We start from the raw sequence: 57671 nt of genomic DNA, 5'->3' as shown, positions 1-57671 counted from the left end.
AGCTGGCTCGCGTCGAGGGGAATACCTCGAGCTTAGCGGCGTTGGCCGAATCGCTGCCTCAAGATGAAGCGATTTACCAGCAAGCACTGCCCAATGTGGTCGATGATAACGGCAATATGACAATTGCCGGAGGCGGTATTTGGCCTGAGCCAGGCGCATTTTCGCCGGGTGTCGAACGCTTCAGTTTTTTCTGGGCACGTAATGCTCAGGGAGCGTTGGAGTTTCTGGATGACTACAACGCAAGCACTATTGCGCCATACCACGACGAAGCATGGTATAGCAGTGCTCGCGATGCGACGCCAGGGCAGTGCGTTTGGTCTGCTGCCTACCGCGACCCAGCGACAGGGGTTGCTATGGTGACCTGTAGTGTTCCGTATTATATCGATGGTGCTTTTTCAGGTGCAGCGACCATTGATATGCAGCTAGGCGGCGTGGCCGAGTTTCTTGCAGAAAATGGCGGTGGCACAGGCGGTTACGCCTTTGTACTGGATAATGAGCGCAATGTCATTGACCTGCCGGGGGTAGAGCAAGCCGCTGATGAGATGAAAAGTTTAGCTGACGTTGCCCGTGATATGCCCTGGCTTCAGCCCGTTGTTACGGCGATCACGGCTGGCCGTGAACAGGCGAGTGTCGAAAGCGCAGGCGTGTTAGCAGAAGCTGCAGAGGTGCGTTTATTTGACATGCCACGTACGGGGTGGACGCTGGGGTTAGTAACCCCTAGCGAGCAAGTCACGGCTTTGGCACGCACGTTAACACGTGATCTACTGCTATTTATTGTCCCCTTGCTGGCACTTTTGCTGGGGCTTGGGTGGTGGGGTGGGCGTATTTTGCTAGCGCAAATACGCAGCACTACGCGCCAAATCGATCAGCTGGGTCAGGATGACTCGAGTCGCGAGCTGACGATCTATCGCGAGGATGAGATTGGCGAACTGCGCCGTGCTGTTAATCGATACTCGGAGAAGCTACAGCGGCTATTTGGTGATGTGCGGAGCGTGGCCGATGCCATCGCCAGCGAGTCCACTGAAATCGCGGCAGGCAATACGGAGCTTTCTAGCCGAACGGAACAGCAGGCGGCCTCTCTTCAGGAGACGTCATCAACGATGGAAGAGATGGCGGCTACGGTGAAGCGAAACGCTGATAACGCTCAAGAGGCCGACCTGCGGGCAAAAGAATCAGCGGATAAAGTAAAGCGCGGCGGCCAACAGGTATCGAGGCTGGCGCAATCCATGGAAGCGATCAACGAAAGCTCTGTTGAAGTCGCTTCAATTGTTCAAGTAATTGAAAATATTGCTTTTCAAACCAATATATTAGCGCTGAATGCCTCGGTAGAAGCAGCGCGTGCGGGTGAGCACGGAAGAGGCTTTGCGGTGGTTGCCAGTGAAGTACGTGAGCTTGCCTCGCGCAGTGCTGCATCGGCCAGAAATATTAATGGGCTGATCAAAACCACGTCTGAGCAGATCGCGACGGGCAGTGGTTATGCTCAACAAGCTGAGTCGGCTATGAAAGAGATTGTGGTCGCCATTGAGGAAGTAACGGCACGCATTAGCGAAATCAGCCAAGCTTCCAGCGAACAAACCAATGGCATTGACGAGATTAACCGTGCGGTAACGCAGATGGATACGGTGACCCAGCAGAATGCGGGCTTGGTTAGCCAGGCCGCAGGGGCTGCTAATGAACTGTCGTTACAGGCCCAGCGCTTAAAAGGCTTGTTAGATGAGTTTCACGGCGGTGCGCAAGCGGTATCCCAGGCTCCAGCACTGTCGAATGCATCGCATGAAAAGTATCAATTAACATAGCGTGCCATGTTAAGTGGCCGCGTGTCCGCTTATCAGCCGCCCCGACTGGGGCGGTTTTGTTGTTAAGGTAGGATATGATCGACATGGATATTCAGGTAGCAGAGGGTGACGTCGAACGGCTGTCCCTGCGCGATTACACCGAAAAAGCGTACCTCGACTACTCGATGTACGTCATTTTAGACCGCGCCTTGCCAAATATTGGCGATGGGATGAAACCTGTGCAGCGACGCATTATTTACGCCATGCGTGAATTGGCGCTGCACGCCAATGCCAAGTACAAAAAGTCGGCGCGTACCGTCGGTGATGTGCTGGGTAAGTTTCACCCCCATGGCGACAGCGCGTGCTATGAAGCAATGGTGCTAATGGCCCAGTCGTTTAGCTATCGCTATCCGCTGGTGGATGGGCAAGGCAACTGGGGTAGCCCTGATGACCCCAAATCCTTTGCTGCCATGCGCTACACCGAAGCCAAGCTGTCTAAGTTTGCAGAAGTACTGCTCAGCGAGTTAGGCCAGGGCAACGTGGACTGGACCCCCAATTTCGATGGCACGATGCAAGAGCCGGTAGTGCTTCCAGCGCGTTTGCCGCACGTGTTACTCAACGGCGGTACCGGCATCGCGGTTGGGATGGCAACCGATATTCCACCTCACAATGTGTCTGAGGTGGTAGAGGCGACCTGTCACCTGTTGCGGAACCCGGAAGCGACCACTGTCGACCTGATGGAGTTTGTGCCGGCCCCCGATTTCCCCACCGATGCCGAAATCATCACGCCGAAAGAAGACCTGCGCAAGCTCTACGAATCAGGCCGCGGTTCGGTCAAGCTGCGCGCTCGTTATGTGCGCGAAGAGGCCAATATCGTGATTACCGCTGTGCCTTATCAGGTCAGCGGTGCCAAAGTATTGGAGCAGATCGCCGCGCAAATGCAGGCTAAAAAGCTGCCGATGGTAGCCGACTTGCGTGATGAGTCCACCCATGAAGAGCCTACTCGCCTGGTGATTGAGCCACGCTCTAACCGCGTGGATGTTGAATCGCTGATGGCGCACCTGTTCGCCACCACGGATTTAGAAAAGAATGTGCGGGTGAACATGAACGTGATCGGCCTGGATGGCCGCCCCCGTGTGATGCCGCTACCCGATATGCTGGGCGAGTGGCTGCGCTTTAGGCGAGCGACAGTGCGCCGTCGTTTAGAGCATCGTTTAGGTAAAGTCGAAGACCGTCTGCATATTCTTGAAGGCCTACTGACGGCTTACCTCGACCTTGATGAAGTGATCCGTATTATTCGTGAAGAAGATGAGCCTAAGCCAGCATTGATCGCTGCGTTTGGCCTTTCTGAGCGGCAAGCCGAGGCGATCCTAGAGCTGCGATTGCGCCATCTTGCCAAGCTGGAAGAGATGAAGATTCGCGGTGAGCAGGATGCGCTGGAGAAAGAGCGCAAGTCGCTGCAAGGCTTGCTGGGTAGTGAAGCTAAGCTAACCACGTTAATTGAAAAAGAGATCCGCGCGGCAGGTAAAGAGCATGGTGATGCACGTCGTTCGCCGCTGGTTGAGCGTAGTGAAGCAAAAGCGCTCTCTGAAGTAGAGTTGTTAGGCGCTGATCCGATTACCGTCGTGTTGTCGGAAAAAGGCTGGATTCGTGCGGCAAAAGGCCATGATATCGATCCGGAAGGGCTCTCCTATAAGGCCGGCGATAGTTTCCAACTGGCGGCTCGTGGTAAAACCAATCAACCCTTGGTGTTGCTAGACGACACTGGCCGCGCTTATACCCTAGCAGCGCATAACCTACCTAGTGCCCGAGGTCAGGGTGAACCCGTTACCGGCCGTGTCAACGTGTCGGCAGGTGCGCGCATGGCAGGGCTAATGCTGGCGCCGCCCACCAAGCGATACGTATTGGCCAGTGATGGTGGTTATGGTTTTGTCGCGCAGCTCGAGGCGCTGACAGGCAAGAATAAAGCCGGTAAAGCGGTACTGAGTGTTCCCAAAGGGTGCAGCGTTATGGCCCCAGTGGAAGTGCCGGAAGGCGAAGGCCATTGGGTAGCGTCGGTTTCCAATGAAGGCAGGCTGCTGCTGTTCCCGTTAGACCAATTGCCTGAAATGGCCAAAGGGAAAGGCAATAAAATGCTCGATATTCCCGGTCCGCGTGCGGCTCGACGTGAAGAGTTTGTGCGCGATATTGCCGTTGTGGCAGAGGGGGGTGAACTCATTATTCATGCCGGTAAGCGTAAGCTAACCCTGAAAGCCGACGATCTCGCGTATTATCGTGGTGAACGCGGTAGGCGAGGCAGCAAACTACCTCGCGGTTTCCAAAAAGTAGATTGTTTAGAGGCAGGGGAGTAAGTCATGGCAACACGTTATTTGATTCGTGCGACCGGGGTTGCGCGCCCAGGGCAGTTAGCTGGCCTGGGTAATGCGTTGGCGGCTGGGCGTGCCCGGCTGTTGGATATTAATCAAAGCGTGACGTTTGGCATGCTCTCTTTGGAAATACTGGTGGGGCTTGATCAGGACAGCGCTTTGGAAGCCGCGCTTAGTGAAGCGGGAGATACGCTAGGCTTAGACGTGCAGGCAATTGCGGTGAGTGGTGACGACTATCAGCGCTGGAGTGAGCAAGCCAGCCAACCAAGACTCATCTTAAGCCTGCTAGCCCCCAAGCTGCCTGCTGGCATATTAGCTGAAGTAGGATCGCTGACCGCAGAGTTTGGTCTCACTGTTGAGCTAATTCACCGTCTTTCAGGCCGCGAAGCGCTTGAAGGTGACTCGCCTGCTAACGGTGCTTGCGTTGAATGTTGGCTCAGGGGCAGTGATGTAGAGCTAGAAGCCCTACGCGAAAAGGCGCTCGCGCTAGGTGCCCAGCATGGTGTCGATATTGCTATTCAAGAAGATACTATCTGGCGTCGGCATCGTCGTTTAGTGTGTTTTGATATGGACTCGACGCTGATCAAGACGGAGGTGATTGACGAGCTGGCTCGCCGCCATGGGGTCGGAGATGAAGTTGCTGAGGTGACCGAGCGAGCGATGCGTGGCGAGCTGGATTTTCAACAAAGCTTCCGCGAGCGTATGAGTAAACTAGCCGGTTTAGACGAGTCGGTCTTGAAAGAGATTGCTGCCGAGCTGCCCTTAATGGACGGTGTTGAGCGGCTAATGGCGAACTTAAAGCGTTTTGGTTACCGCACGGTGATATTGTCTGGGGGCTTTACCTACTTTGCTCGCCATCTTCAGGAGAAGCTCGGTTTTGACGAAATCCACGCCAACGAGCTGGTCATTGAAAATGGCAAAGTAACCGGTGATGTGAAAGAACCGATTGTCGATGCGCAGCGCAAGGCCGATCTACTAGAGCAAATCGCGCTACGCGAAGGTTTTACTTTAGAGCAGACGATTGCCGTTGGTGATGGTGCCAACGATCTTAAAATGCTGGCAAAAGCGGGGCTTGGGATTGCGTTTCGCGCCAAGCCGATGGTTCGCGCACAAGCTCGCCAGGCAATTTCAACGTTGGGAATTGATGCGGTACTGTATTTAATTGGCTATCGGGAAGCAGATCTGATCGACTGACTGATAGCGCCACCAAGAGAACAGGCGGTGCCTTAGCACCGCCTTAGCCTTAGTTGGTAGTATGGGCGTTAACACCGCCATACTCGGCACGCAGGGCTTCTAGTTTAGCGACCTCATTTTCGCTAAGCGATGGCGAGTTCCAAAGTGGCTCACCTTGCGCGTTATTTATCCCCAGTAGCGTTAAGGTTAGCTGTGTATCGCGGGGAATCTGATCATTACCCCAGGGGCCGAAGCGGTTGGGGGCAAGACTCCATTGTGCGGTCTCGCCGGGGGCTAGGCCGCCAGCAATAACATAGTAAAACGTTTCATCGACCCACGCTGTCTCGCGTCCTGGGCTGGTCAATACGCCATGTAAAAACAGTTCTGATACCTCTTGGTCAGAACCATTCGTTACCTGAAGATCAATCACGGGTTCGAATGCGCCATAGGGGCTGGTGCTGATGTAGTAATCGGCACTTTCAATGCTTACTTGGGCGCGCTGTTGTTGATCGTGTTCAGCCCGCGCTTGTTTGGTTTCTAGACGATCAAGCGTTTGCAGCGCCTGCTCGCGTTCGCGGGCACGGCGTTCGCGCAGCATTTTATCAGCGCGCTCTATAATTTCATCACCCGTTAGGCCATGCATGTAGGCATTCGCTGACTCGGCAATTTCGGCGGCATTCATACGTTGGGCATTGAGTAAATCGATGCCGCTAAACGATGACATGGCAATGATCGTTAATGCTTGATCAAACTCATCGCGCTTGTAGGCGGGGAGTGAGTCGCGCACTTTCTCAACCGAAACTACGGCGGCTGGCATTGAGCTTGTGTCTATTTTGGGGTCTGAGCAACCCGCTATCATCAACGTGGTTAATGACAGTGCCGACAACCTAAGCAGGCTCCACATATAATTACCTCAAAACAGGCTAACAAAACGCAAGGAGCTTACCGGAAAGTGTCGCTTCCCACTACTATCTCGCGTCGTTGACATATAAAAAACGCTGGCGTTTCAGCCAGCGCTTAGCGATCAAGAACGGCTGTTCCTGTCTTTTAACCATGGCCCTTGTCAGGGTGCGGGACAGGTTTTTCACCAACTTCTTCTGAGCGGAGTTCTACCGGTTTGCCCTGGGTTTTATCTATATGCTTGAGCTGCATGTGAAGACCCGTTTTGGCGAGCAAGTGAGCGCTAACCGGTGCGGTAATGAATAAAAACAGCGTGATTAGCAGTTCTTGTACGTCAGGCTTGCCATCGATACTCCAAAAGTAACCCATTGAGGCGACAAGCATGCAGCCTATGCCGAGTGTGGTGGCCTTGGTGGGGCCATGCAGGCGCATGTAGAAGTCTCTTAGGTGAGCGAGACCCAGCGAGCCGATAAAGACGAAAATACCGCCTGCAACCAACAGTAGTGAAATCAGCGCTTCGACAAAAAACGACATGGGCGCATCTCCTGAGACGTGACACGGTTCATTCGATAATATCCCCGCGTAAAATGTACTTACATACGGCCACCGTGCTGATAAAACCGAGCATGGCAATTAACAGCGCAGACTCAAAGTAGGTCTTGCTGTTGAGCCACAGCCCCAGCAGTACGATCAGCGCAATTGAATTGACATACATAGTGTCGAGCGCCAGCACGCGATCTGGCAGGTCGGGGCCAATGGTTAGGCGATAAAGATTCATCAGTAGCGCCATTACCACTAGCGCTAAAGTGATCACGAGTGCGGCGCTTAGCATTCGTAAATCTCCTTAAGGGGGCGCTCATAGCGCTCGCGAATTTGGGCAATTAGGGCGTCCTCGTCGTCTACATCAAGTGCATGAATGAGTAACGATTTTCCGTCCATCCTTAAGTTCGCTGAAACTGTTCCTGGGGTTAGGCTGATGGTGCTTGCGAGAAGCGTAATAGTGAAACGTTCCTCAAGCATCAGCGGGTATTCAATAAAGTGGGGTTTGACTTTACGCCAGGGATTAGCAATTAAGTACGCAACTTCGAAGTTGGCGATGACGATATCGCCTAGTACGCGAAACACAAAACGCAACAGTTTAAGCGGTTTACCAATGCGGGGGCGTGCGTCCCAAAAGCGATGGGTCAATAACGGAATAAGGATGGCCAGCGCGCCGCCTAGCACGATCTGACCGAATGCAAAGCTACGCACAAGCAGTAGCCATACCAACAGCAGCAGCAGTGACAGTACCGGCGTAGGGAGCCAAGCGCGGGGGGCAATCATTGGGCGTCTCCAGCATCAGGCAGAAGCGAATTAATCAACAGCTGCGGGTTGGCCAACTGCTCTCCCGTGGCTTGGGTATAGCTACTCACGGGCCCTGCAAAGGCGACCATTAGTGGTGCCGCGCTAAGCAGCCACAGCATGCCAATCCATTGGTAGCGAGAGAGGTTGCTGCCGCTTGGGCTGCCACGGTGGCTGCGCCAAAACAGCGTAGAGCCTGCGCGAGATAGCGCAATTAACGACGCAAGGCTCGTTAATAGTAATAGCGGCCAAAGCCATAGGCGCTCACCACCTTCGGCGGCGTTAAGCATGAGTGCCTTCCCTAACGCACCGGATAGTGGCGGTAACCCGGCCACGGCAATGGCACCGATAAAAAAGGTAAGCGCTAGTGCATTTCCTTGCACCAATGGTCGGCCTTTTACGATGCGCGTGCCGGGTTTGCCCCGCTGTAGGCCAATCATCTCCGCTAGCAGGAAAAGTCCGCCGGTAATCAGTGTGGTGTGAATGAGGTAATAGAGGAGTGCTGATGTCGCGGCCGGAGAGCGCATGCCAATGCCAGCCAGTAGCGTGCCTACCGAAATAAGCACCAGATACGCTACCAGCAGGCGTAAATCACGTGCGGCGATAACGCCAACACCCGCGGCGGCTAGCGTTGCTAGCGCTAACCACCATATCCATGGCTGTTCCAGTGCGACTAAACCGCCTGCCTGATCGCTGAATATCAGTGAATAAACGCGCAAAATCGCGTAAATCCCCACCTTCGTCATAATGGCGAATAACGCTGCCACGGGGGCGGGGGCTGCTGCATAAGCGCGGGGAAGCCAAAAGTAGAGTGGCAAAATAGCCGCTTTTAAACCGAAAACTACCAGCAGCATTAATGCCCCGGCGGTGACTAAGCCTTCGCGTTCGGCGGGCAGGCTAGCCAGCTTATGCGCCATATCGGCCATGTTTAGCGTGCCCGTTGCGCCATATAAAATACCCACGGCGATTAGGAACAGTGAGGAGCCTGCTAAGTTAAGCACGACATAGTGAACACTGGCTTGGATACGTGCTTTACCGCCACCGTGTAGCAGTAATGCGTAAGAGGCCAGGAGTAGCACTTCGAAAAATACGAAGAGGTTAAACAGGTCGCCGGTTAAAAAGGCCCCGTTAATGCCTAGCAATTGCCATTGAAATAGGCCATGGAAGTTACTGCCTTTTTCATCATCACCGCCGCAGGCAAAAATGACCGCACCGACCGCTAAAATTGCGGTGACTAACACCATCAATGCCGATAAGCGATCCAGCACCAGCACCACCCCAAACGGGGGTTGCCAGTCGCCCAGCGCGTAGTAAGTAATGTCACCACTCGCCGCTTGGTTGACCAGCGCTATTGAGACGAACAGCAGAAGTATCGAAGCGACAACGCTGACGGTGCGCTTATAGCGCACTAAGCCCTGGCGTTGATAAAGCAACAAAATACCCGCGACTAACGGTAGCACCACGGGTAAAACAATTAGATGCTGAATCATTCGTGGTCTTCCTTTTTGCCGTCGACATGGTCGTTACCTACTTCGCTGCGTGCACGCATGGCCAGGATGACCACAAAGGCGGTCATCGCAAAACCAATCACGATCGCTGTTAATACCAGTGCCTGGGGTAGCGGGTCAGCAATGTTTGTGCCTTCATTTACTAGCGCAGCGCCATCCGTGGTTAAGCCGCCCATGGAAAACAAAAATAGGTTGACCGCATAGGAGAGCAGCGTCAGACCAACCACAACGGGGAACGTACGCCCGCGCAGTGTTAGATAGAGTCCGCACGCAGTTAATATGCCCGTTGTAATGGCATAGAGCATTTCCATTAGTGGGACTCCTTGTTAGTGGGCGTACTCGAATCATCGCTTGCTTTGGGTTCGGTGACGGGTCGGTGTGGCGTGGTGACTTTACCCAGGTTGGCCAGAATCATCAGCGTTGCACCGACAACCGCTAGATAAACGCCAAGATCAAAGAGCAGAGCGGTAGCCAGTTCAAAGGTGCCAATCAGTGGCAGCGTAAAGTAGCCGAAAGATGAGGTCAGGAACGGATAGCCCAAAAGCCAGCTACCCAGCCCTGTGAGTGTTGCAATGGCAACGCCTACCACGGCCACCGGTTGGAAGGGGAAGTTTAGGCGCTCTTGTGCCCACTCAACGCCGCGTGCCATATACAGCAAGATAAGCGCCACAGCCGTAATCAAGCCGGCGATAAATCCGCCGCCAGGCTGGTTATGGCCGCGTAAGAAGATAAACGCAGAAACCAGCAGCGCTAGTGGCAGTAACGTCATAGAAATCGACGTTAAAATGGCGGGATAGCGATCAGGCGACCAAACACGACCTTCACCATCGCTATGTGGGATAAACAACCGTAGCCGGTTTAATAGTTTAAAGATGGCTAAGCCTGCAATGGCCAGCACCGTAATCTCGCCAAGCGTATCGAAGCCACGGAAGTCGACCAATATCACGTTGACGACGTTGTACCCGCCGCCGCCAGGTTTACTGTTTTCAACGAAGAACTCAGATATCGACAGCGTCTCACGTGTCATCACCGCATAGTTAAGGCTAGCCACCACTAAGCCTAATGCGCCTGCCAGTAACATATCCCGTACGTTGCGCTTGGGGCTCGATTCACGCGGCGTTTTTTGGGGTAAGAAAAATAGCGCTAACATCAGCAGTATCATGGTAACAACCTCTACCGATAGCTGTGTCAGTGCCAGGTCTGGGGCAGAAAAGCGTGCAAAGGTGAGGGCAACGAATAAGCCTACGACCGAAAGCATCAGCAAAGAGATTAGCCGGTAGCGGTGGGCAGCGGCAGTTGCTACTCCCCCGAATATCAGCATGCCGGCACCTAATAAAACAATGCCATCAATTGGCTGATTACCTTTTGAACCGGTTAGGCCGTCAATGCTCGCTAGGCCAATCACACCCATCAGTAACGCCGCGAAAAGCAGCCAACCCATATAGCGCTGAAGCGAGTTTCCTTCAAGCTTGGTAATAAGCTGTTCGGCACGATAACCCAGAGTGACGATAAAGCGCTCAAAGATGCGGCGCGCATCAATACTGGGGAATGATTGCACAAAGCGGCGTAGATTCTTATGGCGCCAGTAGAGCGTGATACCCACAACAAAGGCCAGCCCACTCATCATCAATGGCAAGTTGATGCCGTGCCAAATAGCTAAATGGAAATCAAGCGGCTCGCCCAATACGGCTTGGGTCGCCAGTTGTAAAATGCCGGTGGCAAAAAAGGCTGGAAAGAGTCCGACCAAGACACATAGGGCCACTAGGATTTCCACGGGCAGGCGCATTAAATGAGGTGGTTCGTGAGGCGCTTTAGGTGTTGCTTCTTTGGCTGGTTTATAAAATACCGCATGTACCAAACGCAATGAATAAGCCACTGAAAGCATGCCACCTAACGCTGCCAATGCCGGTAGTAACCAACTAAGTCCGCCTAGTACCGGGGTGGCGAGTGTTTCGGTAAAGAACATCTCTTTGGAGAGGAATCCGTTAAGTAACGGCACACCTGCCATGGCTGCGGCGGCCAATGTGGTCAACAGCGCTGTAACAGGCATCGCCTTTTTCAGGCCGCCTAATTGCTTGAGCTCTCGGGTGCCCGTTTCATGGTCGATAATTCCTGCGCTCATAAATAGGGCCGCTTTGAAGGCCGCATGATTCAAAATATGAAACAGAGCTGCTAACACTGCCATTGGGCTACCAATACCCAATAATACGGTGATCAAGCCTAGGTGGCTGACGGTTGAAAACGCCAAAATTCCTTTTAGGTCGGTCTTAAACAGGGCAAACCAAGCGCCGTAGAGCAGCGTGATAGTACCTATGAGCGGCACCACTACGCTCCAAAGCTCGCTGCCAGCAATCGCCGGATGTAAACGTGCCATCAGAAAAATACCCGCTTTCACCATGGTGGCAGAGTGCAGATACGCTGAGACTGGCGTTGGGGCCGCCATGGCATGAGGTAGCCAAAACTGGAAGGGAAACTGAGCCGATTTGGTAAATGCACCGAGTAGAACTAGTCCAAGCATCAGCGGATAGCGAGGATCGGCGACGATGGCAGCGCCGCTGCTAAGTACATCGTCCATTCGATAGCTGCCGGCCATGTCACCCAGCAGTAGGAGACCCGCTAGCAGGGCCAAACCGCCAGCACCGGTAACGGTAAGCGCCATGCGGGCACCTTTACGGGCATCAGTACGGTACGACCAAAAGCCAATCAGCAAAAATGACGAAAGGCTGGTTAGTTCCCAGAATAACCAGAGTAAGATGAGGTTGTCTGACATCGAAATGCCCACCATCGATGCCATAAACAGCATCAGAAAGGCATAAAAACGTCCGAATGGCTCCTCTTTATCTAGGTAAAAATGTGCATACAAAAGAATCAGCAGACCGATGCCAATAATCAAAAGATTAAACAGCAACGACAGGCCATCTAAACGGAATGCCAGCTCAAGGCCTAGCTCAGGCATCCATGCCGCGTTAAAACGCAGCGCTTCACCTTTTAACAGGGCGGGGATCTGCAACAGTGTCAGCAGCAGGGCAACAGCGGGCAGTATGCTTGTCGCCAGCGAGCACAGGGTGCGGCCGCGCTTGGCATTTAATGCCGGCACCAGCACGCCTAACAGGGGCAGTAAGGCTATCCACAGCAGTGTCATGGGCTTATCCAGCGCAAAAAAATCGTGAAACACCAAGGTGGCAATCGCTACCTGGGTGGCGGAGATACTTCAAGTGAAACAACAGGATATCACTTGTATAGTAAGTACGTGATTTTAGTATAAAGTGATGCCGTTAACCGTTTAGAGACTCCCTGTTCCATGAGTGAACCATTCAATACCTGGCAAGCCCGCTTCGAAAAGCTGCGCTCGAACAAGCTGTTTGAAGGCGCCGTGATTTCCATCATTGTGATTTCTGCCTTGGTAATAGGCGCGAAAACCTATGAGGAAACCTCCCGAATAGAGCAGTGGCTGCTTTACCTTGATATTGCCGTAACCGTGTTCTTTCTGATTGAGATTTTGATCAGAATGGCAGCCGAGCGCAACTTAGTCAGCTTTTTTAAGAAAGGTTGGAATGTTTTCGATTTTCTGATAGTGACCGCTAGCCTGATCCCCATGGACGACTCGGAGATGGTATTGCTGGCACGCTTGCTGCGAATTTTCCGTGTTTTGCGCTTGGTGTCGATGATTCCTGAGCTGCAAATGTTGCTGGGAGCGTTGGTGAAGTCGGTCCCCCGGATGGGCTATGTCGTACTGCTGATGTTTATCATCTTTTATATCTATGCTGCTCTGGGTAGCTTTTTATTCCATAACGTTGACGACTTTTTATGGGGTAACATTTCCGTAGCGATGCTCACGCTGTTTCGCATCGCTACGTTTGAAGATTGGACTGACGTCATGTATGCCACCCAAGAGGTCTATGCTTGGAGTTGGGTCTATTATTTGACGTTTATATTCCTTACCGCGTTTATTTTCCTCAATATGATGATTGGTATCGTGCTCGATGTGATGCAAAAGGAGAGTGCGCAGATGGAGTTGGATAGCGGTGAAGGAGATTCTGCTCAGCTTCAAGCGTTGCGTAGCGACGTGCATACGTTAAAAGCGCAGCTTGATCGTATGGAGGCTGCCATGGCCCATAAAGGCACCCCATCAACTTCAAGTGACCAAACCGACCAACCTAAAACAGGGTTGCCAAAAACAGAGTAACGACAGGAGCGACGTCATGATGTTGTCCGATCCCTCTAAAAAATATCGCCCCTTCGTGGCCGTTGAATTGCCTGATCGCCTCTGGCCTAGCCAGCGTATCGACATGCCCCCGATTTGGTGCAGTGTAGATTTGCGTGATGGCAACCAGTCGTTAATCGACCCCATGGATCAAGAGCGCAAACAGCGTTTGTTCGATCTACTGCTGAACGTTGGTTTTAAAGAGATTGAGGTGGGCTTCCCATCGGCATCACAAACTGACTTCGACTTTGTCCGTTCGTTGATTGAGCAGGATAAAATTCCTGATGATGTGACGATTCAAGTGCTGACCCAGGCGCGTCCGCATTTAATCGAACGCACGTTCGAAGCCCTTAAAGGCGCTAAAAACGCCATTGTGCACGTCTACAATGCCACCGACCCGATGTTTCGGCGGGTAGTGTTTAATGTAGATAAAACAGAGTGCGTGCAGATCGCCGTTGATGCCACGGCGCAAATCCGCGATTTAATGGCCGCTAATCCAGACACTCACTGGACCTTCCAGTACTCGCCTGAACTATTCACCACCACGGAGATGGACTTTGCGGTGGAAATTGTCGAAGCGGTAATGGATACCTTCGGGCCTAGCATTGATAACCGGATGATCGTTAACTTACCGGCCACCGTAGAAGTCGCAACACCCAATAACTATGCTGATCAAATTGAGTGGTTCTGTCGCCATGTTAAAAAGCGCGATACGCTGATTGTCAGTGTGCATCCGCATAATGACCGCGGTACTGGCGTGGCGGCGGCGGAATTGACGCTAATGGCCGGTGCTGACCGGGTGGAAGGTACGCTGTTTGGCAATGGCGAGCGTACTGGGAACGTGGATATCGTGACGCTTGCGATGAACCTTTATACTCAAGGCGTTCACCCGAACCTGGACTTCTCCAACATTACGCCCATTATGCGCGAGGTCGAGTACTGCAATCAGTTACCCGTCCATCCGCGCCATCCCTACGTTGGCGATTTAGTATTTACCGCGTTTTCAGGCTCGCATCAGGATGCGATTAAAAAAGGCATGGCAGATCGTCGTGCGCATCCTGAGGCGCCTTGGGATGTACCCTATTTACCTATCGACCCGCTGGATGTGGGGCGTAGCTATGAAGCAGTAATTCGTGTTAACAGTCAGTCTGGAAAAGGCGGTATTTCCTATCTGCTGGAACAGGAGCACGGCATTGAGCTGCCGCGCAGGCTGTCTATTGAGTTTAGCCAAGTCGTGCAAGAAGTCGCTGACCGCACTGGGCGCGAAATTACCTCACAAATGATTTACCAGGCGTTTGCTGATGAGTACCTGGAGCAGCATTCGCCGCTGGCGCTGATAAGTCATCGCCTTTCCTCTGAGCCAGAAAGCCCAAAAGTTGCGCTTGAAGCGATACTGGAAAGCGGAGATGAGCGCCAAACGGTAACCGGTGAGGGCAACGGCCCCTTGGCCGCGTTTGTGAAAGCGCTGGTGGCTAGCGGTCAAGAGGTGGAAATAATTGATTACCATGAGCACTCCCGCGGACAAGGGGCCGATGCTGAAGCAATCGCCTATGTTGAGGTGCGCATTGATGGTAAAGCAGTGTTTGGTGTCGGCAGCGACGAAAGCATCACCAGCGCGTCGATGAAAGGTGTGCTCAGCGCCATTAACCGTCATCACTCCACCCAAGCGCCGGCTGCCAATGTGACTGCAGAGACGCTAGGCTAAATCCCTTGGCTTGAAGTGATTGCTAGCAGACCTATAAGGAGGCGTTGGCCTCCTTATCGTTAGCTAATGTGGTGATGACAGCTAGCATGGTTATGGGAACTACAGCGGCGTCTTGCTAGTCTTGCCAGGCACTTCGCGGACTAAGCGGGGCATCAAGAAGCCTGGCAAGTGTTCAAGTAACTGCTTAACCAGTGTTTTGGCTTCCTCATCGGGGACGTCAAAATGGGCGGCACCTTGCACGGGGTCGACCACATGCAAATAGTAAGGCAGCACGCCCGCTTCAAACAGGCGTTCGGACAGAGTCGCCAACGTACTGACGCTATCGTTTATTCCGCGTAGTAACACGCTTTGGTTGAGCAGCGTTACACCTGCTTGCTTTAAGCGTGTGCAGGCATCAATGACCGCTTGGTCAATCTCATTGGCGTGGTTAATATGCAGTACCATGACTTTTTGCAAGCGTGTCGCCGCTAGCCAGTCAAGAAGTGCATCATCAACCCGGTCGGGTATCACCACGGGGAGGCGCGTATGAATGCGCAGCCGCTTGAGATGCGGAATATTTTCAAGCTGCTCCACCAGCCACGCCAGCTGACGATCGTTGGCGGCCAACGGGTCACCGCCAGAAAGAATCGCTTCGTGAAGGGTGGTATCGGCGCGCAGGTAATCCAGTGCTTCCTGCCACTGCGCTCTGGAAGGAGAGTTGTCACTGTAGGGAAAATGGCGCCGGAAGCAGTAGCGGCAGTTGATTGCACAAGCGGGGCTGGCAATTAACAGCACGCGGCCAGCGTACTTATGAATGAGCCCCTTAACAGGCTGATGCTCTGCTTCTTCTAGCGGGTCGGTGACGTAACCTTGCGGTGTTGAGGCTTCATCGCTTACCGGCAGTACTTGGCGGAGCAGAGGGTCATTGGGGTCGTTGGGGGCAATGCGCGTAAGATAGGCGTCGGGAACACAGATTTCAAACAGCTGGTGCCCAGTAGAAGCACCAGGTAGCCAGCTGTCGTCCAAGTTTAAACGCTTGCACAAAGTGGCTGGGTCGCGAATCGCTTGGGAAAGCTGCCGCTGCCATGACGCGTAAATCTGGGTAGACGGGCGCTTATCAGCGATAATAATGTTCTCCTGCAAAAAAGCCCTCCTTCGGGTTATCATGCGCGCACTTATTAGACGACGCTTACAACGACATTATCAACGGCGAAGCATGGCTTCGCGCACTATGTTACTGAAATAAAACACTGAGAGGCATCATGGCGAACTATTCTACCAATGAATTCAAAGGCGGTTTGAAAGTAATGCTCGACGGCGATCCTTGTTCTATCGTCGAGAACGAACTGGTCAAGCCAGGCAAGGGTCAGGCATTTAACCGCGTTAAGCTACGCAACCTGATGACTGGCCGTGTTGGCGAGCGTACTTTCAAATCCGGTGACTCACTGGAAGGTGCCGATGTCATGGATCTGGAGATGGAATATCTCTACACCGACGGCGACATGTGGCACTTCATGAAGACGGATGGTTCCTTCGAGCAGTACGCCGTTGAAAAGAAAGCATTGGGCGATACTGAAAAATGGCTCAAGGAGCAGGTGCCTTATATTATTACGCTTTGGAACGATAAAGCGATTTCCGTTACACCACCCAACTTCATTGAACTGGAAGTGGTTGAGACGGACCCAGGTTTGAAAGGTGACACTGCCCAGGGTGGTTCTAAGCCTGCCACACTTTCATCCGGTGCGGTTGTGCGCGTACCGTTGTTTATCAACCAGGGTGAAGTGCTGAAGATTGATACACGCTCTGGCGACTATGTTTCTCGAGCATAAGTGTTTCTCGAGCATAAGCGCTGCCGAGTGACCGGTAGTTAGTTAGCCGCGAAAGCATCTACTTTATAAAGCCACGTGATGACCATGCGTGGCTTTATAGCATTGGAGGGGACGTAAATGACGGCTAGCTGGCAGCCAACGGCAAGTATCGAAACGTTGCGCGAGCGTGCACGCTTACTCGCTGGGGTGCGTGCGTTTTTTGCTGAGCGGGATGTGCTGGAGGTGGAAACGCCGGTGTTGGGGCAGGGAGGCAGCACCGATGTGCACTTAGTCTCGCTGTCTAGCATGGCGCGTACTGATAAAGGCCAGCGTAGACTATGGCTGCAAACGTCGCCCGAGTTTCATATGAAGCGCCTGCTGGCCGCAGGTAGTGGGCCGATATTTCAACTAGCTAAAAGTTTTCGTGATGGTGAAATTGGCAGCCGCCATAATATTGAATTCACTATGCTTGAGTGGTACCGTCCAGGGTTTACCCTGGCACAGCTGATTGATGAGACGACCACGCTGGTTGCTAACGTGCTGCCGAGTTTTGCAGGCCCCGTGGTGCACTATCGTTACCGTGAGCTGTTTCATACCTACTTAGCGGTAGACCCCTTTACGACCTCTATTGAGACATTGCGTACGTTGGCTGCAGAGCGTGGCCAGATGCCGGCACATGCGCTAACAGAAGAGAGTCGCGATACTTGTCTCGACCTGTTAATGAGCATGGTGATTGAACCAACGCTTGGCCAAAACGAGCTGAGTGTTGTGTTGGATTATCCTGCCAGCCAAGCGGCCTTGGCGCGCCGCCATCAAGACGCAGATGGTGAATGGGTAGCCTCTCGCTTTGAGCTTTATCTCAGTGGTGTTGAACTGGCGAATGGTTATGATGAGCTAATTGATGCTGAGGAGCAGCGGCTGCGTTTCAGTGAAGATAATGCCGAGCGTCGCCGTTTAGGTTTACCTGAGGTTGATGTTGATGAGCAATTGCTAGCAGCGCTAGACCATGGAATGCCAGAAAGCGCTGGGGTGGCATTGGGCATAGATCGGCTTATTCAGCTGGCGCTGGGTAAAGCACGCCTGGAAGACGTGCTTACATTTTCAACGGCTAATTGTTAGCACTAATGTCTCGCGTTTTAAGGCTCGCCCAGTGTTTGGCCCATTTGTACCTTGGCGCCCAGCGGGTTGTCTTCAAACGTCACCGGCTTGGCAAAGCACATCACCACCGTTGAGCCCAGTTTGAAGCGGCCCATTTCAGCGCCTTTTTCAAGCGTGATTGGTTGCCCGAAACGCATGCGCTGAGGGTGTCCTGAAAGCGGCGTCACTTGGCCTGCCCAGACAGTCTCGATCGCCGCGACGATCATTGCACCTACCAATACCATGGCCATTGGGCCGTGCTCGGTATCGAAAACACACACCAATCGCTCGTTACGAGCAAACAGCCCTGGCACGTAGTTAGCGGTTGCTTGGTTGACCGAGAAGAGCCGCCCTGGCACATAAATCATCTCGCGCAGGGTGCCTGTAACCGGCATATGTACCCGGTGGTAATCTCGAGGAGAGAGGTAAACAGTCGCAAAACTGCCGCCCATAAACTCTTCGGCTAGCGCGCTGTCGCCACCTAGCAGGGTTTGGGCAGAAAACGTGTGGCCTTTCGCTTGTACTAACTGACCTGCCTGTAAACGCCCGAACTGTGACAGGGTGCCATCAGCAGGGCTTAGCAGGCCCTCTCCCAATGGACGAACATCGGCTTTCAAAGCGCGGGTGAAAAAGTCATTAAACGTTGCATAAGCGGTGGGGTCTGGCTCCAGCGCTTGGCTCATGTCCACATCAAAACGTTTGATAAACGCCTTAATTAACCTGTTCTTCACCGCGGGAGCATCGCACTGGGCGAGCTTGCCTGTTAAACGCGAAAGCGCATGGTGGGGGAGCGGGTACTGAATTAGGGAAAACGCTTTTTGGGAAACAGTCACAGTCGTATCTTCACTTCTCAATCGGTGTGTCGTCGCGGTTGCCCCATTCGCCCCAAGAGCCCGCATAACCACGTATATTAAAGCCCAGCGCTTTACCGACTAACCACGTGAAGCTGCTGCGATGATGGCTTTGGCAGTGAGTAGCAATTTCCATATCGGGCGTTAGGCCGAGTGCACCTAGTTCGGTCATTAGCTCAGCGTAATCGCGGATGCGAAGTGCGCGATTGCGATCCATGGCGTTTAGCCAGTCCATGTTGACCGCTCCCGGAATATGACCAAGGTGCTTATTGTTGCCTTTTTCACCATCAAACTCGCCTTTAGAGCGAGCATCCCAAACGGCGAACTGTTTATCTGCGAGCTTTTGTTTGATTTCGTCGCAGGTGATTAAGGCGTGCGGGTTTAAGATCTCCGCTCGGTACTCGCTTGGTGTTGGTGCGGTGGATTCAGTGCTTTCTGCCAAGCCGGAATCTCTCCATGCATGGATGCCGCCATTCAAATAGGAGTAACGGGTGTGGCCGATTAGTTCCAGTGTCCATAGCAGTCGTGCTGCCCAGCCGCCGCCTTCATCATCATAAGCGACGACGTGAGTATCCCGGGTTAGGCCAAGTGCGCTGAACAGTCGTGAGAGAAATTCAGTGCTCGGCACATCGTTAGGTACCGGTCCTTCGCCACGCATTAGGTAGCGAAAATCCAGGTAAATAGCACCCGGTACATGGCCTTGGCGATAGCTATCGCCATTCACTGGCACATCGATAATTAGCAGCTGTGGATTATCCAGGTGTTCTTGAAGCTGCTCGGGCTCAACAATCAGCGGCAGTAGGTTGGTTTCCGATGAATGGCTAGCGGTGCTCATTGACAGCTCCCTATGCTTAGCAATTGATATATCAGGCATCAAGCTAATAAAAATTATGCGTTTAAGCTATCGAGAATGCGCCGATAGCTGGCAAAACGTTCTGGATGAATCTTGCCTGCCTCGACGGCTTCTAGTAAAGCGCAGCCTGGCTCGTTGCGGTGGCGGCAATCTCGGAAGCGGCAATGGCCAATGAACGGATGAAACTCAATAAATCCATCGGTCACTTCCTGTTCATCAAGATGGATCAAGCCAAACTCGCGAATACCCGGTGAATCAATGAGCTCGCCGTCAGTCACTTCGTCACTACTCATCGCATAAAGCCGAGCGGTGGTGGTGGTATGGGTGCCTTTACGCGAATCTTCTGACAGAGCGCCAATGCGCAAAGTTTCATCGGGTAGCAGAAGATCAATCAGTGATGATTTGCCCACGCCACTCTGGCCGACAAACACAGAGGTTCGCCCTTCAAGCTGCTGGCGTAGATCATCTAAGCCAGCTTCATTGGCAGTGGTAGTGCGCACCACGGTGTAGCCCAGAGAGTGATAGCGCTCAAGCAATTCTCCCAGTTTGCCACCGTCTTCTGGTAGCAAATCGGTTTTGTTGAGCACCAGCACGGGGGTAATACCTGTTGCTTCGGCAGCGACCAAATAACGGTCAATCAGATTGGGGTGAGGAGCGGGCTCTACCGCAAAGACGATCAGCAATTGATCGATGTTGGCCGCCACAGGCTTAAGCTGGCCCCGCGGGTCTGGGCGCTTTAGCACGCTGTCGCGCTCCTCGCGGGCCACGACGACGCCAGAGCCATCCTGGCCTGCTCGCCAAATCACCCGGTCGCCGGTGACCAAGCCATCTAGGTTGGCGCGAAGGTGGCAACGCACGGGCGTACCATCGGCATCGCGCACTTCTAGTGTTCGCCCGAAGTGAGCCATAACTCGGCCTGGTTGTTCGGCACCATATTCGCCGGCGGCAAGTTTTTCAGCGTCTTTCACATCGCGCTTTTCAGCACGTTGGGCACGTTCCGCTTGGACTTTATCGACTCGCCACTGTTGCTGGCGACTTAATTTACGTTTGCTCATGACCACCTGATGCTCGGTACAATAGTGGCATTGTACTCACCTGGGCAGTCTACTGTCCTGCATTGGGTGCTGGTTAAGGCAATATAAGCCACACTTTAACTCTAATCGCCGTATTAAGTGGCGGTACTGGCCAAGGAATGAATGTAATGAGCGAGCAAACTGCTGACAACGCCACCCCGCGGGATGATTTGCTAGTGTGGATAGACTTGGAAATGACCGGTCTGGATCCAAACAAAGAGCGCATCATTGAAGTGGCCACATTGATTACCGATGCCGATTTAAACGTCGTAGCGGAAGGGCCGGTGATTGCGGTAAAGCAGCCCGATAGCCAACTGGCACAAATGGATGACTGGAATCAAAAGACCCATGGGGAGAGTGGACTGGTTGCGCGCGTCAAAGCGAGCACCGTGACTACCGCTGAGGCCGAGCAGCAAACGCTCGATTTTCTTCGCCACTATGTGGTCTCTGGCTCATCGCCTATGTGTGGCAATAGCATTCACCAGGATCGGCGTTTCCTTGAGCGTGAAATGCCGGGTCTTTGGGCGTTTTTCCATTACCGTAATTTGGACGTATCGACCGTTAAGGAGTTGGCAAAACGTTGGAATCCAGGTGCCTTAGCAGGATTTAAAAAGCAGAATGTCCATCTGGCGATGGATGACATCAAGGAGTCGATTGCCGAGTTGGCTCACTATCGGAGTACGTTCTTACGCCTCGAAACGCTAACAGACGAAGAGGAGTAAGGTCGTTCAGAGAAGTGGCTAAGCGCCGTCAGTAGCAATTTTCGCACCGCGCTTGAGGCGCTGCTCCTCAAGCGCCCAAGCAACGTGCTCACGCACTAAACTGCTGGGGTAGGCTCTTCTTGCCCACAAGGCTGCCTCTACCGCGCGACTCCAGGGTGCATTGCCCAGGCCGATGGCGAGATTGCGCAGCCAGCGTTCGTAGCCAATACGCCGGATGGGGCTGCCTGCTGTTTTATCCAAAAATTCGTCCTCGCCCCAGGCAAACAGGCTAAGGAGGCCGGCGCGGTCAAGGTCATGGCGCGGCGCAAAGTCATCTTCCTGGGTAACGCGGGTGAAGCGAGTGAAAGGACACACCAACTGACAGTCGTCGCAACCGTAAATACGGTTGCCCATGGCGCGGCGAAACTCAGTAGGTATCGCGCCGCGGAGCTCAATAGTGAGATAAGAGATGCATTTGCGCGAGTCGACGACCTTGTCATCTACGATGGCACCGGTTGGGCAGGCGGTGCGACAGGCGCTACAGCTGCCACAGTGCTCCTGAGTAAACGGTGCATCGATAGGCAGCGGCAAGTCGGTATACAGCTCGCCGAGGAAAAAAAGCGAGCCCGCCTTGGGGTTGAGTAGCATGGCATTTTTACCAAACCAGCCAAGGCCTGCTTTTTGCGCTAGGGCGCGCTCCATGACGGGCGCTGAGTCGACAAATGCGCGATAACCAAACGAGCCGACTTGCTGCTCGATTTTTTTAGCGAGTTGCGCCAAACGTTTGCGCATTAATTTATGATAGTCGCGCCCCAGTGCGTAGCGTGAGACATAGGCACGGCTAGGTTGGCCCAGCACTTTTGTACTTTCTACTTCAGCGGGTAAGTAGTCCATGCGCACGCTGATAACTCGCTGGGTGCCGGGTTCAAGCTCCTCCGGGCGGGTGCGCTTGGTGCCATGTTTCGCCATAAAGCTCATGTCACCGTGGTGACCTTTTTCAAGCCAAGCATCTAGGTGTTTTTCATGAGCTGCTAGCTGAGTGTCTGTAATACCCACTTGCTGAAAACCTAACTCTCGACCCCATGTTTTGATTAGGGCCGCAAGACGCGTCAAGTCATCATCAGATAGTGAAAAGGTGGTGGAGTTTTGCATGGTAAATCAACGGTAGCGCGTTAAGCGCGCTATGCTAACGCATAAGTGGTTATCAACCTACTAGTGCCCAACTGTCACCAGATTAAGGAGAGATCGTGCCCACGTTAAGTACTTCCTCGCTACGCCCCCTTTATACAGCGGCTCAAGTGCGTGAGCTTGATCGGCGTACGATTGCCGGCGGCATTGAAAGTTTTGCCTTGATGCAGCGAGCAGCCTCCAGCGCATGGCACAGTTTCCGCTCCCGCTGGCCGCATGCACGAAGCGTGACAGTGCTGTGTGGTAGCGGTAATAACGGGGGTGATGGCCATGTGCTTGCGGCGTTGGCCATGCAGTCCGGGCTTAAAGTGCAGCGTATCTCACTTAGGCCTTTAGAGGCGTTGACGGGGGATGTTGCTCGCGCTGCCGAGCTGGCATCGGCGGCGGGCGTTGGTTTGGACCAGTGGCAGTCAAGTACCACCTTGGTGGGTGAGGTGATTGTTGATGCACTGCTCGGTACCGGGCTGTCGGGTGATGTTGCCGGAGAAATAAGGCCGGTGATTGAAGCGATCAATACGTCGCATCAGCCGGTATTGGCGTTGGATATTCCCTCTGGCATCTCGGCAGACACGGGTGCCGTCATGGGGCTGGCCGTCAATGCAACCTGCACGGTGACGTTTATAGGCGACAAAATTGGCCTGCATACTGGCGATGCACCTGCTTATACCGGTGAAATTGACTTCCGTCCGTTAGGTGTCAAGGCGCAAGCGTTTTTTGATATACCGCCCAGCGCATGGCGTTTGGACGATGAACTTTTGGGTGAGGTATTCACGCCGCGCTCCCGTATCAGCCATAAAGGTGATCTGGGGCATATCGTGGTAATGGGAGGTGCACCAGGGTTTGGTGGTGCGGCGTTGCTCGCTTCTCAAGCGGCCGCGCGTTTAGGCGCCGGTAAGGTCAGCTTGGCAACGGCGCCTGAGCATGTGACTGCTAGTTTGATGCGCTGCCCTGAGGTAATGGCCCATGGTGTTCGCGGTGGCGCCGATGCGAGTCATCTGCCTTGCCAGGCAGATGTAATCGTTGTTGGGCCGGGGCTGGGTCAAGAAGCCTGGGGGCAAGCGATATTGCAGAGTGCCTTGCAATTAGATGTGCCATTAATTGTTGATGCGGATGCACTCAACCTGTTGGCTAGTCGCTGGCCTGATGAGCGGCGTGATAATTGGGTATTAACACCGCACCCGGGTGAGGCGGCTCGGTTGCTAGGCTGTTCCGTCGCCGATATTCAAGCAGATCGCCCAGCGGCTGCCCGAGCCTTGCAGCGAGCGCGGGGCGGCGTTGTGATTTTAAAGGGGGCGGGTAGCTTAGTGGCGGGCCCCAGTGGGTTGGTGATATGCCCTTATGGCAATCCGGGGATGGCTAGCGGCGGCATGGGAGATGTGCTGAGCGGGATGCTAGGTACACTGGTTGCTCAGAACGCCAATATGGAGCGCGGAGCATGGCTTGGGGTGATGGTGCATGCGCTGGCAGGCGATGAAGCGGCTAAAGCAACGGGTGAGCGTGGCTTGCTGGCAAGTGATCTGGCATCCTATGCACGAGTGCTAATTAACCCGTGAAGGCGGCCTACATGCAAGTGCAATTGAATAATGAAGTGTCTCACGTTGCCTTTGGTGAGGCATTAGGGCAGGCGCTGCAAGGTCACGGGCGTGTTTATTTAGAGGGCGACTTAGGCGCAGGAAAAACAACATTGACGCGTGGTATATTGCGCGCTTATGGCTACCAGGGGGCGGTTAAAAGTCCTACTTATACTCTGGTAGAGCCCTACGAACTGGGTGCGCAGCGCATTTATCATTTAGATTTGTATCGTTTAGCAGATCCAGAGGAGCTTGAGTTTATCGGCGGGCGAGATGTACTTGCCGATGACGCGCTCTGTTTAATTGAGTGGCCGAGCCGAGGTGAGGGTTGGCTCCCCGCACCAGATTTGCGAGTGGTGCTGGAGGTGGCTGATCCTGGTCGCTTGGTTACGCTAACCGCAGAAACTGACTTGGGTGAACGGGTGATCAGCGAGATGGTTAGCAAGCATGGCAGTGAAAAGCTTGAAAGTGGTGTAACTCAATGGCTATAAACAGCGCACTAAACTACCTGACACGCAATGTGTCGTTTGGCTGTGTTCTGATGGTGGCAGGTGTGTCATCGCTACAAGCGGCAACGGTAGAGAGCATGCGGTTGTGGGCGGCTCCTGATCATGCGCGTTTGGTGTTTGATTTGACGGCAGCCGCAAACGCTAATGTATTTTCCCTTGAGAACCCGTCACGGTTAGTCATTGATCTTGATGAAAGCTACCTAGACACCGATGTATCTACGCTGCCATTGGATGGGAGCGCCATCGATGAAGTACGAACGGGGGTTCGGGATGGTGGCGGACTTCGCGTTGTTCTGGAGCTTAACCGTGACATATCCCCACGTCACTTTTCATTGCCACCCAACGACCAGTATGGGCATCGTTTGGTGGTCGATCTTGAGTACCCTGGCGAGAGTGCGGTCGAAAACCCCATTGATCCGATAGAGGCGATGATTCGCGATCAAGAAATCCTTGCCCAAAGAGCTAATACTCAGGCTCAGGCACAGGAGCAGTCACCAGGGCAAGTGGTCGCTGAAGAGATATTGCCGCCAACGGTAGCGCCAACAACTACCGCGGTTCAGCCAGCTCAACCGCATCCGCAGCGGGATATTATTATTGCTGTTGATGCTGGGCATGGCGGCGAAGATCCTGGCGCGATAGGTCCTTCTGGAACACGTGAGAAAGATGTAGTACTGGAAATTGCGCGACGCCTTGCCGCAGAAGTAAACGGTACGCGCGGTTTTAAAGCGGTACTCATTCGCGATGGTGATTACTACTTGGGGCTTCGTCAGCGTACCCAGCTTGCTCGGGATCAGAAAGCCGACTTTTTTGTATCGATACATGCCGATGCGTTTTCCAGCCCGCGGCCCCAGGGAAGCTCTGTTTATGCACTTTCCCAGCGAGGCGCAACGTCTGAAACTGCCCAATGGCTGGCGGATAGCGAAAACCGCTCCGACTTGATTGGTGGTGTTGACGGCAGCCTTTCTTTGCGTGACAAGGATCAAGTGCTGCGAGGTGTGTTGCTAGACCTCACGATGACGGCAACGTTAAACGATTCGCTGTCGATTGGTGGTCAAGTGCTCGACCAATTAGGCCGTATCAACCGTCTCCATAAGTCTCGTGTTGAACAAGCCGGTTTCATGGTGCTGAAATCGCCCGATATTCCGTCGCTACTTATCGAAGTTGGCTTTATTTCTAACCCTGATGAAGAGCGTCGCCTGAGGGATCCGGTCCATCAGCGTGGGCTATCAACGGCTATTTTCAATGGTTTGCGTGATCACTTCGAGCGCAATCCGCCGCCAGCAAGTCTATTGGCGTGGCAGCGCGATAATCAGCGTCGACCGAGCGGTAACGAGTACCGTATCCAATCGGGAGATACATTGTCAGCTATTGCCGTACGCCATGGTGTGCCAGTGAATCAGCTGAAGCAGGCCAACGATATTAACGGTGACGTTATCCGTGTTGGCCAAGTGCTACGTATTCCACGTTCATGATCATAAGTTTCTGAGGTGACGGTTGTCTGAATTGATCTCTTCGCCTACGCGCATTCATGTACTTGATCCTCGTCTGGCAAACCAAATTGCCGCGGGGGAAGTTGTCGAGCGCCCTTCGTCAGTGACAAAGGAGCTGATTGAGAACGCCATTGATGCTGGCAGCCAGCGAGTTGAAGTGGAGATAGAGCAAGGCGGCTCTCGGCTTATTAAAGTGCGCGACGATGGTATTGGTATAGGTGAACAGGATTTGCCCCTGGCGCTTGCTCGTCATGCAACCAGCAAAATCAACAGCCTTGAAGATCTAGAGGGCGTGAGTTCGTTGGGCTTTCGTGGCGAAGCGTTGGCCTCGATCAGCTCTGTCTCACGGCTGGAGCTGATCTCTAATGCTGAAGAGGACCCCCGACAAGGGTGGCGAGTCGTCGCCGAGGGGCGTGGTATGGAGGCGCGGGTAACGCCTGCGCCACACCCCCGTGGCACCAGTGTCGCGGTACGCGATCTGTTTTTTAACACCCCCGCGCGGCGCAAATTTTTACGCACCGAAAAAACAGAATTTGCCCATGTTGAAGAAGCTTTTCGTCGCCAGGCGTTATCACGTTACGACGTAGCTTGGGTGCTGCGCCATAACCAGAAAGTGGTGCATCAATTGCCACCAGGAGTGACGCCAGCCGCACGCGAGCGGCGTATTGCTTCTCTATTGGGTAAAAACTTTATTGAGCATGCTCGCTACATTGAACGTGAAGCGGGTGGGTTGCGTATTAGTGGCTGGGTCGGCTTGCCTACGCACTCTCGTTCTCAGGCGGATCAGCAATACTTTTTTGTCAATGGTCGCGTCGTTCGTGATCGGTTGGTTGCCCATGCTGTTCGTCAGGCTTATCGCGACGTGTTGTATAACGGTCGTCATCCGGTGTTTGTGCTGTACCTGGAACTTGATCCTGATGTCGTCGACGTCAACGTGCATCCAACGAAGCATGAAGTGCGGTTTCGCGATGGTCGGATGGTGCACGACTTCCTTTACTCTAGCCTGCACCACTGCCTTGCTTCTTCTAAGCCTGCTGAAGAAGAGCAGAGCACGCCCTATGGGCATGAAGGTGAAGTAGCAGAGGCGGGTGTCACGGGAAACACCAATGAGGCCGATGTTCCAGCGCCTGCTCCCCGTTGGCAGCAGCAGGGTATGGCGCTATCAGACTCACCTGAGCGCCATCCTGGGGCAGAGCGAGTGCGGCGTTTTATGCAGGGCTACCAGGCGCTGCATCCGGATCATGAAGAGTCGCTATTAACGCCGCAGCCGAGCGCGCCGAGCATTAATACATCAAAAGCGACAGAAGTGCGTGAGGTTCCGCAGGCGATGCCTGAGCATGATGCAACCTCAGCGCCGCCGTTGGGCTTTGCGCTAGGGCAGTTGCACGGTGTTTATATTTTGGCGCAAAACGCTCAAGGATTGGTGCTCGTAGACATGCACGCCGCTCACGAGCGGATCGTCTACGAGCGCATGAAAAACCAGCTGGCCGCAGCCAACGGAATTGATACGCAGCCGTTGCTGGTGCCAGTTTCCCTGGCCGCCAGTCGCGCCGAAGTGGCAACCGCTGAAAGTGAGCGCGATGCTATTGCCCAGTTAGGCGTTGAGCTAGATGTGGCGGGGCCAGAAACCTTGTTAGTCCGTCAATTGCCAGCTCTTTTGGCTCAGGCAGATCCGGAAGCCCTGATACGTCAAATGCTCGAAGAGCTGTCGCGGTTTGGACGCACCCATCAGGTTGAGGCACGCATTCATGAGTTGCTGTCGACCATGGCATGCCATGGTAGTGTCCGTGCAAATAGACGCTTAACCATCGATGAAATGAACGCCTTGCTGCGGGATATGGAGCGCACTGAGCGAAGCGATCAGTGCAATCATGGCCGTCCAACCTGGACGCAAATGAGTATGAAAGCACTCGACCGCCTGTTCTTACGTGGACAGTAGCGGCGTGGTTAGTTAAGACAACGAAAGGAGTGCTAAGAGCAGATGGTTGATACACGCCCCTGGGCGATTTTTCTAATGGGACCCACGGCCGCTGGTAAAACCGATACGGCGATGGCCCTACATGAGCGTCTGGGGCATGAGCTGATCAGCGTCGACTCAGCGATGGTATATCGCGGGATGGATATTGGTAGTGCCAAGCCGAGTGCTGCCGAGTTGGCGCGCGCGCCGCATCGTTTGATTGATATTCGTGATCCATCTGAGCCGTATTCGGCCGCTGATTTTCGTGAAGATGCGCTGCAGGAGATGCGGCAAATCAGCGCGGCAGGCAGCGTGCCATTATTGGTTGGCGGGACGATGCTCTACTTCAAGCGTCTGGTGGAGGGCGTGGCTAACTTACCCGCCGCAGACGCCGCCATACGTCAACGGTTGGAAGCTATTCGGCAGAATGAAGGGTTGGCGGCACTTCATCGTATGCTGGCTGAAGTGGATGCCGATTCAGCGCAGCGCATACATCCCAATGATCCACAGCGCTTAATGCGCGCGCTTGAAGTATATTATGTCAGTGGGCGTCCTATGAGCGAGCTATGGGCGGAACAGCAGCCAGAAACCTTTCCCTGGCGGGTGATGTCGATAGCATTAGCCCCTAGTGATCGCCAATTGCTACACAACCGCATTGCGGTGCGTTTTAAAACAATGTTGGCTGAGGGCTTGATAGATGAAGTCGCCGCCCTCAAACAACGTTCTGACATCCATCTTGGCTTGCCAGCAATGAAGAGTGTTGGCTATCGTCAAGTATGGGAGCACTTAGACGGTAAGTACGACGAAAACGAGTTAATTGAACGTGGCGTGATAGCAACTCGCCAGCTCGCTAAGCGGCAGCTTACGTGGTTAAGAAGTTGGCCGTCGCTTACGTGGGTAGACTCACAGCAGCCTGACGTATTGGATAAGGTGCTGAAATTCGTGCGTGAAAGCGGTGCTTAGCGTAAGATAGTGATTTCGTAAGCAAGTGTTTTCGAGTGGCCGGCTGGCTCTTTTGACAACACCAGGCCTTTCGGGCAACAAGATTGCGGCGCAGCACCAGTAGGGCGCGCCATTTATAACCAACCCCAACGACAGTTTTAGGGAGAGCAACATGTCCAAAGGGCAGTCCCTTCAAGACCCGTACCTGAACATTTTGCGCAAGGAGCGCATTCCGGTCTCTATTTTCCTGGTGAACGGCATTAAATTGCAGGGCCAGATTGAATCATTTGACCAGTTTGTCATTTTATTGCGCAATACCGTCAGTCAGATGGTTTATAAACACGCTATTTCCACGGTAGTGCCTTCGCGCAACGTGCGTTTGCCGGCACAAGATCCAGCCGCGCCCGACGCGGACATCTAACACCGTTGGATAGCTAGAGAGTCCACGAGGTATTGATTGTTTTTTGAGCGCCCAGATGCCGGTGAAACGGCAGTACTTGTTCACGTTGACTTTCATGATGAGCAAGCACGTGAAGACCCGGGTGAGTTCTTAGAGCTCGTGCGCTCTGCTGGCGCAGAGCCCGCGACATTACTCACTGCTAGCCGACAGCGCCCTGACTCCCGAACGTTTATCGGGTCAGGCAAGTTGGAGGAGCTGCGAGCACTGCTCGCAGCTCACCAAGCAGAACTGGTGATCTTCAACCATAGCTTAAGCCCCTCCCAAGAGCGCAACCTTGAGCATGAGCTCAAGTGTCGAGTGCTTGATCGTACCGGTTTAATACTCGATATTTTCGCGCAGCGGGCACGAACCCATGAGGGTAAGCTGCAGGTAGAGCTTGCCCAGCTTGAATATATGTCCACTCGCCTAGTGCGTGGTTGGACCCACTTAGAGCGTCAGAAGGGCGGTATCGGTTTACGCGGCCCTGGTGAAACGCAGTTAGAAACCGACCGTCGTTTGCTGCGCGGGCGCATTAAGTCGATTCATAAACGGCTCGATAAAGTACGCAGCCAGCGCGACCAGAACCGTCGTGCACGTTCACGTGCCGAGATTCACAGCGTTTCATTAGTTGGCTATACCAATGCCGGTAAATCGACGCTGTTTAACGCGCTTACCAATGCTGAGGTATACGCAGCTGACCAGCTATTTGCCACGCTTGACCCGACACTTCGTCGTCTCGAAATTGCCGACGTTGGCCCTGTGGTGATGGCCGATACAGTCGGTTTTATTCGCCATTTGCCCCACAAATTGGTTGAAGCGTTCCGAGCAACGCTTCAAGAGGCTGCGGAGGCATCGCTGTTGGTGCATGTAATAGATGCTGCTGATCCTGATCGTGATGCCAACGTTGAGCAAGTCGATCGTGTGCTAAAAGAGATAGGCGCTGATAGCGTGCCAGTTCTCAAGGTCATGAATAAAATCGACCGTCTTGATAGTGCACCGCGAATTGAGCGCGATGGCCACGGCGTTCCTGAGGTTGTTTGGCTCTCTGCTCGGCAAGGGCAAGGCCTTGATTTGCTGCATGAGGCGCTAACCGAACGTTTAGCAAATGATGTTATTGGCTTCTCGCTGACACTGTCTCCGGAGCAGGGTAAGCTGCGTGCAGGCCTACATGAGTTGAACGCAGTTCGAGAAGAATATTTTGATGAGCAAGGACAGTCTGTTTTAGACGTGCGCTTGCCCAGACGTGATTTCAATCAGCTCATGGCTCAACTTGGTGAGCGTGCCAATACCTATTTACCCGTCGCTTTACGCGAAATTGACGAATGGTAGTCAATAGGCTGCATCCGCATATATAGGCTTAAATTTAAGTGAGCTTGGGTATGTGAAGCCTATGTGAACTCGGGTAGAAGTATGGTACAAAATTTATATAGTAATAATATTAAAAGCACCATGCCTTGCTAACTGTGAGGCTAAGTGCAGGTGAACACCTGAGTGGAGAAGAAGTATGGCCTGGAATGAGCCTGGTGGTGGCAACCAGCACGACCCCTGGAGCAGTGGTGGCCGGCGTGGTAATAACGGCGGTGATCGTGGTGGAAGTAATGGTGGAGGTGATAATGGTGGCAACAATCAAGGTCCGCCCGACCTCGATGAAGCACTAAAGAAATTCCAAGATAAATTAAACGGAATGCTGGGTGGCGGTGGCAAAAAACGTAATGGTGGTAACGGGAGTGGTAAAAGCGGTGGTGGTAAGCCGCGTAACTCTCTAGCGCTACCTGGTTTGCTGGTCGTTGTCGCTTTAGCTATCTGGGCCGCATCCGGTTTTTATCTGGTCGACCAGTCTGAGCGCGGCGTCGTGCTACGTTTTGGTGAGTATCAGGGCATCGTAGACCCAGGCCTGCAGTGGAACCCGCCGCTAATTGACGATGTTCGTATGGTGAACGTGACCCGTGTTCGGTCAGTTTCCCAAACACAGTCTATGTTGACGCGTGATGAAAACATCGTTGAAGTGGAAATCTCTGCTCAGTATCAAGTGGCCAATCCACGTGACTTCGTATTGAACGTACGCGATCCAGCACTTTCTATCGAGAATGCCTTGGACTCCGCCTTGCGTCACGTTGTGGGTGGTACTGACATGATCGACATTTTAACCTCTGGTCGTGAAATTTTAGGTAGCTCTGTGGCAAGCCGTCTGCAATCTTATTTGGATGCTTACGGCGCTGGTATTCGTCTCCAGACAATTAACATTGAGTCAACCTCTGCGCCTGCACCCGTTATCGATGCTTTCGATGATGTTATTCGCGCACGTGAAGATCGTCAGCGTACGATCAACGAAGGGATGGCCTACGCTAATGCGATTATCCCGGCGGCTCAAGGCCAAGCGCAGCGTGTCGTTGAGCAAGGTCAAGGTTATAGAGAGTCGGTTGTGGCTGAAGCGCAAGGTCAGGCTAACCGCTTTAACGCATTGTTGACCGAGTACCGCAACGCACCTGACATTATGCGTGAACGTATGTACCTGGATGCGATTGAAGACGTCTTTGGTAATACTCCCAAAGTACTGCTGGATGTCAGTGAAAATGCGCCTTTGATGTATTTGCCATTAGATCAAATGCGTGGCGGTAGCGCTGCTGGCAGTAATGCTTCTTCCAGTAACAGTGGTGATGGTAGTAGTGAGTCGATTGATCCGCGGGTGCTTGATTCGTTGCGGGGAAGCCAGAGTAGCTCGTCATCCTCGTCATCAAGTAACCCCATTCGCAGGGAGGGCCGCTAAATGATTAATAATCGATCCCTGCTAATCGTAGGTGGCTTGGCCGCTGTGGCTTGGCTAGCTAGTAATAGCTTGTATGTAGTGGATGAAACCGAGCGTGCCGTTAAGCTGCGTTTTGGTGAAGTCATCGAAGAGAATATTCAGCCAGGACTGCATGTCAAAATACCGATCGCGCAAACGATTCGTAAATTCGATACGCGTCTGCTGACTCTTGATACTGATACCAGCCGTTATCTGACCCTTGAGCAGAAAGCGGTTATTGTCGACTCTTATGTCAAGTGGCAGGTGATAAACCCCACGCGTTACTACGAGGCGACTGCAGGCGATGAAATGATGGCGATTCGCCTGATTCAGCCGCGCGTAGATGAAAGCTTACGTAACGAGTTTGGCCGCTTGAATCTTCAGGAAATTATCGCCGAACGCCGCGATGATCTGATGACAGGGCCTACCGCTGAGCTAGATGAGCTGATGCGTGATGAGCTTGGTGTGGCGATACGTGACATTCGTATCAAGCGTATCGACTTGCCAGAAGATGTCTCGGCTGCGGTATTTGAGCGGATGCGTTCTGAGCGTGAGCGTGAAGCGCGTGAATGGCGTGCACAAGGTCAGGAAGAGGCTGAGCGTATTCGCGCTAACGCTGATCGTCGGCGTCAGGTGCTGCTCGCCCAGGCCAATGAGCGTTCTGAAACGCTGCGTGGTGAAGGCGATGCAGAAGCAGCGGCAATTTTCTCCCAGGCTTATGGCCAGGATCAGGAATTCTTCGCTTTCTGGCGCAGTTTGAACGCTTATCGTGAAAGCTTCGCAGGTGATAACAACCTGCTGGTGCTGGAGCCGGATAGTGATTTCTTCCGCTATTTGCGTAGTGCGGTTCCTAGTAACGGAGAGTAGTTATATGTGTGCCCAGCCCCGCAAGGTTATGCAGTCCTAGCGGGGTTCATCTGGCGCACAAACGTGATAGACTTAATTAACCGGGCGTCGCCCGGTTTTTTTGTGGCCCTCATTTCACTAGCGCTTGTCCATGAACGCCTAAAACGCGTCATGATGTAGCTGCTTGTTTGGGCCTTCATTGTCTCGCAGGATTGTTCACATGACCATCGCTGACCGCTGGCTATTGCCCGACGGCATGGATGAGGTGCTGCCGCCTCAGGCAAGCCGCATGGAAGAGCTGCGCCGTGCGCTGCTTGATCTCTACCATTGCTGGGGCTACGACCAAGTAATGCCGCCGCCGGTGGAGTTTTTGGACTCCTTGCTTACGGGTACCGGTACCGATCTAGATCTTCAGACGTTTAAATTAACTGACCAACTAACGGGTCGCATGATGGGTGCATCTGCCGATGTAACTCCTCAGGTGGCGCGTATGGATGCCCACTCCCTGAAGCGGCAAGGGCCAGTTAGATTGTGCTACTGCACGAATGTGCTGCGCGCTAAAGCCGACCAGCACCAGGGTGGGAGAAGCCCTGTGCAGGTAGGGGTCGAGCTGTTTGGTCACGCAGGTTTAGAAGCTGACAGTGAAATTATTCATTTGGCACTGGCCAGCTTAAAAGCAGCGGGCGCTGATGAAATTCACCTGGCGCTGGGCCATATTGGCATTTATCGTAGCTTTGTCGAGGCAGCTGCGCTTAGCGATGAGCAGGAGCGGGCGCTATTTGAAGCACTGGCGCTGAAATCGCCGGGCCAGTTAGCTGAGCTCGTTCACCGCAGTGTCAGCGACCCAGCCTTGGCAGATATGCTGATAGCGCTTGGTGAGCTTCATGGTGATGCAAGTGTGTTAGGGCAAGCACGAGATCGTTTTGCCGGTGCCCCCGCGCCGGTGAGGGCGGCACTTGACCAGTTGGAAGCACTTTATAAAGGTGTATTGGCGCGCTTTGATGTTTCGCTCTATTTTGATTTGGCGGAGCTGCGTGGTTATCAGTACCACACTGGTATGATGTTTGCTGCCTATGTGCCTGGTTATGGCCATGCATTGGCCAAAGGTGGGCGTTATGATGACACTGGCCGTGCTTTTGGACGTGCGCGTCCGGCGACCGGTTTTTCTATGGATTTAAAACAATTGGCATCCCTGGCGCTGGCTTCACCCAGCCAGGGTGCTGTTTGGGCGCCTGCCCAAGAAGAAGAGTCGCTTAACGCTGCCATTGCTGCGCTGCGTGAGCAGGGTGAACGCGTGATTCAAGCGCTGCCTGGGCAGCGTACTGGGCCGGCGGAGCACAGTTGTGACCGCCGTCTTGAGTTTATTGACGGTCGTTGGCAGACAATGACCCTGACACAAGAGACGAGTGCATAATGGGTAAGAATGTCGTAGTCCTGGGTACCCAATGGGGTGATGAAGGCAAAGGCAAGATTGTTGACCTGCTCACCGAATCAGCCTCAGCAGTGGTGCGCTTTCAAGGCGGTCATAACGCAGGCCATACCTTGGTGATTGACGGTGAGAAAACGGTTCTTCACCTGATTCCCTCTGGTGTGCTGCGTCCAGGTAAAACCTGTGTGATCGGTAATGGCGTCGTATTGTCGCCTGAAGCGCTGATCAAAGAGATCCGTGAGCTTGAAGAGAAGGGCGTGCCGGTACGTGAGCGCTTGCGCCTGTCACCAGCTTGTCCTTTGATCCTGCCTTACCATGTGCGTTTGGACCAAGCACGTGAAAAAGCACGCGGCATTGCTAAGATCGGCACCACTGGTCGTGGAATCGGGCCAGCTTACGAGGATAAAGTTGCCCGTCGTGGTCTGCGTTTAGGCGATATGCTTCACCGTGAGCGTTTTGCCTCGAAGCTTGGCGAGGTGTTGGACTACCACAACTTTGTGTTGGTGAACTATCACGGCGAGCCAGCGGTGGACTTCCAGGAAGTACTGGATAGCGCTATGCAGATGGCCGAAGAGCTACGGCCTATGGTTACAGACACCGTTAGTATGGTGCATGATCTGCGTAAAGCCGGTGAGAACATCCTATTTGAAGGTGCTCAAGGCTCGCTGTTGGATATTGATCACGGTACCTATCCCTACGTCACCAGCTCTAATACCACCGCTGGCGGAACGGCTACCGGTTCAGGTGTTGGCCCGCTTTATCTGGACTACGTACTGGGTATCACCAAAGCCTATACCACCCGCGTTGGCTCTGGCCCATTCCCGACCGAGCTTTTTGACGACCATGGCCGCCATCTAGCCGAGCGTGGGCATGAGTTTGGAGCAACCACGGGTCGCGCGCGCCGTTGTGGCTGGTTTGACGCCGTAGCATTGCGTCATGCGGTGCAGATCAACTCAGTCTCTGGTATCTGCTTAACCAAGCTTGATGTTTTGGATGGCCTGGAAAATATTCGTGTGTGCGTGGGCTATCGTAGTAAAGATGGCGATGTGCTGGATAATCCGGTTGATTCCGAAGGCTACGAAGCTGTTGAGCCGCTGTACCATGATCTACCAGGCTGGAAAGAATCTACCCTGGGCGCCAAGAAGGTTGAGGATCTGCCTGCCAATGCACGTGCTTACATCAGCTTCTTAGAAGAGCAGGTAGGTACCAGCATTGATATTATCTCAACTGGCCCTGACCGTATGGAAACGATTGTCCTGCGTAACCCGTTTGAAGGCTAAGCGAGCACTCATGCATAAATCATTTGTGTGTTTGTAAGCTGCTGAGATAATTGAGCAGTTGAAAAAATTGAGTAGTTGAAAAAGGGGGCGAGTAAATCGCCCCTTTTTGCTTTTTAGCATCCGTATTGAAACTAAAAGTCGATGCCGCGACGGGCTTGCAGGCCATTGTTAAACGCGTGGCGTACCTCTTGCATCTCTGTCACTGTATCCGCCATTGCCACTAAATCCCGATGAGCATTGCGTCCGGTAATAATCACCGTTTGCTCTTGCGGTCGATTGATCAGTGCTTGCTTAACCGTATCAATATCTAGATAACCGAACTTCAACATGTAAGTGATCTCATCCAGGACAACCAGATAAGTTGCTGGGTCTGCGAGCATTTTTTCAGCTTCTTGCCATACTGCTTGGCAAGCTTGGGTATCTGACTCGCGATTCTGGGTATCCCAAGTAAAGCCCGTGGCCATGATGGCAACACTGAGATTTGCGTCTTCCTCCAGCCGATTGCGTTCACCGCACTCCCATAATCCCTTAATAAATTGCACGACACCAACTTTATAGCCATAGCCAAGCGAGCGAGTGACGGTACCCCAGGCGGCAGTCGTCTTACCTTTGCCATTGCCCGTATTTATCAGCAACAGCCCACGCTGCTCGGTAGCGTTGGCCACTTTCTCGTCAACGCGGGCTTTCAGTTTTTCCATCGACGCTTTGTGACGTGCATCGCGATCGCTCATGGTCGGTGTCCATCGGTAAGTGATTAAGTAAATGATGGCTAGGTTAATTCATCCAGCGCCAATTTAATATTGCTGTGGTTAAGTCTTGTATAGTTAATGGAGGATTCTGTTCAAGTTTTGGGGGTGCCGAAGTTAGCGCTGCAAGACACATTATGTAAGAAATTGGCCGGGTGGGGGCTAGCTGCTCTAGAATAGTGGGTCATGTCTTACTAGGAATGATGCCATGCCCTCATTTGATATTGTGTCAGAGTTTGATCAGCACGAAGCGTCTAACGCTATCGACCAGGCAAATCGTGAAGTGCAGTCGCGCTTTGATTTTAAAGGTGTTGACGCCAGCTTTTCACTTGAAGGAGAGAAAGTTCAGCTTGAGGCTGAGGTTGATTTCCAACTAAAGCAAATGCTCGATGTGTTGCGCAATCGACTGATCGCGCGGGGGATTGATGCCCGTTGTATGGATATTCAAGACCCGGTGTTGTCTGGCGTGAAAGCCCGTCAGGAGGTCGTTCTAAAGCAGGGGCTTGATCAGGCTGAAGCAAAAGATGTGGTTAAGCGTATCAAAGCCAGCAAGCTAAAAGTACAGGCTCAGATTCAGGGTGAAAAAGTGCGCGTTACGGGTAAAAAACGCGACGATCTTCAGAGCGTGATGGCGCTTTTACGTGGCGAAGAGGGGCCTGAACTACCGTTACAGTTCGATAACTTCCGTGATTAATTAACTCGATCGACAGTCATACGATGGTGCAGCGTTAGGCGCTGCACCATCAAATAATTTATAAGCTTACAGGAGTCACGCACTATGTCTGATCCGCAGCCGGTTTATTTAAGCGACTATCAGCCGCCCGCCTACCTAGTTACCCATACCGAGCTGACGTTTGATCTTGACCCTGCAGCAACCCGCGTGAAAGCACGCCTGCAAATAGAGCGTCATCCAAGCGCTGATTCACAAGCGCCGTTAGTGCTTAACGGTGAACATCTGACGCTGATATCACTCGCTATCGATGGCAGCCCTTTGTCTGATGCTGCGTATCAGTTAACGGATGAGGCGCTGCACATAGCGGATGTGCCAGAGACCTTTATGCTGGAGAGTGAGGTGGAGCTAGCTCCCAGCAGTAATACTGCGTTGGAAGGGCTGTACCAATCTAACGGCATGTATTGCACCCAGTGTGAGGCAGAAGGCTTTCGGCGAATTACTTATTACCCCGATCGTCCTGATGTAATGGCCACTTTTAAGGTAACAGTGATTGGTAACGCCACCAGTGAGCCAGTGCTACTCGCCAATGGTAACCCTATTGATCAAGGTGCGTTGGAAAATGGCCGTCACTTCGCAACCTGGGAAGACCCGCACCCGAAACCCTGCTATCTGTTCGCTTTAGTCGCCGGTAATTTGCATAAGGTGGAAGATTCTTTTGAGACTATGAGCGGTCGCAACGTGACGCTGCAGTTATGGGTCGAGCAAGAAAACCTAGATAAAACCGAACATGCGATGGCCTCCCTTAAGCGTGCCATGGCATGGGACGAACAGACCTATGGCCGTGAATACGACCTTGATCTGTTTATGATTGTGGCAGTGAATGACTTCAATATGGGAGCAATGGAAAACAAAGGGCTTAATATATTTAACTCCGCTGCGGTATTAACTCATCCCAATACCGCGACGGACGCAGCCTTCCAAAATGTGGAAGGGATTGTTGCCCATGAATATTTTCACAACTGGTCAGGCAATCGCGTGACTTGTCGTGATTGGTTCCAACTCTCTTTAAAAGAAGGCTTTACCGTATTTCGTGACCAGTGCTTTTCCGCCGACACCAACTCGGCTCCCGTTAAGCGCATTCAAGACGTGTCGTTTTTCCGCACTGCTCAGTTCGCCGAAGATGCAGGGCCGACGGCGCATCCGATCCGGCCAGACCACTTTATTGAAATCACCAACTTTTACACCCTGACGATTTACGAAAAGGGCGCAGAGGTTGTGCGCATGCTGCGTAATTTACTGGGTTGGGAAGACTTCCGTCGCGGCTCAGATCTTTATTTTGAACGTTTTGATGGGCAGGCAGTGACCATCGAAGACTTTGTGGGCTGCATGGCCGAGGTGTCTGATGTAGACCTTGGTCAATTCATGCGTTGGTACTCCCAGGCAGGTACGCCTGAAATAGATGCGCACGGTGAATACGACTATGTCCATGGGGAGTATCATCTCACTCTGCGCCAACGTACCCCCGCGACTCCAGGACAATCAGACAAACTGCCGTTACACATTCCCGTACGTATGGGGCTAGTGGGCACCAAGTCGGGGCAGGACCTGACATTAACACTGTCGGGTGAAAAGCTAGGTAACGACGCGGTTATTCATCTCACCGAAGATGAGCAGAGGTTTGTCTTTACTGATGTTGCTGAAGCGCCAGTTCCTTCACTGCTGCGCGATTTTTCTGCACCCGTGAAGCTGCACTTTCCCTATTCGCGTGAAGACCTTGCGTTTTTGCTGACGCATGACAGCGATGGCTTTAACCGTTGGGATGCCGGCCAGCGGCTTGCGATGCTGGCGTTAGATGATCTAATCGCTGCACACCGTAATGGTGTTGAAAAGGTCATGGATAGCCGTGTTGTGGAAGCCTTTAGAACGCTGCTTACCGGCGCTATGAGCGATAAAGCGGTGCTGGCAGAAATGCTGACGCTACCCTCTGAAGCCTATATTGCCGAGCAGCAGCCGATTGTAGATGTGGACGCAATACACGCCGCTCGCGAATTCGTGCGTCAGTCGTTAGCCGTTGCGCTGCGTGATGAATTTGTCGCCGTGTATAAAGCGAACCAACGCGATGAACCCTACGCGCCAACGCCTGAACAGATTGCCCAGCGTAGCCTCAAAAACGTCGCCTTAACGTATTTAATGGCGATTGAGGACGAAGAGGGCATTGCGTTTTGCGAAACGCAGTTTGCTGCGGAACATAACATGACCGATGTTCGTCATGCGCTGACCTTGTTGGTTCATAGTGACCGTGATGATATCGCGTCTCCAGCACTGAAGACCTTTGGCGAAAAATGGGCACATGACCCGTTGGTGATGGATCAGTGGTTCACCATACAGGTGTCACGCCCACAGCCAGATGTTCTTGAGCGTGTGCAATATCTAATGCAGCACCCAGCATTTTCAATTAAGAATCCTAATAAAGTGCGTGCTTTGATCGGAGCATTTGCCCAAAATCGGGTTAATTTCCACCGTTTAGATGGTAAAGGATACGCGCTGTTAGCCGATGCGGTTATTGAGCTGAATCGCCTGAATCCCGAAATAGCTGCACGGCTGGTGACACCGTTAACCCGTTGGCAGCGTTTCGACGAAGAGCGTCAACAGTTAATGCGCGACGAGCTTGTGCGTATTAAGCAGGAGCCTTTATCGTCAAACGTATTCGAAGTTGTTGAGAAAGCGCTGGCATAAGGTAAGCCAGCGAACTAACCATGGAGAGGGAATGCGCCGGTGACAGATGCACAGCAGCACTATTTACTGATTATTAACGGTAAGTCTGCCGGTAACCCGGCGCTGCGCGAAGCTGTTGAAGAGCAGCGCAAGGCAGGGATGTCAATCATCGTACGTTCGACCTGGGAAGGCGGCGATGCCGCTGAGTTCGCTGCCCAATCGGTCGAGCTGGGCGCCACGCGGGTCATTGCCTGCGGTGGCGATGGTACCGTCAATGAAGTGGTTAACGGGCTCATGCGGATTGCTCATGATCTGCGACCAGCGCTAGGTATTGTACCGTTAGGCAGTGCCAACGATTTTGCTACTTCCCTCGGTTTGCCGCTGGAGCCAGGGCCAGCGCTTGAGGCTGCAAGGCACTTGTCTCCAGCGCCAATTGATGTGATCAGAATGACCGCTCAGTCAGGCGCAGAAGAAGCGGTTAGTTATTACGTCAACATGACAACTGGCGGATTTGGCGCCGAAATTACCTCATCAACCCCCAAAACGCTAAAGCGCATGTTAGGTGGTGGCGCATATTCCCTGATGGGCGCTTTAAAAGCATGGCGGCATCGCAGCTATTGCGGCACGTTGCATTGGGGGGATCAACAGCAAGAAGTATCGCTATTACTGCTCGCACTGGGCAATGGTCGCCAATCTGGCGGCGGGCAAGTATTGGCGCCAAGAGCTAAGCTCGACGATGGCCGTTTCGATGTGCTACTGGTCAAGGACTTTTCATCAGCGGCAGAGTTGCCGAGGTTGCTGAATGAGCTGCAGCAGTTTCCAGCCGAAGGGCGCTTTGTGCGCTATTTTACCGCCAGCCAGCTGTCGGTGACGACTCAGCCAGATGACGAGCCTTGGCCGTTAACCTTAGATGGAGAGGCGCGTCGCTATGAGCGATTTTGCGTCGAAGTCGTGCCACTTGCCTTGAAAGTGCTGCTGCCGGAAGGGTGCTCACTATTGACGGCTAATGATCGCCACTAAGTGTTTTTTATTACTTGAATCACTATTAAGGAGAAAGCCCAATGGTAAATCGCTTTTGGATGCCACTACTGGCCAGTCTCGCGCTGCTGCTAAGCGCCTGCGGCGATGCTCAGGAAGATGCCACGCCAGAAAACGAAGAGAGCACCTCTAGCAGTGACGTTGATGCTCAACAGGCACCTATTGCTGCAGATGGCAGCGAAGAGACGGATGAAGCCGCTAGTGCGGATGATATCGAAGAGGACATTGAAGCGCGTCAAGCGGCAGAGGAGCTAGAGGAAGCAGAGGCGCTGAAAGATGACAGTAGTGATGCATCGGAAGCCTCAACCTCGCCCAATAACGAAGAGGTGCAGGCAGATGAAGACACGCTTGCAGCGGACCCCGAAGATGCTCTCGATGAAGCCAGTGCTATGCCTGGCGAAACCACTCGTTCAGATGTCGATGACGTTATTGCTGAGACCGAGCGCCGCTTTGAAGAAGCCCAGCGTCGCTTAGATGAGCAATTTCAAGAAGTCGAGCAGCAGTCACCGACCTTGGAGCCGATGGATGGTGACGCTCCAACCCCAAGTTGGGAAGCGGAGTCCAGCTTACCCAGTACATCAGACTTAGATGATCATTTGGAAGCCACCGACGTAGATGCGCTGATTGAAGACACTGAGCGACGTTTTGAAGAAGCGCAAAAGCGTTTAGAAGAGCAGTTTGAGGCCCTCGAGAGTGAGCAACCGATCAGTGAAAGTATGGACAGTGAAAGTATGGAGAGTGTTGGTGAGGAGCAAGACACTGAGCGTGCTCAGGAGTAATGTGCTTACATAATCAGGGAATATGAATAAGGCCCGCTGCATGAGCGGGCCTTGTTTTATTCCTCTGGTGTTAGACCGGACGAATGTTAGAAGCCTGAAGGCCTTTTTTACCCTGTGTTACCTCAAAGCTGACTTTTTGACCGTCTTGCAGGGTCTTGAAACCTTCAGCTTGAATTTCGGAGAAGTGGGCAAATAGATCGTCACCGCCATCATCAGGAGAGATGAAGCCGTAACCTTTGGTCTCGTTGAACCACTTGACAGTGCCAGTCGCCATCGTCCATATCCTTAACATGCTTAATGATTGGGCATGCATCCATTGTGAATGCCTGCCAAAATTAATGTAGAAGCAAATAATTCAGACGTCCAGTTGCGGACCTAAGATTTTTTAACTTTTGGTGGGCTTCCTCTTATGACGCAAATCGGCTTTATCGATGCTCAGTTTGTCTCGTTCCTTGTGGCGATAACGCTGCTATCAATAAGCCCTGGGGTTGATACGCTGCTCGTCATTCGCAACACTGCTCGTGGTGGTGTTCGAGATGGTGTTGCAACAAGTATTGCTATTTGCTGCGGGTTGTTTGTCCACGCGACTGTTTCAGCGCTGGGTATTTCGCTGATACTGCTGCAGTCGGCCTGGGCATTTAATATGCTAAAACTGGTGGGGGCTGCCTACTTGATTTGGCTAGGTATCTCCAGTCTGCTGGCGGCGCGTCGTGGTACTCCCTTGCCTGTTGGGGGCGTAGTGATAAGCGGCTCTCCAGTGACATTTTGGCAACCCATCAAAGAAGGGTTGCTGTCCAATGTCTTGAACCCCAAAACTGTGGTGTTCTATATGGCATTTTTACCCCAATTTATTTCGCCTTCTGATCCCGCGCTGCTGAAATCATTATGGCTTGCCGGGGTTCATTTCGTGATTGCCAATATCTGGCAAATTAGCGTGGTGCTAATGGTGGGCGGGGCAAGTAAATGGTTGGCCAGCGCTCGTTTTGCACAAACGCTCAATGCCGCTACCGGTGTGGTGCTGGTGGTATTTGGCGTTCGTTTAGCGTTAGAACAGCGCCCGGTATAACCGGGCGCTGTATCGGTGGGGGGTATGTCGAGGTTATCGGCTTACAAGCAGCGCGCGGTCATAGCGAACGGCCTGCTCACTCTCACTAAGCAGTGAGACACCCTCGCTGTTGCCGCCGTTTGCCAGACTTTCGAAAATAACCCGATAGCTCAACACGGCCTGCACATAATCTCGGGTTTCCCGGAAAGGAATGCTTTCTACAAATAGGTCAAATGATTCCATGCTGTTGTTGCCTAGCCATTGATCTACTCGGCCTGGTCCTGCGTTATAAGCGGCGGTGGCGGCCAACCGATTGCCTTGATAGCGTTCCAGCTTGTCACGTAAGTAGGTGCTACCTAAGCGAATATTAAGCTCAGGTTCTAAAACGCCGTAAGGACCTGGATCATTTAGCCCCAGTTGACGACTAACTTGGCTAGCAGTCCCTGGCATTAACTGCATTAACCCACGGGCACCGGCAGGTGAAAGGGCGACTGGGTTGTAAGCACTTTCACGACGGGTAATGGCCATCAGTAAATAAGGGTCGACGCCGGTTATACGGCCCCAATGCAGGAAGCTATCACGATAGGCCGCAGGGAAACGCCAATCCAGCGCGTCCCACATTTCAGCTGCAATCGTGGTTTGCACTAAGCGAGCATGCCACTGCTGGTGAGCGGCGTAATCGGCGAGCGCCCGCGCCTGATAGGGTGTGCCATTCTGTACGGCATACAGCCACTCGCTGTTGGCTAGCCCATCTTCGCCTATACGTAGGAGTGCTTCGGTGCGCTGAACCACCGGCAGGCGTGCCGTTTGTGCCCTAGTGGCTTCGTCAAAATGGTTGCGTTCTAAGTTGAGCTGGTAGGGTTGGTTGAGTTTTTCGGCAGCAGCAAAGCCATAGAAACTTCGGTCGGTTGCTGCTTGTTGGTAACGCGCTAACGCTGCGTCACGATTACCCAGTTGCTCATTGGCCCTGGCTAGCCAGTACTGCCAGCGGCTACTTTCCTGCTGACTGCTAGGCATTTCAGTGATCCAGTGGACGACGTCGGTCCACTGTCTTTTGGCCAGAGCGTCGCGAACGCGCAACTCTAATACGCGTTCGCTGTTCAGCGAGGGTAGGACGCTGTCGACCCAGGAAAGGGTGCCAGGAACGTTGCGTACAAGTGCATAAAACGCAAGTTCTTCTTCGATCGCTTGGCGGTCAGTATGGGCTAAGTTGAGGCGTGGCCCAATGGCTTGCCACGTTGAGAAGGCTGCTGGGGTGTTTTCACGCGTGTAGCGCTGCATGGCGGCTTTATAAAACGCCGCCGTGGCAGCGCATTCAGGGCCAAGACAGGTAGGCGCTGAGGCAAGCGCGCCTGATGAGTTTTTGACCGTTTCAGCGGTATTCAGTGCTGTTTGCCACTGACTGCTCAACAACCCGCCTAAATAGCTGCTTAAGCGCTCTTCGCCCGCCTGCCAGGCGAGCATTTTACGCTCCCAAATTGCCGTGGCATCAATGGTGCCATCCGCGCGAAGGCGATTGAACAGCGGGTCGCAGGCATCTGGCTGGGAGCTACCCACGAGCCACAGCTCAAGCCCCGCTTCGCGAGCTTCAGCAGGTGCTCTATCCAAGAGAGCTGTGTAGTAGTAACACTGACGAGCAGTGCCTGTTGGTACGCCGTCAGCAACGGCAAGCAGGTCGCCAAATCGGCCCGCATAGCCATACTTTGCGATCGCTTGGCCACGCATCCATTCTGATAGCGGTGAATCAGCATGGCGCTCGATAAACTGCAGCACTTGACTGGGGGCTGCATTAGGCAATTGGCTACGTAGGCGATGGTAGTCAACATAGCCGCTAAGGATATGCCCCTCTATCGCGCGGTCATTGATCTGTTGCCACTGCTGTTGACGTGCAGCTTCAAGTGCCTCACGCATCGCTGAGTCAGATGTTGCCCAGGAGGCAGTTGGTAAACCGATGAGCATTGCCGCAAATAGGCTGCGAAATGTTAATCGAAATGGCGAAGCTTGCATGGCACTCCCTCTTGCTCGCTAATGGTGTCTAGCCGCTATAGTGCTAGAACTGTATTGCTGGGTCGATGATGAACTAAATGTGCCAACAATGTTCTGATAATTACGAAACCTGGAGGATTCAATAACGATGGCACGAATGTCTACGTGGTGGTTGTTTCGACGGCTCAAAACACGTGTATGGGCAGTGAAACGCATTGGCCGAGCTCTAAAGCTGTTTTTGCCTATGACGCGTGACGTGCTGCGAGGCAGTTTTCGCCCTATTCCCTGGTCGGCCTTTGGGCTGATGGCGCTAGCACTTGCTTATCTTGTCATGCCTTTTGATCTTATTCCCGACTTTCTCGTAATGATTGGCGTTGTTGATGATGTTTTGATCGTAGGTTGGTTACTTAATCGTGTCGATACCCACCTGTCAGAATATCGTAATTGGAAATATGCAGAGGAAGCGCCAGCCGCTTCTTCTCACTCACCTTCTTGAAATCCCGCCGCTTATCCCCATATTGAGTTCACAACCTTTTTCGCTCCTGCCTTACGTTAGGCAGGAGCACCAAGCACAACGTGATTAATGAGGGCTAAGCGCATGACGACGGCAACCCAGGAAGAAACTCTTGGCTTTCAAACGGAAGTTAAGCAACTCCTAAATTTAATGATTCACTCCCTGTACTCTAACCGGGAGATATTTTTACGCGAGCTGATCTCTAACTCAGCTGATGCCTGTGACAAGCTGCGTTATGCCGCACTTGATAACGATGCGCTTTATGAAGGTGACAGCGAGCTGCGCATTGAAATTGAGCATGACCGCGAGGCTAACACCATCACGCTACGTGATAATGGCATTGGCATGAATCGCGATGATGTCATTGCGAATCTGGGTACTATCGCACGCTCAGGTACCGCAGAGTTCCTTAAGCAGCTCTCTGGCGAGCAGCAGAAAGACGCTAAGCTGATTGGCCAGTTCGGGGTAGGTTTCTACTCTGGATTTATCGTTGCTGATGAAGTGACGGTACGCACCCGCAAAGCGGGCACTGACGCCTCAGCAGGGGTCGAGTGGCGCTCAAAGGGTGAGGGTGAATTCACCGTTGCTGATATTGAGTGTGAACGTCACGGCACTGAAATTACGCTGCATCTTAAAGACGATGCTAAAGAGTTTGCCGACGACTATCGCCTGCAAGGGCTAGTGCGCAAATACTCCGATCATATTGAAGTGCCCGTGCGCATGCCTAAAACCGAAACGGCGAAGGACGACGAAGGCAACGATATTGAAGGCAGTGAAATCACCACGTGGGAAACGGTGAACGAAGCGACTGCATTATGGGCGCGTCCGAAAAGCGATGTCACTGAGGACGAGTACAAGGCATTTTACAAGCACGTTGCCCACGATTTTAGCGACCCGCTGACCTGGAGCCACAATAAGGTCGAGGGTAAGCTGGAGTACACCAGCCTGCTGTATGTGCCGGGTCGTGCACCGTTTGACATGTTCGATCGTGATGGCGCGCGAGGCGTTAAACTGTATGTTCAGCGTGTGTTCATTATGGACGACGCGGAGCAGTTCTTGCCCCTGTATCTGCGCTTTATCAAGGGCGTATTAGATACTCGCGATCTCTCTCTGAACGTTTCTCGTGAGCTGCTCCAGCAAGACCCCAAGGTCGATAAGATCAAGGGTGCGTTGACCAAGCGTGCGTTGGATATGCTCAAGAAGTTGGCGAAAGACAATGAGCAGTACCAGACCTTCTGGAATACATTTGGCAGCGTGCTAAAAGAGGGGCCAGGTGAAGACGCCGCCAACCGCGAAAAGATTGCTGGCCTGCTCCGTTTTGCTTCAACGCATACCGATACTGCCGCCCAGGAGCAGTCACTGGTCGACTACGTTGAGCGTATGAAAGAGGGGCAGAAGAAGATTTACTACGTGGTCGCCGACAGCTTTAATGCGGCGAAAAACAGCCCGCACTTAGAGATCTTCCGTAAGAAAGGTATCGAGGTGCTGCTGCTATCGGACCGTATTGACGAGTGGCTAATGAGTCATCTCACTGAGTTTGATGGTAAATCGTTTGCCGATGTGGCTAAAGGTGAGTTGGACCTTGGCGATGTGGAAGACGAGGAAGAGAAGAAAGCTCAGGAAGAAACAGCTAAAGCTAAAGAAGACTTGGTTAAGCGCGTCAAGGAAGCGCTAAACGAGGGTGTTCAAGAGGTGAAAATCACCCACCGCTTAACCGATTCGCCCGCCTGTGTCGTGCTCCCTGAGCATGAAATGGGCTATCAGATGCGTCGGATTATGGAAGCCGCTGGCCAGCCATTGCCCGAGGTGAAGCCGATTCTGGAACTAAACCCCAACCATGCTCTGGTGGCGCGTCTGGAAAATGCTGACGGCGACCTGTTTGGCCAGTTGGCGCATATTTTGCTGGATCAGGCGATCATCGCTGAAGGTGGTCATCTTGATGACCCCGCTGCCTATGTTAAGCGGCTTAATAACGTCTTGACGGCTTGATGAGTCAGTAGTTGATTGACGCGGCCCGCTTGGATATCCAAGCGGGCCGCTTGTTTTAATAGAGATGATGATAAAGTAAGCGCTAAACGCACGAGACCAATGATCAGGATATCGTCATGGCTGATGAGCAGCAGATGAATGTCGCAGTGCTGGGGGGCGGAAGTTTTGGTACCGCTCTGGCGAGTATTGCAGCAGATAATGGCGCAAAGGTGCGCCAGTGGATGCGCGATGAAGCTTTGGTGACGCAAATAAATCACGAGCATCGCAATGGGCGCTATCTACCACATTATGTAATTAATCCCGCCGTCATCGCGTCTACGGATCTTCAATCGGTGCTAGAAGACGCTGAGTTAGTGCTGATTGCTATCCCTTCCAAAGCGTTTCGCAGTGTTGTTCAGGCTGCCAAACCCTGGTTAACCCCGGAGCAAATTCTGGTCAGCACCACCAAAGGTATTGAGCAAGATAGCTTTTTGCTAATGAGCCAAGTGCTTGAGCAGGAAACTGGCTTTCCCCACGTTGGCGTTATCGCAGGGCCTAATTTAGCGTCCGAAATCGCTGATAAGCAGTTGACCGCCACTGTCATTGCCAGCGCCGATGCGCTTACCAGAACGCGGGTGCAGCAGGCGTTAGGCTGTCGTTATTTTCGCGTCTATGCCAGTAATGATCGCCATGGCGTTGAGCTGGGTGGGGCGCTTAAAAATATCTACGCCATTGCCGCAGGTATGGCGGCAGCGCTGGGAATGGGGGAGAACACTCGCAGTATGCTGATGACGCGAGCACTTGCAGAAATGAGCCGCTTTGCAGTTGCGCAGGGTGCCAACCCGATGACGTTTTTAGGCTTGGCTGGCGTCGGTGATTTAATCGTTACCTGCTCTTCAAATCTATCCCGTAACTATCGGGTTGGCTACGCCATGGGGGAAGGGCGAGGTCTTGATGAGGCGGTATCGGCATTAGGTCAAGTCGCTGAAGGGGTAAATACCGTCAAGCTTGTCTGTGCTAAAGCGCGTGAAATGGGTGTTTATATGCCGCTGGCTGAGGGCTTGAATCGCGTGCTGTTTGAAGGTGTTCCGGCTCAGGAGATGGCACGCACTCTAATGATGGGCGAGCAAAGCAGTGATGTGGAATTTATTCTGCCGCGTGAGGCTGTTCAGCAAGCCCACCGTGAAAATGGAGGCAGGAATGCCTAGTGTGCTAGTTATGCGCCATGGTGAGGCTGCCTCGGGGTTTCCCGATCAATCGCGCCGATTAACGCCTCGTGGTGAGCTTGAAGCCGAAAAAATGGCTCGCTGGTTGGCCATGCGTATTGAGCAGGGTGAACTATCTTACCCCACGATTTATGCCAGCCCTTTTGTGCGAGCTCAGCAGACAGCTCAGCGGATCTGTGATGCTTTGGGTGTGCAACTTAATACATTGGCGTTTATTACCCCGGAGGATTCACCGAGTGATGTCAGTGAATGGCTGCTAAATCAATCTGCAGATGCCCCGATGATGCTCGTCAGCCATATGCCGCTGGTGGGTGAGTTGACGGGCCTGTTAGTAGAAGGCGTGCCGAGCCAGGGGATTGGCTTTCCTACCGCCGCCATTGCAGAGCTGGAGGCTGACGTGTGGGCCGCCGGTTGCGCGCAGCTAAAACGCTTTACCCAGCCAAGCCAGTTGTTATAACGCTTATAGACACAAAAAAAGCGGCTGCCGAGGCAGCCGCTATGACATTGCTGTCACTCGTCGGTTGACGTTACAGCAGTGCGTCCAGCTTCTCTTTTAACAAGCCATTAACTTGCTGCGGATTCGCCGTACCGCGAGATGCCTTCATGACTTGGCCAACGAAGTAACCAATCATCTTGCCGCGTTTCTCTGGCTCAGAATCACGATATTGAGCAACCTGAGCCGGGCTCTCTGCGATAACCTGGTCAATCATCGCTTCGATCGCGCCAGTATCCGTTACTTGCTTCAAGCCTTTTGCGTCAATGACGGCGTCGGCGCTCTCGCCTTGGCCATTCCACAGTGCTTGGAAGACTTGCTTAGCGGCTTTGCCGTTAATGGTGTCATCCAGTACGCGGCTAATCAGCTCGCCGAGCTGTTTTGCGGAAACCGGGCTGTTTTGAATGCTTAGGTTCTCACGGTTAAGTGCACCCGAAAGCTCCCCCTGTACCCAGTTGGCGGCCTGTTTAGCATCGCCGCACACTTGCTGTACTTCTTCGAAAAACTCGGCCATTTCTCGGCTAGCAGACAGTACGTGGGCATCATAGGCCGATAAGCCTAGCTCATTCTGGAAGCGCGCCCGCTTGTCGGCAGGAAGCTCTGGCAACTGGCTGCGAAGGTGATCAAGGTAAGCTTGATCTAACACCACGGGTAACAGATCCGGGCAGGGGAAGTAGCGATAGTCGTTAGCTTCCTCTTTGGTACGCATGCTGCGGGTTTCATCGCGCTCAGGATCAAACAGGCGGGTTTCCTGTACGACCTTGCCGCCGTCTTCGATCAGCTCAATCTGGCGCTCGACCTCATAAGCAATCGCGCGCTCAACAAAGCGGAACGAGTTGACGTTTTTGATTTCCGCGCGGGTGCCGAAGGCTTCTTGGCCTTTAGGGCGCACTGAAACGTTAACGTCGCAGCGCATTGAGCCTTCCGCCATATTGCCGTCGGAAATGCCCAAATAGGTCACAATAGAGTGAATCGCTTTGAGATACGCGGCGGCCTCTTTTGCACTGCGCATATCCGGTTCAGAGACGATTTCCAGTAGCGGTGTGCCCGCCCGGTTAAGGTCGATGCCCGTCATGCCGTGGAAGTCTTCGTGCAGCGACTTGCCAGCGTCTTCTTCAAGATGGGCGTGATGAATGCGAATACGCTTGGTCGATTCGTCATCTAGGGTGATTTCAACATCACCTGCGCCGACGATCGGATGATACATCTGGCTGGTTTGATAACCCTTGGGCAAATCGGGATAGAAGTAGTTTTTACGGTCGAACACCGATATTTCAGGAATATCGGCATGTACCGCAAGCCCAAATTGAACGGCCATGGCCACGGCCTGCTCGTTCAGCACAGGCAGAACGCCGGGTAAGCCAAGGTCAACAGCACAGGCTTGAGTGTTCGGTTCTGCACCAAAAGCGGTGGAGGCGCCGGAGAAAATTTTCGAACGAGTTGCGAGCTGAACGTGTACTTCCAGCCCAATCACGGTTTCCCATTGCATTAGGCGTTCTCCTCGGCAAAAGCAGGGCGTTGTAAGTGCCAATCAGTGGCTTGCTGGAACTGGTGAGCCACGTTTAGCAGCTGTGCTTCTGCAAAGTGGGTACCCAGGATCTGCAGACCTACCGGACGGCCATTGGAAAAGCCTGCGGGAACGCTGATGCCAGGAATGCCGGCTAGGTTAACGGCGATGGTGTAAATGTCCTGTAGATACATGGACACCGGATCTTTCTTAGCGCCAAGATCAAACGCGGGCGTTGGCGATGCGGGGCCCATCAGCACGTCTACGTCTTCAAAGGCGTCCAGGAAGTCCTGTCGAATCAAACGACGCACTTTCTGCGCTTTGGTGTAGTAGGCGTCAAAAAAGCCTTCAGAAAGCGTGTGTGTGCCAATTAGGATGCGCCGTTTTACTTCATCACCGAAGCCTTCCGCGCGCGACCGCGTGTAGAGATCAATAAGATCAGCCGGTGCATCGCAGCGGTGCCCGAAACGCACGCCATCATAGCGGGAGAGATTCGAGGACGCCTCGGCAGGGGCGATAACGTAATAAGCCGGAATCGCATAGTGGGTATGCGGCAGGCTCACTTCGCGTACGGTCGCTCCTAATGATTCATATACTTTCACTGCCTCGCGGACCGCTTTTTCGACGTCAGAGTCTAAACCATCGCCAAAGTACTCCTTTGGCAGGCCGATTTTGAGGCCAGAAAGCGGTGCGTTGAGCGTTTCTGTGTAGTCGGGCACGCCGCGGGCAACGCTGGTGGAATCACGTACATCATGGCCAGCAATAACATTGAGCAGGTGCGCGCAGTCTTCAGCACTTTTCGCCATAGGGCCAGCCTGATCGAGGCTAGACGCATAGGCAATAATGCCATAGCGAGAAACGCGGCCATACGTAGGCTTCAAGCCAGTAATGCCGCAAAATGCCGCGGGTTGGCGAATAGAGCCGCCGGTATCTGTGCCCATCGCAGCAGGGACAAGGCCTGCTGCTACTGCGGCGGCACTGCCACCTGAGCTGCCACCGGGAACCGCAGTAAGGTCCCAGGGATTTTTTACGGCGCCAAAATAGCTATTTTCGTTGGAAGAGCCCATAGCGAACTCGTCCATGTTGGTTTTACCCAGGCTAATGGTGCCAGCAGCGTTGAGTTTCTCTACCACGGTGGCATTGTAAGGCGCGATAAAATTATCGAGCATTTTTGAACCGCAGCTGGTTTTCACCCCTTGCGTACAAAAGATATCTTTCAGTGCGAAGGGAATGCCTGTTAGCTTGCCAGCCTTGCCTGCAGCACGCGCATTGTCGGCAGTTTCTGCCTGATTAAGTGCTTGCTCGGCGGTGACAGTAATAAAGCTATTGAGCGTGCCATCAGCTTGCTCGATACGCTGTAAAAAGTGTGAAGTCAGCTCTCGGCTGGAAAGCTCACCGCTTTTCAGGGCGGCGGCAAGCTGCGTTACGGTTTTATCATGCATGACCCGGAAGCTCCGTTCGGGGGCGAATAGAAAGAGCAGAAAATAGCGGCCTGTGCGTGGTAATCTGGCTACTCCACCACGCGGGGTACGAGATACAGGCCATTTTCTACTGCCGGAGCACAGCGCTGGAAAGCGTCGCGCTGGTTAGTTTCCGTGACTTCGTCGGCTCGCAGCCGCTGTGTGGCATCCAGCGGGTGCGCAAGCGGCGCAACGCCGTCGGTGTCCAGGCTTTGTAGCTGGTCGACCATGTCCAGGATGCGGCTTAGATCGTCGACAAAACCACTGGCTTGGTCATCGCTAACGGCGAGTCGGGCCAAGTGTGCGGCCCGGCGCACATGAGATTCTTCAAGCGCCATGATCGAATTTTCCTCGCAAACGTGATGGAACATATTCCGCGTTCAGCGGTATACATACGGTCATCTTAAATTCGTCTTGTGTAGCAGACGTAGAAAATAGCCGCAAAAGGTACCACATATTGGCCCTAACGGGCAGTATTAGGCACGACTCGTGCTTGCTGCCAAGGGGTAGCGGTGATACCGTTTGCATCCGCACAGGGTTCCCGGTCTGCACTAGGTAACAACATCCATGTTCAAACGTTTGAGGGGGCTGTTTTCCAGCGATCTGTCGATCGACTTGGGTACGGCCAACACACTGATTTATGTACGCGGTCGTGGCATCGTTCTCGATGAACCGTCCGTAGTCGCTATCCGCCAGTCTGGCAACATGCGCAGCGTGGCATCGGTTGGCACCGACGCCAAACGTATGCTCGGTCGCACGCCAGGCAATATTACCGCCATCCGCCCGATGAAAGATGGTGTTATTGCCGACTTCACCGTGACAGAGCAGATGCTTCAGCACTTTATTCGTAAAGTGCATCAAAGCACCTTCTTAACGCCCAGTCCTCGCGTTTTGGTGTGCGTTCCCTGCATGTCAACGCAGGTTGAACGGCGCGCTATTCGCGAGTCGGCGGAAGGTGCTGGTGCTCGTGAAGTGTTTTTAATCGAAGAGCCGATGGCCGCCGCAATTGGTGCCGGGCTTCCGGTTGAAGAAGCGCAGGGCTCAATGGTGGTTGATATCGGTGGTGGTACTACCGAGATTGCCATTATTTCGCTCAACGGCGTGGTTTATTCAGAATCTATTCGTGTCGGTGGTGACCGCTTTGACGAGGCCATCACTGCGTATGTGCGTCGTCACTACGGCAGCCTGATTGGTGAAGCCACCGCCGAGCGCATTAAAGAAGAGATCGGTTGTGCCTATCCGGGCGGCGAACTGCGCGAAATTGATGTGCGTGGACGTAACCTGGCAGAAGGCATACCGCGTAGTTTCACACTGAACTCCCATGAGATTCTCGAAGCGCTTCAAGAAACCTTGGGTTCTATTGTGGCGGCGGTCAAGAGTGCCCTTGAGCAATCACCACCGGAACTGGCTTCTGATATCGCTGAGCGTGGCTTGGTGCTGACAGGAGGTGGCGCACTGTTGCGTGATCTCGATAAATTGATCGCCGAAGAGACAGGCTTGCCGGTGATTGTGGCTGAAGATCCGCTCACCTGTGTGGCCCGCGGTGGCGGCAAGGCACTGGAAATGATTGATCAGCATACCTTCGAGTTGCTGTCGAGCGACTGATCGTAGCGGTTTATCGCGGGGGATTGCCTATTAAACCGCTATTTTCGCACGCGTCATTGCCAGGGTATCGGCTATTCTTCTGTGTGCTATTGGCAAGCATTTTAATGTTTGCCGATCAGCGATTTACCCGCATGGAAGATGTGCGCGCCCAAATGACGATGATTGTTGCCCCCATTCAGTGGGTCGTTAGCGTGCCTAGCGATCTGCTTAACTGGGGGGCACTTGCGCTTTCTGACCAGCAAGCGCTCGTCGATGAGAATCGTCGTCTGCGTGAGCAAATTTTGACGCTTTCACATCGTGGTCAGCGGTTGGCGAATCTGACCGCGGAGAATGCCGAATTACGTGATCTTCTGAAGGCAGCTCAGCGTAGAGATATTCCTTACATAACCGCTGAGCTGCTGTCGCTAGATAATGATCCTTTTAGTCATCAGATGGTGGTTGACCGAGGGCATCGAAATGGTGCCTATGTTGGTCAGCCGGTGATTGATGCTTTTGGCTTAGTGGGGCAAGTGACCGCTGTGTCGGCGTACTCAAGTCGCGTTCTGTTGCTGGCTGATGCGAGCCATGCATTGCCCGTTCAGGTGAATCGCAATGGCTTGCGATTCATTGTGCAGGGAGCTGGTCGTTACGGCAGCGTGAAAGTTTTGCATGTGCCTGATACCGCCGACATTCGCGAAGGTGATCTGCTGACCACGTCAGGGTTGGCAGGGCGCTTCCCGCCAGGCCATCCCGTTGCTAGGGTCACCGACGTTTACCACGACCCAGGTCAGCCTTTCGCTCAAGTGACCGCAGAGCCCTCTGCTCAGTTGCAGCGTTCACGTCACTTCCTATTGTTGTTCCCGCCGCCCCGTGAAGAGATAGAGGATACTATTTGGGGAGAGGGTATGGATATTTCAGCCGCTGCACTGCACGCTGCCCAGCGTATTGGTTTGCAGCAGGATGCTGCACGAGAGGTGCAGTAATGGCTAAGACGCCGGTCGTATCGCTTATCTTTGTCTGGTTTACGCTTGTCCTTGCATTGTGCTTGCAAGTGATGCCTTTAGCAGAAGGGTGGCAAGTCTACCGTCCTGAATGGATAGGGCTAATGCTGATTTACTGGTGCATGCGAACGCCGGATAGAGTGGGTGTTTTTCATGGCTTTGTTATCGGCATTCTGATGGATTTGATCGAAGGTACCGCGTTAGGTCAGCATGCTCTGATCTTGTCGCTGTTGGCCTTCTTATGCGCCCTGGTTTACCCCCGCTTTCGCGCTTACTCTTTAGTACAGCAGTCTGTTCTCGTACTGGTCTTATTAGGCTTGGTGCAGTTGATTGAGCAGTGGTTACGCACGCTGACGGGGGATTTTTCAATCCATTTGTCTTTTTTGATTCCATCACTGATCAGTGCTGTTCTGTGGCCCTGGTGGTCTACCATGCTTAAAGCGCTCGAACAGCGTTTAGCTAGCGTTTGATAAGCTGCTGGAGTTGCTGTAATGGATAGTTCACGTTCTGCATCGTCGCCTGTGTTATGCCTTGCCTCGGCATCGCCCAGACGTAAGGCGTTGTTAGCATCGATAGGTGTGGCGGTCGAGGTCATGCCAAGTGACGTAGATGAAACGCCGCTCAAGGGTGAATCTGCGCAAGCTTATGTGGAGCGCTTGGCGAGTGCGAAAGCGCAAGCGGCTGTTTCAAGAACAGCCCTTCCTGTACTCGGTTCAGATACGGCCGTGGTGATTGATGATCAGATATTAGGCAAGCCAATTGATGAGCATGATGCAGCCGTTATGCTTAAGAAGCTGTCTGGGCGTCGTCATAATGTATTAACAGCGGTCGCTGTGGCTGGCCCCAAGGGTGTACTCTCTTGTTGTGTGACAACGGTCGTCAAGATGCGCGTAATAAGTCAGCAGGAAATTGCGGACTATTGGCAAACCGGTGAGCCAGTAGACAAAGCCGGAGGATACGCCATCCAAGGTTTAGCCGCTGTGTTTGTTGAAGAAATTAAGGGCAGCCATTCAGCAGTCGTGGGGCTGCCACTCTATGAAACAACACGCTTGTTGTGCCAGCAAGGGGTGCCAATCTGGTCGGGTTGCTATCAGCAGAGCTAACCGCCATTTCGCCGCCTGCTGTGTTGGCAAGGATACTGTGACTCAATAAGGAATTTTGCATGAGCGGTGAAGTCCTCATCAATTTAACGCCAATGGAGACTCGCGTTGCGCTGGTGGAAAATGGTGTCTTACAAGAGGCGCTCATTGAACGCTCACGTAGGCGCGGCATTGTAGGTAATATCTACAAAGGCAAAGTAGTGCGTGTACTGCCTGGTATGCAGGCTGCTTTTGTTGATATTGGCCTTGAGCGCGCGGCGTTTATTCATGCCCATGAGGTAATGCCATCAGGGACGCCTAATGATGAGCAGCAGACTATTGGTCAGTTGCTACATGAAGGTCAGGCGCTTGTCGTTCAGGTTACCAAAGATCCCATTGGCACCAAGGGTGCCAGGCTCACTACCCATCTCTCGATTCCGTCACGTTATCTTGTCTATATGCCTGACTCTCCCCACCATGGCGTGTCTCAGCGCATTGAAGATGAGCGTGAGCGGGAGCGTTTGAAAGCGCTGCTAGATAAGGGGATTGACGAGCAGACCATCGAGGTAACCGGTGGCTTCATCGTGCGCACTGCGGCAGAAGGGGTTGGTGATGAAGAGCTGGCGGGTGACATGTACTTCCTGCTGCGTATTTGGCGCAAAGTCAGTGAGCGTAGAATAACGGCGGCGTCGCCTAGTGTGATCTACGATGACCTGCCGTTGTTTATGCGTACATTACGGGATGTCATGCGCGATGATATTGAAAAAGTGCGCATCGATTCCCGCGAGAACTTTGTCAAACTGGTCGAGTTCGCTGAAGAGTTTATGCCAGATGCGGTAGACCGTATCGAGTATTATCCAGGCGAGCGACCCATCTTTGATCTGTATAGCGTTGAAGATGAAATTCAAAAAGCACTGGGGCGTAAGGTTCAGTTGAAGTCCGGTGGCTATCTGGTTATCGACCCGACAGAAGCGATGACCACGATTGATGTTAATACCGGTGGTTATGTCGGTCATCGTAATCTTGAAGAGACGATTTTTAAAACCAACCTGGAAGCGGCAACTGCGATTGCCCGTCAGCTAAGGCTACGCAACCTTGGCGGCATCATTATTATCGACTTTATCGATATGGTGGATGTAGAGCATCAGCGCCAAGTGTTACGCGTGCTTGAGAAAGCGCTTGAGCGTGATCATGCGAAGACGAAGTGCACCGGGGTGACTGAGCTGGGCTTAGTGCAGTTGACCCGTAAACGCACGCGGGAAAGCCTGGAGCAAACCTTGTGCGAAGCTTGCCCAACATGCAGTGGGCGCGGGACGTTGAAAACGCCTGAAACTGTTTGTTACGAGATTTTTCGCGAGATATTGCGCGAAGAGCGTGCCTACAGTGCCGAAACGTATATGGTGCTTGCCTCTCAACCGGTGGTTGACAGACTGTTGGACGAAGAGTCTGCGGCGGTTGCCGACCTGGAAACGTTTATTAATAAAACCATTCGTTTTCAGGTAGAGCAACACTACTCCCAAGAACAGTACGACATCGTACTAATGTAATGATAGCGTTACGTTCATTCTCTCGATGGTGCCTAGTAGCGATCGCCTCGCTACTAGGCGGCCTTGCTGTCTTTCTATTGTTGGCGCGCTTATTAGTTAGCCAATCCAGTCTGCTAACACCGAAAATAGAAGCGTTATTAGAGGCCCGTGTGGGGGTGCCCGTTACTATCGAGCACCTATCGCTGTCGTTGGCGCGTAACGATCTTGTTTTGCAATTAGAGGGCGTGCATTCAGCGACGCCTGACGGGCAGCAATTAGTATCCCTTGAAAGTGCACATTTGCGGCTTGATGGTTGGGCGACATTGAGAAGCATTGCACCCGTGTTTAATGATGCGCGCATCACAGGCCTTGAATTTCATCTATATCAGCAGAGAGATGCTGCTTGGGGTTGGCCGGCACCAGCAGAGCTGCCGATTGCTATGTCTCAGGAGCCAACGGTTGATTTAGCGGCGCTGGACGCCTGGGCAGGGCTTATTCTTCGCCAGCGATTGTGGGTAGAT

Annotated in this window: 52 protein-coding genes (2 of these 52 only partly in view); 34 read left to right on the top strand and 18 right to left on the bottom strand. The window is 53.1% G+C overall.

Annotation, left to right across the window (positions count from 1 at the left end; genetic code table 11):
• The 3 genes from NF683_RS19965 to serB form a co-directional block, all read left to right on the top strand.
• On the top strand, positions 1-1796 hold the 3' portion of the coding sequence (locus NF683_RS19965) for a methyl-accepting chemotaxis protein (protein ID WP_253920768.1). The gene continues 172 nt to the left of window position 1, outside the view; the window shows 1796 of its 1968 coding nt (coding positions 173-1968); its start codon lies beyond the left edge, outside the window; the stop codon is at positions 1794-1796.
• Between the two features lie 74 nt (positions 1797-1870).
• Positions 1871-4126 (top strand): DNA topoisomerase IV subunit A, encoded by a 2256-nt coding sequence (gene parC / locus NF683_RS19960; RefSeq protein WP_253920767.1) that lies wholly within the window; start codon positions 1871-1873, stop codon positions 4124-4126.
• 3 nt (positions 4127-4129) lie between these two features.
• Positions 4130-5335 carry a phosphoserine phosphatase SerB gene (gene serB, locus NF683_RS19955; protein WP_253920766.1) on the top strand — a complete coding sequence of 402 codons (1206 nt, stop codon included), beginning with the start codon at positions 4130-4132 and terminating at the stop codon, positions 5333-5335.
• 49 nt (positions 5336-5384) lie between these two features.
• Here the strand turns inward: serB and NF683_RS19950 are convergent, their stop codons facing one another.
• The 7 genes from NF683_RS19950 to NF683_RS19920 form a co-directional block, all read right to left on the bottom strand.
• Positions 5385-6218, bottom strand: coding sequence for a DUF6694 family lipoprotein (locus NF683_RS19950; RefSeq protein ID WP_342760367.1), 834 nt, complete (start codon positions 6216-6218; stop codon positions 5385-5387).
• Positions 6219-6361: 143 nt separating this feature from the next.
• Positions 6362-6748, bottom strand: coding sequence for a Na+/H+ antiporter subunit G (locus NF683_RS19945; protein WP_089037596.1), 387 nt, complete (start codon positions 6746-6748; stop codon positions 6362-6364).
• Positions 6749-6776: 28 nt separating this feature from the next.
• Positions 6777-7046 carry a K+/H+ antiporter subunit F gene (locus NF683_RS19940; RefSeq protein ID WP_038485667.1) on the bottom strand — a complete coding sequence of 90 codons (270 nt, stop codon included), beginning with the start codon at positions 7044-7046 and terminating at the stop codon, positions 6777-6779.
• Positions 7040-7537: a Na+/H+ antiporter subunit E gene (locus NF683_RS19935; protein WP_089037597.1), complete on the bottom strand. Its 498-nt coding sequence runs from the start codon at positions 7535-7537 to the stop codon at positions 7040-7042. Before NF683_RS19935 ends, NF683_RS19940 begins: the two co-directional genes overlap by 7 nt.
• Positions 7534-9045: a monovalent cation/H+ antiporter subunit D gene (locus NF683_RS19930; protein ID WP_089037598.1), complete on the bottom strand. Its 1512-nt coding sequence runs from the start codon at positions 9043-9045 to the stop codon at positions 7534-7536. The genes NF683_RS19935 and NF683_RS19930 overlap by 4 nt, the downstream gene beginning before the upstream one ends.
• Entirely contained in the window at positions 9042-9374 is a 333-nt protein-coding gene (locus NF683_RS19925; protein WP_038485658.1) for a Na+/H+ antiporter subunit C, read from the bottom strand. The genes NF683_RS19930 and NF683_RS19925 overlap by 4 nt, the downstream gene beginning before the upstream one ends.
• Positions 9374-12205, bottom strand: coding sequence for a monovalent cation/H+ antiporter subunit A (locus NF683_RS19920; RefSeq protein ID WP_253920765.1), 2832 nt, complete (start codon positions 12203-12205; stop codon positions 9374-9376). Before NF683_RS19920 ends, NF683_RS19925 begins: the two co-directional genes overlap by 1 nt.
• 159 nt (positions 12206-12364) lie before the next feature.
• On the opposite strand from NF683_RS19920, the gene NF683_RS19915 reads away from it, so the two are divergent.
• Together NF683_RS19915 and leuA are read left to right on the top strand one after the other, a co-directional pair.
• Positions 12365-13249, top strand: a complete 885-nt coding sequence (locus NF683_RS19915) for an ion transporter (protein ID WP_089037599.1) — start codon at positions 12365-12367, stop codon at positions 13247-13249.
• 16 nt (positions 13250-13265) lie between these two features.
• On the top strand, positions 13266-14972 hold the full coding sequence (gene leuA, locus NF683_RS19910; protein ID WP_089037600.1) for a 2-isopropylmalate synthase: 1707 nt from the start codon (positions 13266-13268) through the stop codon (positions 14970-14972).
• A gap of 99 nt (positions 14973-15071) precedes the next feature.
• Here leuA and epmB read toward each other — a convergent pair whose 3' ends face one another.
• Complete coding sequence (epmB, locus tag NF683_RS19905; RefSeq protein ID WP_089037601.1) at positions 15072-16094, bottom strand: EF-P beta-lysylation protein EpmB; 1023 nt, start codon at positions 16092-16094, stop codon at positions 15072-15074.
• Positions 16095-16213: 119 nt separating this feature from the next.
• Here epmB and efp point away from each other — a divergent pair, with 119 nt between their 5' ends.
• On the top strand, positions 16214-16780 hold the full coding sequence (gene efp, locus NF683_RS19900) for an elongation factor P (RefSeq protein ID WP_009721928.1): 567 nt from the start codon (positions 16214-16216) through the stop codon (positions 16778-16780).
• 117 nt (positions 16781-16897) lie between these two features.
• The gene (gene epmA / locus NF683_RS19895; protein WP_089037602.1) at positions 16898-17878 is read left to right on the top strand and encodes an EF-P lysine aminoacylase EpmA; all 981 of its coding nucleotides are present in this window, start codon (positions 16898-16900) and stop codon (positions 17876-17878) included.
• A 17-nt stretch (positions 17879-17895) separates the two neighbouring features.
• On the opposite strand, the gene asd is transcribed toward epmA, so the two are convergent.
• The 3 genes from asd to rsgA are packed head-to-tail and all read right to left on the bottom strand — an operon-like array spanning position 17896 to position 20655.
• Positions 17896-18729 carry an archaetidylserine decarboxylase gene (asd, locus tag NF683_RS19890; protein ID WP_089037603.1) on the bottom strand — a complete coding sequence of 278 codons (834 nt, stop codon included), beginning with the start codon at positions 18727-18729 and terminating at the stop codon, positions 17896-17898.
• Between the two features lie 10 nt (positions 18730-18739).
• On the bottom strand, positions 18740-19582 hold the full coding sequence (locus tag NF683_RS19885; protein WP_089037604.1) for a sulfurtransferase: 843 nt from the start codon (positions 19580-19582) through the stop codon (positions 18740-18742).
• A 53-nt stretch (positions 19583-19635) separates the two neighbouring features.
• The gene (rsgA, locus tag NF683_RS19880) at positions 19636-20655 is read right to left on the bottom strand and encodes a small ribosomal subunit biogenesis GTPase RsgA (RefSeq protein ID WP_089037605.1); all 1020 of its coding nucleotides are present in this window, start codon (positions 20653-20655) and stop codon (positions 19636-19638) included.
• Positions 20656-20801: 146 nt separating this feature from the next.
• Between rsgA and orn the strand changes: the two genes are divergently transcribed.
• Positions 20802-21395, top strand: a complete 594-nt coding sequence (gene orn, locus NF683_RS19875) for an oligoribonuclease (RefSeq protein ID WP_089037606.1) — start codon at positions 20802-20804, stop codon at positions 21393-21395.
• Between the two features lie 18 nt (positions 21396-21413).
• On the opposite strand, the gene queG is transcribed toward orn, so the two are convergent.
• Positions 21414-22526 (bottom strand): tRNA epoxyqueuosine(34) reductase QueG, encoded by a 1113-nt coding sequence (gene queG / locus NF683_RS19870; protein ID WP_089037607.1) that lies wholly within the window; start codon positions 22524-22526, stop codon positions 21414-21416.
• Positions 22527-22621: 95 nt separating this feature from the next.
• Between queG and NF683_RS19865 the strand changes: the two genes are divergently transcribed.
• The 11 genes from NF683_RS19865 (at position 22622) to NF683_RS19815 (ending at position 35810) form a co-directional block, all read left to right on the top strand.
• Positions 22622-24115, top strand: coding sequence for an NAD(P)H-hydrate dehydratase (locus tag NF683_RS19865; RefSeq protein WP_089037608.1), 1494 nt, complete (start codon positions 22622-22624; stop codon positions 24113-24115).
• 11 nt (positions 24116-24126) lie between these two features.
• The gene (gene tsaE, locus NF683_RS19860; protein WP_089037609.1) at positions 24127-24624 is read left to right on the top strand and encodes a tRNA (adenosine(37)-N6)-threonylcarbamoyltransferase complex ATPase subunit type 1 TsaE; all 498 of its coding nucleotides are present in this window, start codon (positions 24127-24129) and stop codon (positions 24622-24624) included.
• A 50-nt stretch (positions 24625-24674) separates the two neighbouring features.
• Positions 24675-26114, top strand: a complete 1440-nt coding sequence (locus NF683_RS19855; protein WP_456362364.1) for an N-acetylmuramoyl-L-alanine amidase — start codon at positions 24675-24677, stop codon at positions 26112-26114.
• Positions 26115-26136: 22 nt separating this feature from the next.
• Positions 26137-28071: a DNA mismatch repair endonuclease MutL gene (mutL, locus tag NF683_RS19850; protein ID WP_446718646.1), complete on the top strand. Its 1935-nt coding sequence runs from the start codon at positions 26137-26139 to the stop codon at positions 28069-28071.
• Between the two features lie 42 nt (positions 28072-28113).
• Entirely contained in the window at positions 28114-29052 is a 939-nt protein-coding gene (miaA, locus tag NF683_RS19845; protein WP_089037611.1) for a tRNA (adenosine(37)-N6)-dimethylallyltransferase MiaA, read from the top strand.
• A gap of 151 nt (positions 29053-29203) precedes the next feature.
• On the top strand, positions 29204-29452 hold the full coding sequence (hfq, locus tag NF683_RS19840; protein WP_009099947.1) for an RNA chaperone Hfq: 249 nt from the start codon (positions 29204-29206) through the stop codon (positions 29450-29452).
• A 36-nt stretch (positions 29453-29488) separates the two neighbouring features.
• The gene (gene hflX / locus NF683_RS19835; protein ID WP_089037612.1) at positions 29489-30799 is read left to right on the top strand and encodes a ribosome rescue GTPase HflX; all 1311 of its coding nucleotides are present in this window, start codon (positions 29489-29491) and stop codon (positions 30797-30799) included.
• Positions 30800-30974: 175 nt separating this feature from the next.
• The gene (hflK, locus tag NF683_RS19830; protein ID WP_089037613.1) at positions 30975-32237 is read left to right on the top strand and encodes an FtsH protease activity modulator HflK; all 1263 of its coding nucleotides are present in this window, start codon (positions 30975-30977) and stop codon (positions 32235-32237) included.
• Entirely contained in the window at positions 32238-33122 is an 885-nt protein-coding gene (gene hflC / locus NF683_RS19825; protein ID WP_089037614.1) for a protease modulator HflC, read from the top strand. It begins immediately after the preceding gene.
• A 199-nt stretch (positions 33123-33321) separates the two neighbouring features.
• Positions 33322-34515 (top strand): ATP phosphoribosyltransferase regulatory subunit, encoded by a 1194-nt coding sequence (locus NF683_RS19820; protein WP_038485596.1) that lies wholly within the window; start codon positions 33322-33324, stop codon positions 34513-34515.
• Complete coding sequence (locus NF683_RS19815; protein ID WP_089037615.1) at positions 34515-35810, top strand: adenylosuccinate synthase; 1296 nt, start codon at positions 34515-34517, stop codon at positions 35808-35810. Before NF683_RS19820 ends, NF683_RS19815 begins: the two co-directional genes overlap by 1 nt.
• A gap of 131 nt (positions 35811-35941) precedes the next feature.
• Here the strand turns inward: NF683_RS19815 and cobO are convergent, their stop codons facing one another.
• A complete protein-coding gene (cobO, locus tag NF683_RS19810; RefSeq protein WP_038485592.1) occupies positions 35942-36541 on the bottom strand; it encodes a cob(I)yrinic acid a,c-diamide adenosyltransferase in 600 nt (199 codons plus the stop codon).
• A gap of 223 nt (positions 36542-36764) precedes the next feature.
• Here cobO and NF683_RS19805 point away from each other — a divergent pair, with 223 nt between their 5' ends.
• The 4 genes from NF683_RS19805 (at position 36765) to NF683_RS19790 (ending at position 41761) form a co-directional block, all read left to right on the top strand.
• Positions 36765-37250, top strand: a complete 486-nt coding sequence (locus tag NF683_RS19805; protein WP_038485589.1) for a YajQ family cyclic di-GMP-binding protein — start codon at positions 36765-36767, stop codon at positions 37248-37250.
• Positions 37251-37334: 84 nt separating this feature from the next.
• Entirely contained in the window at positions 37335-39965 is a 2631-nt protein-coding gene (pepN, locus tag NF683_RS19800) for an aminopeptidase N (RefSeq protein WP_089037616.1), read from the top strand.
• Between the two features lie 39 nt (positions 39966-40004).
• On the top strand, positions 40005-40964 hold the full coding sequence (gene yegS, locus NF683_RS19795; RefSeq protein ID WP_089037617.1) for a lipid kinase YegS: 960 nt from the start codon (positions 40005-40007) through the stop codon (positions 40962-40964).
• 41 nt (positions 40965-41005) lie between these two features.
• Positions 41006-41761 carry a hypothetical protein gene (locus tag NF683_RS19790; protein WP_089037618.1) on the top strand — a complete coding sequence of 252 codons (756 nt, stop codon included), beginning with the start codon at positions 41006-41008 and terminating at the stop codon, positions 41759-41761.
• A 70-nt stretch (positions 41762-41831) separates the two neighbouring features.
• Here the strand turns inward: NF683_RS19790 and NF683_RS19785 are convergent, their stop codons facing one another.
• Positions 41832-42035: a cold-shock protein gene (locus NF683_RS19785; RefSeq protein ID WP_009721950.1), complete on the bottom strand. Its 204-nt coding sequence runs from the start codon at positions 42033-42035 to the stop codon at positions 41832-41834.
• 135 nt (positions 42036-42170) lie between these two features.
• Here NF683_RS19785 and NF683_RS19780 point away from each other — a divergent pair, with 135 nt between their 5' ends.
• Positions 42171-42827 (top strand): LysE family translocator, encoded by a 657-nt coding sequence (locus NF683_RS19780; protein ID WP_089037619.1) that lies wholly within the window; start codon positions 42171-42173, stop codon positions 42825-42827.
• Positions 42828-42860: 33 nt separating this feature from the next.
• On the opposite strand, the gene NF683_RS19775 is transcribed toward NF683_RS19780, so the two are convergent.
• Complete coding sequence (locus NF683_RS19775) at positions 42861-44813, bottom strand: transglycosylase SLT domain-containing protein (RefSeq protein WP_089037620.1); 1953 nt, start codon at positions 44811-44813, stop codon at positions 42861-42863.
• Positions 44814-44940: 127 nt separating this feature from the next.
• On the opposite strand from NF683_RS19775, the gene NF683_RS19770 reads away from it, so the two are divergent.
• The 4 genes from NF683_RS19770 to sixA all read left to right on the top strand — a co-directional run bounded on the left by NF683_RS19770 (position 44941) and on the right by sixA (position 48957).
• A complete protein-coding gene (locus NF683_RS19770; RefSeq protein ID WP_089037621.1) occupies positions 44941-45288 on the top strand; it encodes a YkvA family protein in 348 nt (115 codons plus the stop codon).
• 102 nt (positions 45289-45390) lie between these two features.
• Positions 45391-47295, top strand: coding sequence for a molecular chaperone HtpG (gene htpG, locus NF683_RS19765; protein ID WP_089037622.1), 1905 nt, complete (start codon positions 45391-45393; stop codon positions 47293-47295).
• A 116-nt stretch (positions 47296-47411) separates the two neighbouring features.
• Positions 47412-48482 (top strand): NAD(P)H-dependent glycerol-3-phosphate dehydrogenase, encoded by a 1071-nt coding sequence (locus tag NF683_RS19760; RefSeq protein ID WP_089037623.1) that lies wholly within the window; start codon positions 47412-47414, stop codon positions 48480-48482.
• The gene (sixA, locus tag NF683_RS19755) at positions 48475-48957 is read left to right on the top strand and encodes a phosphohistidine phosphatase SixA (protein ID WP_089037624.1); all 483 of its coding nucleotides are present in this window, start codon (positions 48475-48477) and stop codon (positions 48955-48957) included. The genes NF683_RS19760 and sixA overlap by 8 nt, the downstream gene beginning before the upstream one ends.
• A gap of 70 nt (positions 48958-49027) precedes the next feature.
• On the opposite strand, the gene gatB is transcribed toward sixA, so the two are convergent.
• The 3 genes from gatB to gatC form a co-directional block, all read right to left on the bottom strand.
• Entirely contained in the window at positions 49028-50482 is a 1455-nt protein-coding gene (gatB, locus tag NF683_RS19750; RefSeq protein ID WP_089037625.1) for an Asp-tRNA(Asn)/Glu-tRNA(Gln) amidotransferase subunit GatB, read from the bottom strand.
• Entirely contained in the window at positions 50482-51942 is a 1461-nt protein-coding gene (gene gatA / locus NF683_RS19745) for an Asp-tRNA(Asn)/Glu-tRNA(Gln) amidotransferase subunit GatA (protein ID WP_089037626.1), read from the bottom strand. Before gatA ends, gatB begins: the two co-directional genes overlap by 1 nt.
• 68 nt (positions 51943-52010) lie before the next feature.
• Complete coding sequence (gene gatC / locus NF683_RS19740; protein WP_083005849.1) at positions 52011-52298, bottom strand: Asp-tRNA(Asn)/Glu-tRNA(Gln) amidotransferase subunit GatC; 288 nt, start codon at positions 52296-52298, stop codon at positions 52011-52013.
• Positions 52299-52527: 229 nt separating this feature from the next.
• On the opposite strand from gatC, the gene NF683_RS19735 reads away from it, so the two are divergent.
• The 6 genes in view from NF683_RS19735 to NF683_RS19710 are tightly spaced (at most 59 nt apart) and all read left to right on the top strand, a layout consistent with a single transcriptional unit that may run on beyond the window.
• Positions 52528-53565, top strand: a complete 1038-nt coding sequence (locus NF683_RS19735) for a rod shape-determining protein (protein WP_009721960.1) — start codon at positions 52528-52530, stop codon at positions 53563-53565.
• 23 nt (positions 53566-53588) lie between these two features.
• Positions 53589-54527 (top strand): rod shape-determining protein MreC, encoded by a 939-nt coding sequence (gene mreC / locus NF683_RS19730; protein WP_089037627.1) that lies wholly within the window; start codon positions 53589-53591, stop codon positions 54525-54527.
• Complete coding sequence (gene mreD / locus NF683_RS19725) at positions 54527-55015, top strand: rod shape-determining protein MreD (protein ID WP_038485544.1); 489 nt, start codon at positions 54527-54529, stop codon at positions 55013-55015. The genes mreC and mreD overlap by 1 nt, the downstream gene beginning before the upstream one ends.
• 21 nt (positions 55016-55036) lie before the next feature.
• Positions 55037-55648, top strand: a complete 612-nt coding sequence (locus NF683_RS19720; protein ID WP_089037628.1) for a Maf family protein — start codon at positions 55037-55039, stop codon at positions 55646-55648.
• Positions 55649-55707: 59 nt separating this feature from the next.
• Entirely contained in the window at positions 55708-57171 is a 1464-nt protein-coding gene (rng, locus tag NF683_RS19715; protein WP_089037629.1) for a ribonuclease G, read from the top strand.
• On the top strand, positions 57171-57671 hold the beginning of the coding sequence (locus tag NF683_RS19710; protein ID WP_089037630.1) for a YhdP family phospholipid transporter. It continues 3411 nt past the right edge of the window; the window shows 501 of its 3912 coding nt (coding positions 1-501); it begins with the start codon at positions 57171-57173; its stop codon lies beyond the right edge, outside the window. The genes rng and NF683_RS19710 overlap by 1 nt, the downstream gene beginning before the upstream one ends.

This window comes from Halomonas sp. MS1, assembly GCF_024182575.1.
Lineage (GTDB): Bacteria > Pseudomonadota > Gammaproteobacteria > Pseudomonadales > Halomonadaceae > Vreelandella.
Note: the sequence above shows the minus strand (reverse complement) of the source record. Positions and strands in the feature narration are given on the sequence as shown.

Excerpts from the sequence above, each read along its gene's own strand:
- NF683_RS19770 (WP_089037621.1), top strand. The coding sequence starts at position 44,941 with ATGGCACGAATGTCTACGTGGTGGTTGTTTCGACGGCTCAAAACACGT.
- parC (WP_253920767.1), top strand. The coding sequence starts at position 1,871 with ATGATCGACATGGATATTCAGGTAGCAGAGGGTGACGTCGAACGGCTG.
- mreD (WP_038485544.1), top strand. The coding sequence starts at position 54,527 with ATGGCTAAGACGCCGGTCGTATCGCTTATCTTTGTCTGGTTTACGCTT.
- NF683_RS19935 (WP_089037597.1), bottom strand. The coding sequence starts at position 7,537 with ATGATTGCCCCCCGCGCTTGGCTCCCTACGCCGGTACTGTCACTGCTG.
- orn (WP_089037606.1), top strand. The coding sequence starts at position 20,802 with ATGAGCGAGCAAACTGCTGACAACGCCACCCCGCGGGATGATTTGCTA.
- hflC (WP_089037614.1), top strand. The coding sequence starts at position 32,238 with ATGATTAATAATCGATCCCTGCTAATCGTAGGTGGCTTGGCCGCTGTG.
- NF683_RS19790 (WP_089037618.1), top strand. The coding sequence starts at position 41,006 with ATGGTAAATCGCTTTTGGATGCCACTACTGGCCAGTCTCGCGCTGCTG.
- hfq (WP_009099947.1), top strand. The coding sequence starts at position 29,204 with ATGTCCAAAGGGCAGTCCCTTCAAGACCCGTACCTGAACATTTTGCGC.
- serB (WP_253920766.1), top strand. The coding sequence starts at position 4,130 with ATGGCAACACGTTATTTGATTCGTGCGACCGGGGTTGCGCGCCCAGGG.
- NF683_RS19760 (WP_089037623.1), top strand. The coding sequence starts at position 47,412 with ATGGCTGATGAGCAGCAGATGAATGTCGCAGTGCTGGGGGGCGGAAGT.
- NF683_RS19815 (WP_089037615.1), top strand. The coding sequence starts at position 34,515 with ATGGGTAAGAATGTCGTAGTCCTGGGTACCCAATGGGGTGATGAAGGC.
- NF683_RS19925 (WP_038485658.1), bottom strand. The coding sequence starts at position 9,374 with ATGGAAATGCTCTATGCCATTACAACGGGCATATTAACTGCGTGCGGA.
- NF683_RS19720 (WP_089037628.1), top strand. The coding sequence starts at position 55,037 with ATGGATAGTTCACGTTCTGCATCGTCGCCTGTGTTATGCCTTGCCTCG.
- epmA (WP_089037602.1), top strand. The coding sequence starts at position 16,898 with ATGACGGCTAGCTGGCAGCCAACGGCAAGTATCGAAACGTTGCGCGAG.
- queG (WP_089037607.1), bottom strand. The coding sequence starts at position 22,526 with ATGCAAAACTCCACCACCTTTTCACTATCTGATGATGACTTGACGCGT.
- htpG (WP_089037622.1), top strand. The coding sequence starts at position 45,391 with ATGACGACGGCAACCCAGGAAGAAACTCTTGGCTTTCAAACGGAAGTT.
- NF683_RS19805 (WP_038485589.1), top strand. The coding sequence starts at position 36,765 with ATGCCCTCATTTGATATTGTGTCAGAGTTTGATCAGCACGAAGCGTCT.
- NF683_RS19780 (WP_089037619.1), top strand. The coding sequence starts at position 42,171 with ATGACGCAAATCGGCTTTATCGATGCTCAGTTTGTCTCGTTCCTTGTG.
- rng (WP_089037629.1), top strand. The coding sequence starts at position 55,708 with ATGAGCGGTGAAGTCCTCATCAATTTAACGCCAATGGAGACTCGCGTT.
- leuA (WP_089037600.1), top strand. The coding sequence starts at position 13,266 with ATGATGTTGTCCGATCCCTCTAAAAAATATCGCCCCTTCGTGGCCGTT.
- efp (WP_009721928.1), top strand. The coding sequence starts at position 16,214 with ATGGCGAACTATTCTACCAATGAATTCAAAGGCGGTTTGAAAGTAATG.
- NF683_RS19945 (WP_089037596.1), bottom strand. The coding sequence starts at position 6,748 with ATGTCGTTTTTTGTCGAAGCGCTGATTTCACTACTGTTGGTTGCAGGC.
- NF683_RS19785 (WP_009721950.1), bottom strand. The coding sequence starts at position 42,035 with ATGGCGACTGGCACTGTCAAGTGGTTCAACGAGACCAAAGGTTACGGC.
- NF683_RS19930 (WP_089037598.1), bottom strand. The coding sequence starts at position 9,045 with ATGATTCAGCATCTAATTGTTTTACCCGTGGTGCTACCGTTAGTCGCG.
- NF683_RS19950 (WP_342760367.1), bottom strand. The coding sequence starts at position 6,218 with ATGTGGAGCCTGCTTAGGTTGTCGGCACTGTCATTAACCACGTTGATG.
- hflK (WP_089037613.1), top strand. The coding sequence starts at position 30,975 with ATGGCCTGGAATGAGCCTGGTGGTGGCAACCAGCACGACCCCTGGAGC.
- NF683_RS19820 (WP_038485596.1), top strand. The coding sequence starts at position 33,322 with ATGACCATCGCTGACCGCTGGCTATTGCCCGACGGCATGGATGAGGTG.
- NF683_RS19915 (WP_089037599.1), top strand. The coding sequence starts at position 12,365 with ATGAGTGAACCATTCAATACCTGGCAAGCCCGCTTCGAAAAGCTGCGC.
- miaA (WP_089037611.1), top strand. The coding sequence starts at position 28,114 with ATGGTTGATACACGCCCCTGGGCGATTTTTCTAATGGGACCCACGGCC.
- gatA (WP_089037626.1), bottom strand. The coding sequence starts at position 51,942 with ATGCATGATAAAACCGTAACGCAGCTTGCCGCCGCCCTGAAAAGCGGT.
- tsaE (WP_089037609.1), top strand. The coding sequence starts at position 24,127 with ATGCAAGTGCAATTGAATAATGAAGTGTCTCACGTTGCCTTTGGTGAG.
- cobO (WP_038485592.1), bottom strand. The coding sequence starts at position 36,541 with ATGAGCGATCGCGATGCACGTCACAAAGCGTCGATGGAAAAACTGAAA.
- NF683_RS19735 (WP_009721960.1), top strand. The coding sequence starts at position 52,528 with ATGTTCAAACGTTTGAGGGGGCTGTTTTCCAGCGATCTGTCGATCGAC.
- pepN (WP_089037616.1), top strand. The coding sequence starts at position 37,335 with ATGTCTGATCCGCAGCCGGTTTATTTAAGCGACTATCAGCCGCCCGCC.
- gatB (WP_089037625.1), bottom strand. The coding sequence starts at position 50,482 with ATGCAATGGGAAACCGTGATTGGGCTGGAAGTACACGTTCAGCTCGCA.
- gatC (WP_083005849.1), bottom strand. The coding sequence starts at position 52,298 with ATGGCGCTTGAAGAATCTCATGTGCGCCGGGCCGCACACTTGGCCCGA.
- NF683_RS19855 (WP_456362364.1), top strand. The coding sequence starts at position 24,675 with ATGGTGGCAGGTGTGTCATCGCTACAAGCGGCAACGGTAGAGAGCATG.
- NF683_RS19920 (WP_253920765.1), bottom strand. The coding sequence starts at position 12,205 with ATGACACTGCTGTGGATAGCCTTACTGCCCCTGTTAGGCGTGCTGGTG.
- NF683_RS19775 (WP_089037620.1), bottom strand. The coding sequence starts at position 44,813 with ATGCAAGCTTCGCCATTTCGATTAACATTTCGCAGCCTATTTGCGGCA.
- rsgA (WP_089037605.1), bottom strand. The coding sequence starts at position 20,655 with ATGAGCAAACGTAAATTAAGTCGCCAGCAACAGTGGCGAGTCGATAAA.
- NF683_RS19885 (WP_089037604.1), bottom strand. The coding sequence starts at position 19,582 with ATGAGCACCGCTAGCCATTCATCGGAAACCAACCTACTGCCGCTGATT.
- NF683_RS19940 (WP_038485667.1), bottom strand. The coding sequence starts at position 7,046 with ATGCTAAGCGCCGCACTCGTGATCACTTTAGCGCTAGTGGTAATGGCG.
- sixA (WP_089037624.1), top strand. The coding sequence starts at position 48,475 with ATGCCTAGTGTGCTAGTTATGCGCCATGGTGAGGCTGCCTCGGGGTTT.